Annotated in this window: 60 protein-coding genes and 2 pseudogenes (2 of these 62 cut by a window edge); 25 read left to right on the top strand and 37 right to left on the bottom strand. The window is 71.2% G+C overall.

All coding sequences use genetic code 11. The annotated features are described in order from the left end of the window. The 7 genes from LBW94_RS00765 to LBW94_RS00735 all read right to left on the bottom strand — a co-directional run. Nucleotides 1–451, bottom strand: the start of a protein-coding gene (locus tag LBW94_RS00765; RefSeq protein WP_225055940.1) for an ABC transporter substrate-binding protein. Its footprint begins 464 nt before the window's first position; 451 of the gene's 915 nt are visible here — the first part of the coding sequence; it begins with the start codon at nucleotides 449–451; its stop codon lies beyond the left edge, outside the window. Then, nucleotides 448–1,578 (bottom strand): LLM class flavin-dependent oxidoreductase, encoded by a 1,131-nt coding sequence (locus LBW94_RS00760; protein ID WP_225055942.1) that lies wholly within the window; start codon nucleotides 1,576–1,578, stop codon nucleotides 448–450. Before LBW94_RS00760 ends, LBW94_RS00765 begins: the two co-directional genes overlap by 4 nt. Continuing rightward, entirely contained in the window at nucleotides 1,568–2,107 is a 540-nt protein-coding gene (locus LBW94_RS00755; RefSeq protein ID WP_225055944.1) for an LLM class flavin-dependent oxidoreductase, read from the bottom strand. The genes LBW94_RS00760 and LBW94_RS00755 overlap by 11 nt, the downstream gene beginning before the upstream one ends. A 166-nt stretch (nucleotides 2,108–2,273) precedes the next feature. Then, the gene (locus LBW94_RS00750) at nucleotides 2,274–2,990 is read right to left on the bottom strand and encodes an ABC transporter ATP-binding protein (protein ID WP_225055946.1); all 717 of its coding nucleotides are present in this window, start codon (nucleotides 2,988–2,990) and stop codon (nucleotides 2,274–2,276) included. Beyond that, nucleotides 2,987–3,832 (bottom strand): ABC transporter permease, encoded by an 846-nt coding sequence (locus tag LBW94_RS00745; protein WP_225055947.1) that lies wholly within the window; start codon nucleotides 3,830–3,832, stop codon nucleotides 2,987–2,989. Before LBW94_RS00745 ends, LBW94_RS00750 begins: the two co-directional genes overlap by 4 nt. Continuing rightward, on the bottom strand, nucleotides 3,829–4,836 hold the full coding sequence (locus tag LBW94_RS00740) for an ABC transporter substrate-binding protein (RefSeq protein ID WP_225055949.1): 1,008 nt from the start codon (nucleotides 4,834–4,836) through the stop codon (nucleotides 3,829–3,831). Before LBW94_RS00740 ends, LBW94_RS00745 begins: the two co-directional genes overlap by 4 nt. After that, nucleotides 4,833–5,879 carry an ABC transporter substrate-binding protein gene (locus LBW94_RS00735; protein WP_225055951.1) on the bottom strand — a complete coding sequence of 349 codons (1,047 nt, stop codon included), beginning with the start codon at nucleotides 5,877–5,879 and terminating at the stop codon, nucleotides 4,833–4,835. Before LBW94_RS00735 ends, LBW94_RS00740 begins: the two co-directional genes overlap by 4 nt. Before the next feature lie 186 nt (nucleotides 5,880–6,065). Here LBW94_RS00735 and LBW94_RS00730 point away from each other — a divergent pair, with 186 nt between their 5' ends. Beyond that, nucleotides 6,066–6,863: an IclR family transcriptional regulator gene (locus LBW94_RS00730; RefSeq protein ID WP_225055953.1), complete on the top strand. Its 798-nt coding sequence runs from the start codon at nucleotides 6,066–6,068 to the stop codon at nucleotides 6,861–6,863. Nucleotides 6,864–6,870: 7 nt separating this feature from the next. On the opposite strand, the gene LBW94_RS00725 is transcribed toward LBW94_RS00730, so the two are convergent. The 6 genes from LBW94_RS00725 to LBW94_RS00700 form a co-directional block, all read right to left on the bottom strand. Then, a complete protein-coding gene (locus LBW94_RS00725; RefSeq protein WP_225055955.1) occupies nucleotides 6,871–7,677 on the bottom strand; it encodes a hypothetical protein in 807 nt (268 codons plus the stop codon). Between the two features lie 4 nt (nucleotides 7,678–7,681). Further along, nucleotides 7,682–8,431: an alpha/beta fold hydrolase gene (locus tag LBW94_RS00720; RefSeq protein ID WP_225055957.1), complete on the bottom strand. Its 750-nt coding sequence runs from the start codon at nucleotides 8,429–8,431 to the stop codon at nucleotides 7,682–7,684. Nucleotides 8,432–8,495: 64 nt separating this feature from the next. Further along, nucleotides 8,496–9,101 (bottom strand): GntR family transcriptional regulator, encoded by a 606-nt coding sequence (locus tag LBW94_RS00715; RefSeq protein WP_266269461.1) that lies wholly within the window; start codon nucleotides 9,099–9,101, stop codon nucleotides 8,496–8,498. A gap of 4 nt (nucleotides 9,102–9,105) precedes the next feature. Next, a complete protein-coding gene (locus tag LBW94_RS00710; protein WP_266269459.1) occupies nucleotides 9,106–10,206 on the bottom strand; it encodes a sulfurtransferase in 1,101 nt (366 codons plus the stop codon). A 157-nt stretch (nucleotides 10,207–10,363) separates the two neighbouring features. Next, a complete protein-coding gene (locus tag LBW94_RS00705) occupies nucleotides 10,364–11,716 on the bottom strand; it encodes an LLM class flavin-dependent oxidoreductase (protein ID WP_225055962.1) in 1,353 nt (450 codons plus the stop codon). Between the two features lie 7 nt (nucleotides 11,717–11,723). Continuing rightward, on the bottom strand, nucleotides 11,724–12,515 hold the full coding sequence (locus tag LBW94_RS00700; protein ID WP_225055964.1) for a hydroxyethylthiazole kinase: 792 nt from the start codon (nucleotides 12,513–12,515) through the stop codon (nucleotides 11,724–11,726). 273 nt (nucleotides 12,516–12,788) lie between these two features. On the opposite strand from LBW94_RS00700, the gene LBW94_RS00695 reads away from it, so the two are divergent. Both LBW94_RS00695 and LBW94_RS00690 read left to right on the top strand, forming a co-directional pair. Beyond that, nucleotides 12,789–14,306 (top strand): serine/threonine-protein kinase, encoded by a 1,518-nt coding sequence (locus tag LBW94_RS00695; protein WP_225056204.1) that lies wholly within the window; start codon nucleotides 12,789–12,791, stop codon nucleotides 14,304–14,306. A 102-nt stretch (nucleotides 14,307–14,408) separates the two neighbouring features. Then, nucleotides 14,409–15,614 (top strand): sigma factor-like helix-turn-helix DNA-binding protein, encoded by a 1,206-nt coding sequence (locus LBW94_RS00690; RefSeq protein WP_225055965.1) that lies wholly within the window; start codon nucleotides 14,409–14,411, stop codon nucleotides 15,612–15,614. Here the strand turns inward: LBW94_RS00690 and LBW94_RS00685 are convergent. Next, nucleotides 15,583–16,551 (bottom strand): hypothetical protein, encoded by a 969-nt coding sequence (locus LBW94_RS00685; RefSeq protein WP_225055967.1) that lies wholly within the window; start codon nucleotides 16,549–16,551, stop codon nucleotides 15,583–15,585. The genes LBW94_RS00690 and LBW94_RS00685 overlap by 32 nt on opposite strands. Nucleotides 16,552–16,791: 240 nt before the next feature. Between LBW94_RS00685 and LBW94_RS00680 the strand changes: the two genes are divergently transcribed. Beyond that, complete coding sequence (locus tag LBW94_RS00680; protein ID WP_255633943.1) at nucleotides 16,792–18,009, top strand: MFS transporter; 1,218 nt, start codon at nucleotides 16,792–16,794, stop codon at nucleotides 18,007–18,009. 128 nt (nucleotides 18,010–18,137) lie between these two features. Further along, entirely contained in the window at nucleotides 18,138–18,470 is a 333-nt protein-coding gene (locus LBW94_RS00675) for a hypothetical protein (protein WP_225055971.1), read from the top strand. A 91-nt stretch (nucleotides 18,471–18,561) separates the two neighbouring features. Here LBW94_RS00675 and LBW94_RS00670 read toward each other — a convergent pair whose 3' ends face one another. Then, on the bottom strand, nucleotides 18,562–19,284 hold the full coding sequence (locus LBW94_RS00670; RefSeq protein ID WP_225055973.1) for an enoyl-CoA hydratase/isomerase family protein: 723 nt from the start codon (nucleotides 19,282–19,284) through the stop codon (nucleotides 18,562–18,564). 149 nt (nucleotides 19,285–19,433) lie between these two features. Between LBW94_RS00670 and LBW94_RS00665 the strand changes: the two genes are divergently transcribed. The 4 genes from LBW94_RS00665 to LBW94_RS00650 all read left to right on the top strand — a co-directional run bounded on the left by LBW94_RS00665 (nucleotide 19,434) and on the right by LBW94_RS00650 (nucleotide 24,953). Continuing rightward, nucleotides 19,434–20,972, top strand: coding sequence for an AMP-binding protein (locus LBW94_RS00665; protein WP_225055975.1), 1,539 nt, complete (start codon nucleotides 19,434–19,436; stop codon nucleotides 20,970–20,972). 66 nt (nucleotides 20,973–21,038) lie between these two features. After that, the gene (locus LBW94_RS00660; protein WP_225055977.1) at nucleotides 21,039–22,223 is read left to right on the top strand and encodes an amidohydrolase family protein; all 1,185 of its coding nucleotides are present in this window, start codon (nucleotides 21,039–21,041) and stop codon (nucleotides 22,221–22,223) included. 14 nt (nucleotides 22,224–22,237) lie between these two features. Next, entirely contained in the window at nucleotides 22,238–23,674 is a 1,437-nt protein-coding gene (locus LBW94_RS00655; protein ID WP_225055979.1) for a FadD3 family acyl-CoA ligase, read from the top strand. Nucleotides 23,675–23,915: 241 nt separating this feature from the next. Continuing rightward, a complete protein-coding gene (locus LBW94_RS00650) occupies nucleotides 23,916–24,953 on the top strand; it encodes an enoyl-CoA hydratase/isomerase family protein (protein ID WP_225056206.1) in 1,038 nt (345 codons plus the stop codon). Nucleotides 24,954–24,956: 3 nt separating this feature from the next. Here LBW94_RS00650 and LBW94_RS00645 read toward each other — a convergent pair. Next, nucleotides 24,957–25,277, bottom strand: a pseudogene (locus LBW94_RS00645) (aldo/keto reductase); the annotation flags it as partial. Here LBW94_RS00645 and LBW94_RS00640 point away from each other — a divergent pair. Then, a pseudogene (locus LBW94_RS00640) lies at nucleotides 25,277–25,606 on the top strand (winged helix-turn-helix transcriptional regulator); the annotation flags it as partial. The pseudogenes LBW94_RS00645 and LBW94_RS00640 overlap by 1 nt on opposite strands. A 139-nt stretch (nucleotides 25,607–25,745) precedes the next feature. Then, nucleotides 25,746–26,216: a nuclear transport factor 2 family protein gene (locus tag LBW94_RS00635; protein ID WP_225055981.1), complete on the top strand. Its 471-nt coding sequence runs from the start codon at nucleotides 25,746–25,748 to the stop codon at nucleotides 26,214–26,216. A gap of 144 nt (nucleotides 26,217–26,360) precedes the next feature. Here the strand turns inward: LBW94_RS00635 and LBW94_RS44330 are convergent, their stop codons facing one another. Beyond that, complete coding sequence (locus tag LBW94_RS44330) at nucleotides 26,361–26,837, bottom strand: amidohydrolase family protein (RefSeq protein ID WP_416276836.1); 477 nt, start codon at nucleotides 26,835–26,837, stop codon at nucleotides 26,361–26,363. Between LBW94_RS44330 and LBW94_RS00625 the strand changes: the two genes are divergently transcribed. Beyond that, nucleotides 26,795–27,847: an alpha/beta hydrolase family esterase gene (locus LBW94_RS00625; RefSeq protein WP_266269452.1), complete on the top strand. Its 1,053-nt coding sequence runs from the start codon at nucleotides 26,795–26,797 to the stop codon at nucleotides 27,845–27,847. The genes LBW94_RS44330 and LBW94_RS00625 overlap by 43 nt on opposite strands. On the opposite strand, the gene LBW94_RS00620 is transcribed toward LBW94_RS00625, so the two are convergent. Further along, a complete protein-coding gene (locus tag LBW94_RS00620; protein ID WP_225055985.1) occupies nucleotides 27,810–28,808 on the bottom strand; it encodes an NAD(P)/FAD-dependent oxidoreductase in 999 nt (332 codons plus the stop codon). The genes LBW94_RS00625 and LBW94_RS00620 overlap by 38 nt on opposite strands. Before the next feature lie 67 nt (nucleotides 28,809–28,875). On the opposite strand from LBW94_RS00620, the gene LBW94_RS00615 reads away from it, so the two are divergent. After that, nucleotides 28,876–29,478 carry a helix-turn-helix domain-containing protein gene (locus LBW94_RS00615; RefSeq protein WP_225055987.1) on the top strand — a complete coding sequence of 201 codons (603 nt, stop codon included), beginning with the start codon at nucleotides 28,876–28,878 and terminating at the stop codon, nucleotides 29,476–29,478. A gap of 26 nt (nucleotides 29,479–29,504) precedes the next feature. Here the strand turns inward: LBW94_RS00615 and LBW94_RS00610 are convergent, their stop codons facing one another. From LBW94_RS00610 to LBW94_RS00585, 6 genes are all read right to left on the bottom strand, one after another. Continuing rightward, a complete protein-coding gene (locus tag LBW94_RS00610; RefSeq protein ID WP_225055988.1) occupies nucleotides 29,505–29,975 on the bottom strand; it encodes a hypothetical protein in 471 nt (156 codons plus the stop codon). 72 nt (nucleotides 29,976–30,047) lie between these two features. Beyond that, nucleotides 30,048–30,854, bottom strand: coding sequence for a DUF2637 domain-containing protein (locus LBW94_RS00605; RefSeq protein WP_225055990.1), 807 nt, complete (start codon nucleotides 30,852–30,854; stop codon nucleotides 30,048–30,050). Between the two features lie 276 nt (nucleotides 30,855–31,130). Beyond that, nucleotides 31,131–31,460, bottom strand: coding sequence for a thioredoxin TrxA (trxA, locus tag LBW94_RS00600; RefSeq protein ID WP_416276835.1), 330 nt, complete (start codon nucleotides 31,458–31,460; stop codon nucleotides 31,131–31,133). A gap of 46 nt (nucleotides 31,461–31,506) precedes the next feature. Continuing rightward, nucleotides 31,507–32,349 (bottom strand): FAS1-like dehydratase domain-containing protein, encoded by an 843-nt coding sequence (locus LBW94_RS00595; RefSeq protein ID WP_225055993.1) that lies wholly within the window; start codon nucleotides 32,347–32,349, stop codon nucleotides 31,507–31,509. 212 nt (nucleotides 32,350–32,561) lie between these two features. After that, on the bottom strand, nucleotides 32,562–33,752 hold the full coding sequence (locus tag LBW94_RS00590; RefSeq protein WP_225055995.1) for a CaiB/BaiF CoA transferase family protein: 1,191 nt from the start codon (nucleotides 33,750–33,752) through the stop codon (nucleotides 32,562–32,564). Between the two features lie 2 nt (nucleotides 33,753–33,754). Continuing rightward, entirely contained in the window at nucleotides 33,755–34,927 is a 1,173-nt protein-coding gene (locus LBW94_RS00585; protein ID WP_225055997.1) for an acyl-CoA dehydrogenase family protein, read from the bottom strand. 137 nt (nucleotides 34,928–35,064) lie between these two features. Between LBW94_RS00585 and LBW94_RS00580 the strand changes: the two genes are divergently transcribed. The 4 genes from LBW94_RS00580 (at nucleotide 35,065) to LBW94_RS00565 (ending at nucleotide 39,051) form a co-directional block, all read left to right on the top strand. Further along, nucleotides 35,065–36,012, top strand: a complete 948-nt coding sequence (locus tag LBW94_RS00580; RefSeq protein ID WP_225055998.1) for a LysR family transcriptional regulator — start codon at nucleotides 35,065–35,067, stop codon at nucleotides 36,010–36,012. Between the two features lie 184 nt (nucleotides 36,013–36,196). After that, entirely contained in the window at nucleotides 36,197–36,706 is a 510-nt protein-coding gene (locus LBW94_RS00575) for a hypothetical protein (RefSeq protein ID WP_225056000.1), read from the top strand. 95 nt (nucleotides 36,707–36,801) lie between these two features. After that, on the top strand, nucleotides 36,802–37,545 hold the full coding sequence (locus LBW94_RS00570) for a hypothetical protein (protein WP_225056001.1): 744 nt from the start codon (nucleotides 36,802–36,804) through the stop codon (nucleotides 37,543–37,545). Nucleotides 37,546–37,572: 27 nt separating this feature from the next. Beyond that, nucleotides 37,573–39,051, top strand: coding sequence for an aldehyde dehydrogenase (locus tag LBW94_RS00565; protein WP_225056003.1), 1,479 nt, complete (start codon nucleotides 37,573–37,575; stop codon nucleotides 39,049–39,051). A gap of 96 nt (nucleotides 39,052–39,147) precedes the next feature. Here LBW94_RS00565 and LBW94_RS00560 read toward each other — a convergent pair whose 3' ends face one another. The 9 genes from LBW94_RS00560 to mftA form a co-directional block, all read right to left on the bottom strand. After that, entirely contained in the window at nucleotides 39,148–40,107 is a 960-nt protein-coding gene (locus tag LBW94_RS00560; RefSeq protein WP_225056004.1) for an adenylate/guanylate cyclase domain-containing protein, read from the bottom strand. A 14-nt stretch (nucleotides 40,108–40,121) separates the two neighbouring features. Then, entirely contained in the window at nucleotides 40,122–41,303 is a 1,182-nt protein-coding gene (gene mftD, locus LBW94_RS00555) for a pre-mycofactocin synthase MftD (protein ID WP_225056006.1), read from the bottom strand. A gap of 69 nt (nucleotides 41,304–41,372) precedes the next feature. Further along, nucleotides 41,373–42,800, bottom strand: a complete 1,428-nt coding sequence (gene mftF, locus LBW94_RS00550) for a mycofactocin biosynthesis glycosyltransferase MftF (protein WP_225056007.1) — start codon at nucleotides 42,798–42,800, stop codon at nucleotides 41,373–41,375. After that, nucleotides 42,797–43,615: a mycofactocin-coupled SDR family oxidoreductase gene (locus LBW94_RS00545; protein ID WP_225056008.1), complete on the bottom strand. Its 819-nt coding sequence runs from the start codon at nucleotides 43,613–43,615 to the stop codon at nucleotides 42,797–42,799. Before LBW94_RS00545 ends, mftF begins: the two co-directional genes overlap by 4 nt. Nucleotides 43,616–43,985: 370 nt before the next feature. Further along, nucleotides 43,986–44,678: a mycofactocin biosynthesis peptidyl-dipeptidase MftE gene (mftE, locus tag LBW94_RS00540; protein ID WP_225056010.1), complete on the bottom strand. Its 693-nt coding sequence runs from the start codon at nucleotides 44,676–44,678 to the stop codon at nucleotides 43,986–43,988. 124 nt (nucleotides 44,679–44,802) lie between these two features. After that, complete coding sequence (locus LBW94_RS00535; protein ID WP_255633897.1) at nucleotides 44,803–44,934, bottom strand: hypothetical protein; 132 nt, start codon at nucleotides 44,932–44,934, stop codon at nucleotides 44,803–44,805. A gap of 3 nt (nucleotides 44,935–44,937) precedes the next feature. Continuing rightward, on the bottom strand, nucleotides 44,938–46,143 hold the full coding sequence (mftC, locus tag LBW94_RS00530) for a mycofactocin radical SAM maturase (RefSeq protein WP_225056012.1): 1,206 nt from the start codon (nucleotides 46,141–46,143) through the stop codon (nucleotides 44,938–44,940). Beyond that, nucleotides 46,140–46,466, bottom strand: a complete 327-nt coding sequence (gene mftB, locus LBW94_RS00525; protein WP_225056013.1) for a mycofactocin biosynthesis chaperone MftB — start codon at nucleotides 46,464–46,466, stop codon at nucleotides 46,140–46,142. Before mftB ends, mftC begins: the two co-directional genes overlap by 4 nt. Further along, on the bottom strand, nucleotides 46,456–46,554 hold the full coding sequence (gene mftA, locus LBW94_RS00520; protein ID WP_225056015.1) for a mycofactocin precursor MftA: 99 nt from the start codon (nucleotides 46,552–46,554) through the stop codon (nucleotides 46,456–46,458). Before mftA ends, mftB begins: the two co-directional genes overlap by 11 nt. A gap of 61 nt (nucleotides 46,555–46,615) precedes the next feature. On the opposite strand from mftA, the gene mftR reads away from it, so the two are divergent. From mftR to LBW94_RS00505, 3 genes are all read left to right on the top strand, one after another. Next, nucleotides 46,616–47,257, top strand: a complete 642-nt coding sequence (gene mftR, locus LBW94_RS00515) for a mycofactocin system transcriptional regulator (RefSeq protein WP_225056016.1) — start codon at nucleotides 46,616–46,618, stop codon at nucleotides 47,255–47,257. Between the two features lie 88 nt (nucleotides 47,258–47,345). After that, entirely contained in the window at nucleotides 47,346–48,260 is a 915-nt protein-coding gene (locus tag LBW94_RS00510) for an SGNH/GDSL hydrolase family protein (RefSeq protein WP_225056018.1), read from the top strand. Nucleotides 48,261–48,579: 319 nt separating this feature from the next. Then, nucleotides 48,580–48,933: a hypothetical protein gene (locus tag LBW94_RS00505; protein ID WP_225056020.1), complete on the top strand. Its 354-nt coding sequence runs from the start codon at nucleotides 48,580–48,582 to the stop codon at nucleotides 48,931–48,933. Nucleotides 48,934–49,086: 153 nt separating this feature from the next. Here LBW94_RS00505 and LBW94_RS00500 read toward each other — a convergent pair whose 3' ends face one another. After that, nucleotides 49,087–49,584 (bottom strand): hypothetical protein, encoded by a 498-nt coding sequence (locus LBW94_RS00500; protein WP_225056022.1) that lies wholly within the window; start codon nucleotides 49,582–49,584, stop codon nucleotides 49,087–49,089. Further along, entirely contained in the window at nucleotides 49,581–50,018 is a 438-nt protein-coding gene (locus LBW94_RS00495; protein ID WP_225056023.1) for an MFS transporter, read from the bottom strand. Before LBW94_RS00495 ends, LBW94_RS00500 begins: the two co-directional genes overlap by 4 nt. 180 nt (nucleotides 50,019–50,198) lie before the next feature. Here LBW94_RS00495 and LBW94_RS00490 point away from each other — a divergent pair, with 180 nt between their 5' ends. Both LBW94_RS00490 and LBW94_RS00485 read left to right on the top strand, forming a co-directional pair. Then, nucleotides 50,199–50,504: a DUF4286 family protein gene (locus LBW94_RS00490; protein WP_225056025.1), complete on the top strand. Its 306-nt coding sequence runs from the start codon at nucleotides 50,199–50,201 to the stop codon at nucleotides 50,502–50,504. Then, complete coding sequence (locus tag LBW94_RS00485) at nucleotides 50,504–51,367, top strand: alpha/beta hydrolase (RefSeq protein WP_225056027.1); 864 nt, start codon at nucleotides 50,504–50,506, stop codon at nucleotides 51,365–51,367. Before LBW94_RS00490 ends, LBW94_RS00485 begins: the two co-directional genes overlap by 1 nt. 64 nt (nucleotides 51,368–51,431) lie before the next feature. Here LBW94_RS00485 and LBW94_RS00480 read toward each other — a convergent pair whose 3' ends face one another. Both LBW94_RS00480 and LBW94_RS00475 read right to left on the bottom strand, forming a co-directional pair. Continuing rightward, the gene (locus LBW94_RS00480; RefSeq protein WP_225056028.1) at nucleotides 51,432–51,893 is read right to left on the bottom strand and encodes a hypothetical protein; all 462 of its coding nucleotides are present in this window, start codon (nucleotides 51,891–51,893) and stop codon (nucleotides 51,432–51,434) included. A 47-nt stretch (nucleotides 51,894–51,940) separates the two neighbouring features. Further along, the gene (locus LBW94_RS00475; RefSeq protein ID WP_225056030.1) at nucleotides 51,941–52,600 is read right to left on the bottom strand and encodes a TetR/AcrR family transcriptional regulator; all 660 of its coding nucleotides are present in this window, start codon (nucleotides 52,598–52,600) and stop codon (nucleotides 51,941–51,943) included. 430 nt (nucleotides 52,601–53,030) lie between these two features. On the opposite strand from LBW94_RS00475, the gene LBW94_RS00470 reads away from it, so the two are divergent. The 3 genes in view from LBW94_RS00470 to LBW94_RS00460 are tightly spaced (at most 32 nt apart) and all read left to right on the top strand, a layout consistent with a single transcriptional unit that may run on beyond the window. After that, nucleotides 53,031–54,095: an HpcH/HpaI aldolase/citrate lyase family protein gene (locus tag LBW94_RS00470; protein ID WP_266269430.1), complete on the top strand. Its 1,065-nt coding sequence runs from the start codon at nucleotides 53,031–53,033 to the stop codon at nucleotides 54,093–54,095. Continuing rightward, nucleotides 54,092–54,850 (top strand): SDR family NAD(P)-dependent oxidoreductase, encoded by a 759-nt coding sequence (locus tag LBW94_RS00465; protein ID WP_225056032.1) that lies wholly within the window; start codon nucleotides 54,092–54,094, stop codon nucleotides 54,848–54,850. The genes LBW94_RS00470 and LBW94_RS00465 overlap by 4 nt, the downstream gene beginning before the upstream one ends. Nucleotides 54,851–54,882: 32 nt before the next feature. Next, nucleotides 54,883–55,232, top strand: partial view of a TIGR03621 family F420-dependent LLM class oxidoreductase gene (locus LBW94_RS00460; protein ID WP_225056034.1) — the 5' portion only. Its footprint extends 613 nt past the window's final position; the window shows 350 of its 963 coding nt (coding positions 1–350); its start codon is at nucleotides 54,883–54,885; the stop codon falls past the right edge of the window.

Below are 55,232 nucleotides of genomic sequence, written 5' to 3'. Positions count from 1 at the left end.
CATCGGTGTACGCGTCGACCGGGACGATATCGGCCCAGCCCAGCCCGGCCTTCTCCAGGGCCAGCAGCAACAGGGTGGTCTGCCAGGAACCGTGACCGAGGGCGACCCGCTTGCCGCGCAGGTCGGCGGGTTCGTGGATGCCGGAATCGGCGTGCACGACCAGGCGGCCGTTCTCCACCCGGGGGCCGGACACCGCGAGATACACGATGTCGTGGCCCTTCGCCTGCGCGGTGACCGGCGGTGTGGAGCCGGTGCCGATGACGTCGTAGCCGCCGTCGAACAGGTGGTCGCCGTGCGCGGAGGGCAGACCGGTGGTCGGATCGACGCGCGGGTTGTCCAGGGTCCGCTGATCCACCCATTCGATATCGGGCAGGGACTGCTCGAGGAGGCCGAGATGCCGCAGCACCCACAGGGTGTTGTTCTGCGGGAAGTAACCGATGCGGATGGTCATCGCGAATTCGCCTTTCCGGTGCGATCTTTCAACAGGGGCAGGACGTGGCGGCCCACCCGGCGGGCCTCCTCCAGATGCGGGACGCCGGCCAGGATGAAGGCGCCGACACCCAGATCGATGAGCTCGTCCAGCCGTGCGGCGACCTCCTCGTACGATCCCACCAGGCCGAAGGCCGGGCCGGGGCGCAGCCGATGGAAGCCGCCCCAGACGTTGGGCTGCACCTCCAGCGCCCGGTGGCCGCCGGAGCCGGTGGCCGCGGCGAAATCCTGGCTGCGCCGCCAGCCGACCGAATCACCCTCCGTGCGGGCGGTTTCCGGTGCGGCCGCCCAGCCGAGGCGGATCTCCTCCCACGCCTGGTCCGCGGTCTCGCGGGCCAGCACGTCCACGCGCACCGCGAATTTCGGCGGCCGCGGGCTGTTCGCCCGCACCGCTTCGAATTTCGCGGCGAGCGCCTCGAACGGCTCCAGCCAGGACAGGTAGTAGTCGGCGTGCCGACCGGCGGCGTCGATCGCGGCCGGCGACGAGCCGGAGAAGTAGATCTCCGGAAACGGCTGCCCGGCCAGCAGTTCCGGCAGGCCGCCGTCGTCCACCCGATAGAACCGGCCGGCGTGCCGGAAGCCGCCGTCGCCGTGCCACACGCCCTTCAGCACGTCCAGGAATTCCGAGGTGCGGGCGTAGCGGTCGTCGTGCGCGGTGGCGTCACCCCACCACAGCTGCGCGGGCCCGCCGCCGCCGGAGATGATGTTGTAGACCAGCCGGCCACCGGTCGCCCGCTGCAGGGTGGCACTCATCCGGGCCGCCTGCACCGGATGCAGGAATCCCGGCTGGAAGGCGACCATGAAACGCCAGCTACGGGTTTCGGCGGCCAGCGTGGCCGCGGCCGCCCACGGATCGTCGGTGTGCGGGAAGGACGGCAGCAGCCCGCCGACGAAGCCGGACTCCTCCGCGGCCCGGATCACCTCCGCCATGTAGTCGGCGTGGGTGAAGCCGTCCCAGCCCCCGTCGCGGTGGCCGGGTGCGAGCGCGTCGGGCAGCTGCGGCGCGAATCCGCCCCGGCTGCTGCCCGGCCGCCGCAGTGAGGTCTGGTCGCCCTCCATCGCGATGCGCCAATAGATGTCAACCGACACGTGCGGACTCCTTCTCCCCCAGCCGATACACCTCGCCCGGATCGTGGTCGACCTCGACGAATCCGGCCGTGCCCCGGCCGTCGACACCGCCGAGGTACAGAGCGGGAAACGGATTGTCGGACAACGGCTTCGGCAAACCCTGTGGGGAGTGCCAGAATTCGCGCGCCACCGCCACGAACTCCGCCCGGCCCGGATCGTCGGCGGCCAGATGCCAGCCGAGCCGCCCACCGGAGAAGCGCTGCAAGGACGCCGACAGTTTCGCCGCGTACTGCGGGGTGGCGATCCCGCTGTGGATCCCGGCCACGATCTCCACGTACCGGGTGGCGCGCAACAGCGCCGCCGCCGTCACCAGCGACTCCGGACCGTCCGGATCGAACGGCACCAGCACGCCCGCCAGACCCGCCAGATCGGCGGCCCGAGCCAGCGCGAGCGCGGACGATTCGGGCGCCGGTCGCAGATCGGTGAGATGGACCGGAAGCCGCACCGGTTCCGGCGCGTCGGCCGCCCGGGGCAGCACGATATGTGTCATACGAGTCGAATCCTTTGCCAGACAGCGTGATTACGGCGGCAGTCGTCGCCGGTCCGCGGGACGCACAGCACGAACCGGACCGCGGCTCCGGTCATCCCGTATCCATCGGGTGCGACCGGCGCCTCTCGGTGGAACCGCTGCGTTGCCGCCTCCGGCACCCGGCCGGTCATGCCGCGGCCCCCGTGACCCCGAGGTCTGCCAGCAGGCGGCGGCGCAGTGCGGTGAAGTCCGGGTCGCCGGGATCGCGGGGGCGGGTGACGGTCACGGTCTCGTCGGTGACCAGGTGGCCGTCGCGCAGCACCGCGATCCGGTCCGCGAGCCGGATGGCCTCGTCGACGTCGTGGGTGACCAGCAGGACCGCCGGGTGGTGGCGGGCGCAGAGGTCGGCGACGAGGTCCTGCATCCGGAGCCGGGTCAGGGCGTCGAGCGCCGCGAAAGGTTCGTCCAGCAGCAGCAATTCGGGTTCGCGGACCAGCGCTCGGGCCAGGGCGACGCGTTGCGCCTCGCCGCCGGACAGGGTCGCGGGCCAGGCGCGGGCATGGTCGGACAGGCCGACCTCGGCGAGCGCGGCCAGCGCCGTCGCGTGGGTCGCGGCGCCGCGCGGCAGGCCGATGGTGACATTGCCGAGCACCCGCTGCGACGGGATCAGGCGCGGTTCCTGGAAGACCACGGTGCGGGCGCGCGGAACGAGCACCGTCCCGGCGTCCGGGCGATCCAGTCCGGCCAGGATGCGCAGCAGGGTGGTCTTGCCGGAGCCGCTCGCACCGAGCAGGGCCAGGAATTCGCCGCGCCGCACGGTGAGACCGATCTCGTCCAGGACGCGGCGGGCGCCGAAGGCACGGGTGAGCCCTTCGAGCCGGATCGCGTTGCCCGCCGGGCTCATCGGACGCCGCCCGCGGTACGCCAGGGCATCAGCACACGTTCCAGCGCGCGGATCACGATATCGGCGAGCAGGCCGAGCAGTCCGTAGATCAGGATGATCACCGACAGGATGTCGGTGCGGGAGAAGTTCTGCGCCTGTGCCATCAGATATCCCAGTCCCGCAGTGGAATTGATCTCCTCGGCGGCGATCAGCGCGATCACGCTGAGCGTCGTCGACAGCCGCAGCCCGGACAGCAACGCCGGCAACGCGCCGGGCAGCACGACACGAGCGACCACGGCCGTCCGGCTCAGACCGAAGGTCCGCGCGGCCTCCATCAGTTTCGGGTCGGTGTTGCGGACCGCGCCGAAGGTCGACACGTACATCGGGAAGGTGGTGGCCACCGCGATCAGGATGATCCGCGCCGACTCGCCGATCCCGAACCACACCATGAACAGCGGCACCAGCGACAGGAACGGCAGGGCGCGCAGCGTCTGCACGGCCGAATCCAGCAGATCCTCGCCGAGGCGCCAGGATCCGGTCAGCACGCCGAGTACCAGGCCGGTCAGCACGCCGAACAACAGCCCGGTTCCGGCGCGGCCCAGCGACACTCGCAGAGCGTCGGCCAATTGCCCACTGTCCCAGAGCTTTCCGGCGGCGCGCAACACCTCCGGCGGGGAGGCCAGCAGATCCGGGGTGAGCAGGCCGGTCGCCGAGGCGATCCACCAGACGGCCAGGATCACCAGCGGCCCCAGTGCCCGCAGCGCGATCGCCACCCCTCGCGGCCGGGGCCGGGGCAGCCGGACCCGCGGGGTGATCAGGTCGCCGTGCGCCGCCACGAGCGGCGGGGCCTGCACCGTGGTCATCGGTCCGCCAGCGCGGTGACATCGACCAGATGCGGATCGACGTCGAAGGCGCCGTCGAGGACCTTCTGGTCGGCGAAGAACTTCGCGACCTCCGCGAACGCCGCCTTGTCGGCGGCGGTGATCGCCGAGGTCGGCCCGGCCGCCTTCAGATATTCGATCTCCAGATCACGCTGCTTACCGTCGAAGGCGTCCGGACCGGTGCTGTGGAAGACGTTCAGATAGTCCGCCGGCTGCTGGGCCTGCCGCTGCTCGGCCTGGTGCAGATAGTCGTAGAACGCCTTCACCACCGCCGGATGCTGCTGCACGAACTCGTTGCGCACCGCCCACACCGCGTAGTTCTGCGAACCGATGTCGCGGCCGTCGACCAGGAAGTGCTCACCCGCGTTGGCGCGTTCGGAGACCGAGTAGGTCGCCCAGGTCGCCCAGGCGTCGACCTGACCCGAGTGCAGCACCGCCGCACTCTGATTGGGTTGCAGGTAGACCCGGGTCACCGCATCGGCCGGGACGTTGTTGCGGGCCAGGGCTCGCAGCAGCAGATATTCACTGGACCCGCCGTGCGCGACGACGACCTTCTTGCCGGCCAGGTCCGCGACGGTCTTGATGGCGGCGGAATCCTTCACGAGGATGCCCTCGCCGACGGCGTCCGGGGCGACCGCCGCGAACAGCCCGAATCCGGGCTTCTGCGCCAGCGCCGCGACCGCGGAGGTGATCGAACCCTCCGCGACATCGAGTTCGTTGTTGTCCAGTTCCTGGGCGGCGGGGGCGAACGGCCCGGCGCTGCCGGTCCATTGCACCTTCGCGCCGACCGTGGCCAGCGCGGCGTCCAGGCTGCCGTCCTTCTTGCCCAGCGCCAGCGCACCGGCGTTACCCGGATCGGGGATGCGCAGGGTGACGGTGGCGCCGCTCGCCGCCGGGCCGGTGTTCCCCGAGCCGGACGAGCAGGCGGAAACCACGGCGGTGAGCGTGAGCGCGGCGGCCAGCGCCAGGACACGGGTGACGGTCATCGGGTACTCCGAACTTCGGTGGGGACGGATCGGCGGCCGGCGCGCGCCGAGACGAGTGCCGCGGCGGCGGCCAGCGGTCGCGGGTCGGACCAGGCGGCGACGTCGACCGGCGCGGCCAGGAAGCCGTGGCCGCGCAGGAAGCGCTCCTGCCGGGCCAGCAGGTCCAGGCGCTGCCCGGACAGTTCCAGGCGCAGGTCGGCGTGGTCGGTCCAGGCATACGCCCCGGCGACGCCGGCCGCGCCCGCGCCGGTCTCGGCGGCCAGGATGCGCGGCACGTCGGCCGGGTTGGCGGCGGCCCAGTCGGCGGCCTCCAGCAGCACCGCGAGGAATCGCGTCACGATCTCCGGATGTTCGTCGAGCAGCCGCTGATGCACGGTGACCGGGCGCGGAGTGCCATTGTTGATCCGGATGTGCTTGTCCGGGAAGGCATCCAGATCGATCGCGGTCACCGCGTCGTAGCGGGCGGCGGCCTCGACGGCGAGGGCGCCCTTGACGTAGACCGCGTCGACGCGGCCGTCGCGCAACGCCTCGAGTTCGGCCACCCACTGGTCGGCGCCGGCCGCGGCATCGATGTCGACCCGGATCACGTCGGCGAGGGTGCGCCCGGCCGCGGCCAGCACACCGGCGAATCCGGCCAGCGCCATGGCCCGCCAGAAGTCGATGGCGATCCGGCGGCGCGGGACCGCGATGCGCCGCCCAGCCAGTTGCGCCGGGTCGGCCACGTCGTGGCCGCGGCGGACCAGGATCGCCTGCCGCTCCTCGATCCAGGTCAGGCCGATCAGCCGGGTCGGCTCGCCGCCGGCGCGCGCCCAGAGTGCGGGGACGTTGCCGCCCTCGCGGAACAGGCCGGTGAGCGAGTGGGTGTAGTGACTGTCGCGGCGGATCCCGGGCCCGCCGTCCTGCAACGAGCGGACGGCGAGCCCGTCGGCGGCGAATTCGGCTGTCAGCCAGCCCCGGTCGGCCGCGATCCCGGTGGCCGTCGGCACCGGGCACCGGGTGAACCACAGCGTGTCGAGCGTTTCCGGCGGGGCGGACGTGGACATCGCGGGACCTCCGAAGGCGCAACGGGTGACGGCGGCGAGCCCGGCTCGCTCGCGGATCCGCGGAAGACGGACCACTCGGCGCCCAATGCTGCCCGAGGATCTCCGGGTAGTCCATATTATGGAATCAGCGAGATTATAAGTCGCACTTGGAGATCAATACCTTCCACATTATGGAAGACTCGAGCGGTGGCCGAGGATTCGACGAAAACCCGCGACGGCGCACAGGCCGTGCACCGGACATTGGCGCTGCTGCACTGCTTCGGCGACAGCCCGCAGGAACTGTCCGCCTCGGATCTGGCCCGCCGCACGGATCTGCCGCTGTCGACCACCCACCGCCTGCTGCGGGCGATGACCGCGACCGGCTTCCTGGAACAGGACCCCGACACCGCGCGCTACGCGCTCGGACCGACCATGGCCGAACTCGGCCGCGCCGCCTATCACCGCCGCGGCCTGCACCGCGCCGAACCGGAACTGGCGGCATTGTCGCAGCGCACCGGCGTCACCGCCGACCTGGCCGTGCGCGTCGGCGCGCACGCGGTGATCCTGGTCGGCGGTTCGCTGGCCAACGACCACGGCCGCGCGCTGCGCCGACCGCTGCACTCGACGGCGCTGGGCAAGGTGCTGCTGGCCTGGTCCGACGAGGTGGACCGGGAGGTCGGCGCGCCGCTCACCCCGCAGACCGACCGCACCATCACCGATCCGCAGGCGTTGCGCGAGGAGCTGATCCGGGTCCGGGCCGCCGGATATGCCCTCAACGACGGCGAATCCGCCTCGGGCGTGCGGACGGTCGCGGTCCCGGTGCTGGACGCCGGCGATCACGCCCGCTTCGCGCTGGCGCTGCGCTCGTCGCCGGAGACCATCACCGCCGAGCGGCTGGGCTGGTTCGCCGAACAGGCCACAGCCTGCGCGACCGCGCTGGAAGTGGTACTGCTGCCGCCGAATCGGCGGCGAACCGGTCCGCGACCGGTGATCGCGCTGCCCTGACCGGCGCTCAGTAGGCGCGCAGGCCGCGATAACGCACGATCAGCAGGGCGGCCAGCGTGCCGAGCAGCCAGACGCTCAGTCCCACACCGGCGTTCAGGACGAAGCGGAGACTCCGGTCGATGTGTGGCAGCAGTCGCAGCAGGGGATCGTGCTGGGTGCCGTCGATCGGGGCGACCAGGTAGTACAGCGCGTACGGGAGGGCCAGGTGCCCGGCCCAGAGCCAGGTGGTGCGGCTGCGGCGGGTCCGCCAGCGGTGGATCAGCGGCCGGGTCTCCACGGCCAGCAGCACCGAGATCAGGTTGCCGATGCCGAGCCAGCACAGCAGCGGCAGCAGCACCGTGAACAGGGTGGCGAGCAGCCGCGTCGGCGGCAGCGAATGGGCCAGCACGGCAGTGAGGGCCAGCAGCGGCAGCCCCGCGATGACCAGCAGGGCCAGATTCTTCGTCAGCAGGATGCTGCGCACCGGCATGCCCGCGGCCATCCCGGCCCGCACTCGCGGCGCGTCCAGGCCGAGGATGTTGGTGGTGGTGACGTCGGCCAGGATGAACGTGGCGAAATAGGTGCCGACCAGCACCACCCAGCCGAACTGCCGATGCGGGTGCGCCAACGGCGACACCAGCAGATACAGCAGCGACAGCACCAGATTCGCGGCGACACCCTCCAGCCAGTACCGCGGCGAGTGGAACGACCACCGCACCTCGTCGGCCACCCGCCGGGCCAGCCCGTGCTCGGGGTCCAGCGGAATGCGCGCGGGGACCGGCCGATGCTCGGACCGCAGGTACGCGCGGACCCGCTCGCGGGCGGTGGCGGCCATTCGATCAGCCCAGCGAGTCGGCGAATTCACCCAATTGCTCTGCAATGACACCCGGTATCCGTCGCGGTAGCTGGTGGCCACCGGCCCCGACCAGTTCGAGCCGTGAGCCCGGGAGCCGATCGTGCAACGCGTGGGCGGTGGTGATCGGGACGACCTTATCGGCCGGGTCGGCGACGATCAAAACCGGTGGGCCCAGTTCGGCGACGCGGTCCAGCCAGTGGTCCAGGCCGTGCAGCAGTTCGCGCTGTTCGGTGAGGAAGCTGCGCCACACCCGGCCGTGCTCGTGCCGGATGCCCGCCAGGGCCTGCAAGGACTCGCGGGCCGGGGCCGCCGCGTGGCCCTGGACCTGCCGCGCCACCCAGGGCAGCACCGACCATGCCGCCATCGCCAGCGCGGGGCCCGCGACCGGTGCGGCCAGCAGTGCGTCCCAGCGGTTCACGCAGCCCGGTCCGATACTGGCGATGAGCACCAGGCCGCGCACCCGGTCGGGGGCCGCGGCGGCGGCTGCCAGCGCGACACCGCCCCCGTAGGAGTGCCCGACCAGGATCGCGTCGTCGATCTCGGCCTGCGCCAAGCGGTCCGCAAGCCACCGCGCGTTGCCGGCCAGGCCGGACACCGGCAATCGGTTGTCCCCGTAGCCCGGCCGATCCCACGCCACGACGGGCCGCGAGCCCGGCAGCCGGTCGGCCACCGCGTCCCAGTCCGCGCGGCTGCCCGGCTGCCCGTGCAGCAGAACCAGGTGAGGGGTGCCCATGGCGCTTACGGTAGTGGGCCGATGTGACGAGGACGTGGCGATGTCCTGTGCGGTGGCCGAGAGATCACCGGGCGGCGTGGCGGATCCGGAAATCCCGGTCGCGGGCGAGGTGTTCGAGCATGGCCCGGCGGGCCCGGTCGGCGTCGCGGTCGGTGATCGCGGCGAGGACGGCGTCGTGTTCGTCGCGACGCTCCGCCAACGGCCGGCCGTGGTCGCCGGAACGCCAGGGCGCGGCCAGTTTCGCCTGTGCCTCCAGGGTGTGCAACAGAGCGCCGAGGGTGTCGTTGTGCGCGGCCCGGCGCACCGCGTCGTGCCAGGCGTTGAGGTAGCGACGTACCTCGGCGGGATCGGTCTGCTCACGGGCGCGCTCCGAGATCTCTTGCAGGCGTAGCAGATCGGCATGGGTGCGGCGCTCGGCGGCCGCGGCGGCCGCACCCGACTCCAGGATCGCGCGGGCCTCGAAGATCTCCAGCGCCTCCTCCTCCGTGCGGATGCGCGGCACGAATCCCCGTGCGGTGCCGACCAACAGCCCTTCCCGCTCCAACAGCCCGAGCGCCTCGCGCACCGGCGTCCGCGACACCCGGAACTCGGCGCTGAGGGTGGCGGGCACCAGCGCCGTCCCCGGACCGTACTCCCCGGCCGTGAGCCGGTGCCGCACCGTCTCGTACACGGTGTCACGAGCGCTGGGGTTCCCGGTGCGCGCAGCCATCACGCCCCGGCGGCGCGGCCGCGCCGCCCGGCTCGGCCACGCCACCCGGCTCGGCCGCACCGCTCAGCTCCGCCGCACCGCTCACCTCGGCCGCACCACTCACCTCCGCCGCACCGCTCACCTCCGCCGCACCGCTCACCTCCGCCGCACCGCTCAGCTCGGCCGCGCCGATTTGCAGGGGCAGGGTTGGGTCGGCACGCCATTCGGACAGGGAGCCGTCGAACACCGTGACGTCGCCGCGGCCGATCTCGTGCAACGCGAGCGCCAGCCCGGCCGCGTTGATCCCGCCGCCGCAGTACAACACCGGTGTGCTCGCGTCCGGCAGGCCCAGTGCGGCAACCAGATCGCGGGTCCGCGCCGGATCGTGCCGGCCGTGCTCGTCCAAGGTGTCCGGGTAGGGCAGGTTGATCGAGCCCGGAATGTGCCCGGAGCCGGGACGATCCGGATCGCCGAGATAGTCGGGCAGGCGCAAGGCGCACACCACCGGACGTGCCGGATCCGGCTGCTCCGACAGTGCCCGGACCTCCGGCAATCCCGTGAAAAAGCCGGGCCGGTCGCGCGGCGTGACCCCGGCCGTGACCGAGACCGGCTGTGCCGCACCGGTTTCCACCGGAAGACCGGCGTCGGTCCAGGCCGTCAGCCCGCCGTCGAGCACGAACGTCCGCTCGAATCCGTAGGAGCGCAGCACCCACCACACCCGCGCCGCCCAGGCTCCGGACAGCCGGTCGTAGACCACCACCACGGACTCGTCGGTGATGCCGGATTCTGCTGTGACGGAACGGATCTGGTCCGCAGTCGGCCGCATGAACGGGAACGGCGAAGTGCCGTCGGAGAATTGCCGGAACAGGTCCGCGAACCGCGCCCCGGGGATGTGCCCCTGCTCGAAATCGGCCCGGCCGTCGGCGAACGGCGGCTCATCCCCGGTGCCGCGCCGGATGCTCGCGTCGAGGATCACCACCTCCGCCGCGTGATGACGCAACCAGTCGGCGGACACGAGCGCGGAACCGGTCGGCACCCCACCATCGATAGGTCCGGTCGCCGCACCGGCCCCCGTCGTATCCGTCACCACATCACCGCTTTCTGTGCCGGTCGGCACATCGCTGTCAGCATCGCCGATCCCGTGCCACCGTCGGCCCGACCGATCACCGCGCCACCACCGACCCGGTCGGTCATCGCATCACGACCGGCGAGACCCGATCCCGTCCCACCGTCGGCCTGCCTGCTCACCGCGCCACCGTCGCGGCAGCGGTGGAGGCGGCCCGTGCCCGCCACTCCCCGCGCTCGGGGCGCGGAATGCCCAGTCGCTCACGCAGCGTCGTGCCGGTGCGCTCGGTCGGCACCAGGCCGCGGCGGCGCAGTTCCGGCACCACCTCGGCGGCGAACTTCTCGAAGGCGACCGGGACGTGGGTGGCCTGGATCATGAAACCGTCGGCGGCCCCGGCGTCCAGCCAGCGTTCCATGGTGTCGGCGATCTCGACCGGCGAGCCGACCATGTCGCCCTCGGTGCGGGCGCCGTACCAGCGGCCGATCTCGCGGATGGTCAGGCGTTCCCGCTGCGCGAACTCGACGATCTCCCGGTAGTGGCCCTCCACGCCGACCTCCTCCAGCGGCGGCAGCGGGCCGTCCAGGTCGTAGCGGGTGAGGTCGACGTTCACGTGATAGGCCATCCGGGACAGGCCGGCCTCGGGGGTGACCAGGCGCACGAACGCCTCGTGCTCGGCGACCGCCTCGGCGTGGTCGCGGCCGACCACGGTGGTGGCCGCGGGCAGCACCTTGACGTGCCGGGGATCGCGGCCGCGTGCGGCCACCCGGGCCTTGATGTCGCGGTAGAAATCGACCGCGGAGTCCAGGGATTCGTGGCTACAGAACACCACGTCCGCCCAGCGCGCGGCGAAATCCCGGCCCGCCGGGGAGGCGCCGGCCTGGATGATCACCGGATAGCCCTGCGGCGGCCGTGGCACGCCGAGCGGTCCGGCCACGGTGAAGTATTCGCCGTGATGGTCGATCGCCTCGACCTCCTCGGGGCGGCCGAACACGCCGGAGTCCTTGTCCCGGATCAGCGCGTCGTCGGACCAGCTGTCCCACAACCGGGTGGTGACCTCGAGGAATTCCTCGGCCCGGCGGTAGCGGTCGCCGCGCGCGGGCAGCCCGGACTCGCCGAAGTTCTGCGCCTCCGCGTCCTGGAAACTGGTGACCACGTTCCAGCCCGCCCGGCCACCGGTGAGATGGTCGAGAGTGGCGAAGGTGCGGGCCAGGCCGTACGGCTGCTGGTAGCCGGTCGACGCCGTGGCCGCCACGCCGAGATGGGTGGTGGCCGCCGCCATCACGGTCACCACCGGGATCGGATCCAGCCGCGGCGTGCCCGTCCCCCACCGGACCGCCGGATCGAACGAATCACCCAGGCTGCGTGGCACGGCCAGCGAATCCGGGACGAAGGCCAGGTCGAATCCGGCGGCCTCCAGCACCCGCGCGAGGTGCGCGTAGTGCGCGGTGGTGAGGAAGCCGTCGGCCGCCTGCGGATGCCGCCAGCCCACCGTGCCCTGCGGGCCGGCGTTCAGGAACGCTGCCAGATGCATGATCTCCTCAGTTCGCCAGTGCGTACAGCTCGTCGACGAGCGCGACCGCGAAGGAGCCGCTGCCGCCGTCGGGGCCCAGCCGCCGCGCGGCGGCCTCGGCGGCCCGCGCGAACGCGGCGTGCGCGGTCACCGCCGCCAGGAACGGATCCGGGATCACCGCCACCGCGGCCGCGCTCAGCGCGCCGAGACTGCATCCGGCGCCGGTCACCTTGGTCAGCCGGACGTCACCGCCGGGAATCGCCACCGTGCGCGCACCGTCGCAGACGTAGTCGACCGGACCGCTGACCGCGACCACGGCCCCGGTGCGGCGGGCGAGTTCGGCGATGAAGGCCACCGCCTGCCCGGAATCCGCGGTGGTCTCGACCCCTTTACCGGCCGCGTCGCCACCGGCGAGGGCGATCAGTTCGCTGGCGTTGCCGCGGATGATCGCCGGGCGATGCTCCAGCAACGAACGCACCAGCGCGTCGTATTCGCCGGCCCCGGCGCCGTGCGCGACCGGATCCAGCACCCACGGGGTCCCGGCGGCCCGCGCGGTCGCGGCGACCGTGCGCAGGGTGTCGCCGTCGTTGCTCATCACGGCGGCGGTGTTGATCCAGACGCCGTCGGCGGCGGCCGGGAAGGTGCTCGGCCAGTCGGCGCCCGCTCCGATCGCCGGACCCGCACCGGCCGCCAGCAGCACGTTCGCGTTCAGATTGGCGGCGATGTAGTTCGTCAGCCCGTAGACGAACGGCGCCTTGGCCCCGATGCTGCGATAGGCGTCCGACACGCCGGTGTCCGCGTCGAACCTGATCTCGTCCATACCGTCTCCTCGACCCGCGAGCGGAGCGACTCCGCTGCGCACAGCGCCCTCCGCTGCGTGCATATCACTGCATACAGCTGGATGCAGGCAGGAACGAGGGTTGCGCGCAGCGTGAGCCGAATCCGGTCCGGCGCCGAACTCACCGGGCGGTCCGGTTGTGAGAGTTCCCGCCGTGGGAGCACGGACCGGCGCGGACACCGCCGACGGCTTACGATGCGGGGCGTCGGACTCGTGGGCCGCGGGGTGGGCGGCCGGGCAGGAGGTTCGGGGGTGATGGAACCGGGGCAGGACTTCGCCGGATATGTGATCGAGCGGCTGCTGGGCCGCGGGAGCATGGGTGAGGTCTATCTGGCCCGCCATCCCCGGCTGCCGCGATGGGTCGCGCTGAAGGTACTGGATCCGGCGCTCAGCGGGGATCGGGCGATCCGGGCCCGGTTCGAGCGGGAGGCGGATCTGGCGGCCCGGCTGGACCACCCCAATATCGTCGCCGTGCACGACCGGGGTATCGAGGACGACCGGCTGTGGATCGCGATGCAGTACGTCGACGGCGCCGACGCCGCCGGTCTCGACGCCCGCGCGCTGGCGCCGGCGGAGGCGGTGCGGATCGTCACCGACATCGCCGACGCCCTGGACTACGCGCACGCCAGCGGGATCCTGCACCGGGACGTCCGGCCCGCCAACATCCTGATCGCGGCGGAGACCGGAAACCGGGTGCTGCTCAGCGATTTCGGCATCGCCCGACTACACGACGACAGCACCCATCGCACCGGTACCGGAAATCTCACCGCCACGCTGGGTTACGCCGCCCCGGAGCAACTCGCGGGCGCCGAGGTCGATGATCGGGCGGATCAATACGCCTTGGCGTGCACGCTGTATCGGCTGCTCACCGGGAATGTGCCCTACCCGCTGACGAATCCGGCCGCGCTGCTCGAGATCCGGCGCAGCGCACCGGTTCCGGTGAGCGCGCTGCGGCCGGAGCTGCCGCCCGCGCTGGACGCGGTGCTGACGACCGCGCTCGCCCCGCACCCGCAGCAACGGTTCGCCGGGTGCGGGGAGTTCGCGGCCGCCGCGCAGCGGGCGCTGACGGCGCCACGGGACATGCCGTATCCGATTGCGCCGCAGGGCAGCCCCCCGCCCCGCCGTGGCCGCCGGACCGCGCTGCTCGCGGCCGGGGCCACGGCGGTGCTGGCCGTGGCCGCGGCAGCCGCTGTGGGCGTGACGAATTCGGCGCCGCACCGGGCCGCGGCGGTATCGGTGCCGGTCACCGTGCCGCCGGTGGCGTACGCGCCGACGACCGTCCCCGGCCCGGCCACCACCGCCGACACCCGTCCGGCCGCCGCGGCGGCCTTGCTGCACAGCACGTTTCCGCGCATGGTGCCCGCGACCGGTGGCCGCGACACCGGATTCCGGAACGCCTGGTGCGGCTTCGACACCGTCGACACGCACGAGAAGTTCGACACCCTGCCCTTTTTCGGCGACTGGACGGTGGCGGCGAACTGCCCGGGCGCGATGAACGCCGACCCGGTCTCCCAGTACCTCTACTACCTGTACGACACGCCCGCCGCCGCGCGGGCCGTGCTGGCGGGACTGCCGCCGAACATCCGGGCCGATCGCACCAAGGACGGCATCGGTTACACCACGTACACCATGTCCGGCATCGGATCCAGCGGATTCACCTACATGGTCACCGCATTCCGCGGCGCCCCGGATCGGGAGCGGATCCTGCTGCTGTCGATCCTGCCGACGCCCGAGGAGAACCTGGCCTGGTGGTTGTCGGCGCCGCTGGGCTGACCGCCGCCCCGGTCCGACACGCCCGCAGTTCCCGGCCGGAACCACGCCGCGGCCCTAGGCTTTCGAAAGAGCGTGCGAAAGGCGAGGGATGCGGTGACGACAGTGGACAGGGTACCCACCGGACTGCTCGACGATCTGCGCGACGGCCTGTCGTTCGAGCTCGAGGAGATCGACGAGATCCTGGCCGTCATGGCCGCCGAACAGGCCGGGGAACGGGCCCGCGACGGTGAGCTGATCACCGCCCGCCTGGGACTGGACGGGGAACGGCCGGAGACGCTGACCATGATCGGCGCCCGCTACGGACTGTCGCGGGATCGGGTGCGGCAGTTGTACACCCGCGCGGTCGGCCAGATGGTGCGGCGGGTGCAGGCGACCGGACATCCCGACGTCGGGCTGTTCGCGCGCCGGTATCCGGTCGGCTGGGGTGACGAACGGCTGGTCCGGGCGCTGCTGGGCGAGACCTATGTCACCGACAGCGATATCGCGGCGCAGGATCTGGCCTATCTGAAACTGCGGCTGGCCGGGCACGCGCTGATGGACGCCAAACGCATGGCGGGCTTCGTGTTCCAGCGCATCGCGGGCTGGCAGCAGCGCGGTCGCTGGCACCCGGCCGCGGCGCGTCCGGTCGAACCCGTTGCCGGACAGCTGATCCCGCTGCTGCGCCGAGTCGAATGGGCCGGCGGGACTGCCGCGGACCTGCCGGAACTGCCGATCCACACCATCGACGCCGACGACGATGCGCGCGGCCACGTGTTCGCCGAATCACTGGGCCGGGAGACCACGTTCGACACCGCGCTGGAGGCCCGGCTGTTGCGGATGCTGGACGAGAGCGAATCGGTGGCCACCTTCACCGAGCGGCCGGTCGTGGCGGGTTATCGGCTCGACGACGTGGAGCGCATCCACCATCCCACCGTCGGCGCCCGGCTCACCGACGGCCGGGTGCTGCTGATCGACGTGGTGCCGCTGGGCCGTGTGGCCTTCCACGGCAACCGGGCCAAACTGGAGGCCGCCCGCGCGGTGGCGCACGACCACGGCTGGGGGTGGCTGGTGTTCACCGGCAGCCGGCTGGGCGTGCCGGATCTGTTGCAGCACAGTGTCGAAGCGCGGCGGGAGCATCCGCTCCGCAACCGTTTGGCGCACGGCCCGCTGGACTGGGCGGAGTTCACCCGCTACCGCGAGAACGCCGACCTGGACGTGGTCGACGTGACCGCGCTTGCCCTGCGCCACAACTGGTGCTGGGAACGAGGCCCCTTCCGGATGGGACAGGGGCCCCAACTCACCGGTGGACCAGGATCATCGCCGCGGTGAGGAACGCGATGATGATGAAGACCGAGAACCAGGTGATCAACTGCCAGTGGCGGACTGCCACCCGCTCGCGTTCGATGGTGTAACGCAGGCCCGCGTCGACGCGGTGGTGGTCGTCGAGACTGCGGCGGGTGACGGCCAGTCGTTCGGCGACCTCCTCGGCCTCCACCAGATCCCGTTGTAGTCGGTCGACCTGCCGTTCCTTCTTGCGGGTCGCCTTGCGTGCCAGGGCCAGGGCGGTGCGCTGGTGCACCAGTTCCCGGCGCTGTTGTGCGATGACGGCCGCCTGCGCGTTCGTGTGCTGTTCCCAGTCGGTCACCGTGGCCCATCCTCCCGTGTCCTCGTCGCGAAAGCCCCAGGCCACCCGGCCCGCGACCCAGTCCTCGATGAATTCGCGCAGGGTGTGCTGCCGGGTCGAGGGCGTGGCCAGTCCGCTGACGGTGGTCTCCAGCAGGCCCGCCACCACCTGGTAGCCCGTACCGTCGGGGGCGAAGTCGTCTACGGCCACCGCCTGGATGTGGGGTACCCAGTAGCCGGGCGGGCACAACCAGAGGACCTCGTTGCAGCCGACGGCCCGCAACCGGATGCTGCGCTCCCAGGCTTGTTCCAAAGTGACAGGGGCACTGCGAATTTCGATCGCACAGACACGAGAATCACGGTGCCACAACAATCCTGTGGTCTGGGCGCCGAGCGACCTGTCCACCTCGGCGTCGTCGGCGCCGCAGGCCAGCAGCCAGCCGCGCAACCAGTACTTCATCCGCTGCACGTCCCAGCGGCAGTCGCCGCAGTCGGGCTCGCGACAGCGCCGGCCCGGCCGATGCCCGCGTGGATTCGGTTCCACCGCCGGGAGATTCAGTAGTTCCGGAGGCTCCGGAGCCCGTTCGGCGGCGACGACCGCCACCTGCGTACGCCCGATCCCGGGCTGTTCCTTCGTGCTCACGCGACCACGCCCCTCACACACCCGTGCACCCGCGGCCCGTTCCGGTCCGCTACATCTAGATTGCCGCACAACCGAGTCCGATTCAGGGCATCCGGGCACCTTTTGTTACCCAACCGCTAGCCCGGCGTGACCATCCGCGTTCCGCCCCTGCGTATTCGGCGTCCGGGATAGCCTGCCGCTATGACCGATGGGGTGGCGCTTCGCTGCGCCGAACCGGGTATCGGCGGCTACGCTGCGCAGATGCCGTCCGCATACACGCCTGTATCGTCCCCGCTCCGCACTGCGCGCGTGGCCAATTCGGTGGCTTTCGCGCTGCAAGGGTTCTTCCTCGCGGTGGTGCTGACCGAGCTGCCGCAGGAGAAGGACCACTTCCGTCTCACCGACTCGCTGGTCCTGGTGGCGGTCGTGATGATCTCGCTGCTGGCGGCGGGGGGCAGCGTGCTCGCCGAGCAGCTGGCGGTGCGGTGGTCGAGCCGGGTGGCGGTGCGAATCGGCGTGGGCCTCATCGCCGCCACCGGACTGGGCGCGGCGCTCGCGCCGAACACCGGCGTATTGTTCGTGGCCCTCGGCGGTTACGGGATCGCGGTCGGCATCGTCGACGCCGCCACCAACATGCAGGCGGTGTTCATCCAGCACGGCTACGGGAAGATCGTGCTGTCGTCGTTCTACGGCGCCTGGAGCGCCGGGTCGATCCTGGGCGCGCTGTTCGTCGCCGGCTGCGAGAAGCTGCATGTGACGCTCGCCGAGGCGCTGGCCACCGCCGCGGTCGTGGTGCTGGTCGCCGGGCAGGGGTTCGGGCCGCGGCTGCTCGGCACCCGGCAGGCCGAGTCGGAGCCCGGCGAGCAGGGCAGGGCCGGAATCCTGCCGCTGCGCGCCTATGTCGTGTTCGGGGTGGCGATGGCGCTGGTCTTCGCGATCGACCTGGCGGTGGGCAACTGGTCGGCGCTGTACCTGAAGGACGATCTGGCCTCGACCTCGGCCACCGCCGCGCTGGCGCTGGCCGCGTATCAGGGCGCGTCGCTGCTCACCCGGGTCACCGGCGACCTGTGGGTGCGGCGATTCGGGCCGCGCGCGGTGGTGCGGGTGTCGGCACTGATCGGGGCGGTCGGCCTGACGGTGGTCGTCGCCGCACCCGGGCCCGTCACGGCCCTGATCGGATTCCTGGTCGCCGGAATCGGATTGCCCGTCATCGCGCCGCTGTGCTTCAGCGAGGTCGGCGAGCTCACCGGGGGGCGCGGACTGGACGCGGTGATCGCGCGGCTGAACCTGTTCAACTACGCGGGCACCCTGGTCGGCGGCGGTGTGGTGGGCGGGCTGGCCGATGCCACCAGTCGCCGTGCGGGTTTCGCGATTCCGCTGCTGTTCGCGGTGGTCCTGATCTTCGCCGCGCGCTTCTTCCACGCCCGCACCGGCGCCGCACCGACGGGCGCCACGCCGGTCGCCGACACGCCGATATAGCCGGTATCGACCGAATTCCGGGGCCATGAAGAAAGGTTGACCCTGCTCGGGCCGTCCAGCAGACTCGGACGCGCTCCGGGCTCGATCCGATCCATTCCCTCATCCGACTGGACACGGAAGGAATTCGAATGAGCTCCACTGGCATGTCGCGTACCACACTGGCGGTGCTGGCTTCCGCCACCCTGCTGGCGCTCGCTCCCGTGGTGGCCTCCGCCGACCCGGCCGCCCCCGGCGCCGGTTCCGCGCCGGGCTCGAGCTCCGACAGCACGGGCACGAGTTCGGACAACACCCGAAACACCGGCAACACCCCGGGCGCCGGCTCGGACAACTCCCGGAACACCGGCAACGCGCCGGGCCTGAACGCGGGCAACGCGCCCGGCGCGGTGCCCGGCACGAACGGACTCCAGGGCCTGCTCAACCTCCCGGGCCTCGCGGGTGTCCTGCCCGGCCTGATGCACTGAGCCGTTCCGGTGCGCGGGTAGCGGAAGTCCGGCGGCCGCATCGGCGATTAGCCGGTGCGGCCATCGGCGGTCCGGCAGGCGCCGGACGACGTCACTTGTTGCGGTTCATGACCCGATCGGCCGCGATCCAATGGGCATCGGCCACCCACAGCCGGGCGAACGCCTCGACCGCCTCCGCGGGCGGCACGCCACCGGCGACCCGCTTGATCGCGCCGACCGAGTCGGTGGCCAGCGACCGGGCCAGCGACCGCCAGCCCTCCTCGAAGGATTCGCGCGGGAACACCCGGTCGACCAGGCCGAACCGTTCGGCCTCGGCCGCTTCCAGAATGGTGCCGGCGCCGGCGAGCATGATCGCCCGGCCCCGGCCGACCAGTGCCACCAGGCGTTCCAGACCGCCCCACGCGGGCATGATGGCCAGCGCGGCCTGATTGAAACCGATCTTGATGTCGGCGGCCGCCACCCTGATGTCGGCTGCGACGGCGAATTCCGCGCCGCCGCCGAGGGCGTGCCCGTTCAGCGCGGCGATGACCGGCGCCGGGAATTCGGCGATCCGATCGCAGATCAGCCGCATCCGCCAGGCCATCTCCTCCGCGCCGGCCGGCGTGCGGATCTCGGCGAGCTGTTTGAGGTCGCCGCCGGAGACGAAGGCGCGATCACCGGCGCCGCGCAGCACCAGCGCCCGCGCCCCGGCCGCACCGTCGAGGGCCTTCTCCAGCTCCGCCATGGTGGTCGGGGCGATGGCGTTGCGGGCCTGCGGCCGGTCGATGGTGATGACCGCCAGCCCGTTGTCCAGCTCCAACTCGACGTCCGCCATGCAGTCTCTCCCGGTCTTCCCGCGTCTCGGCCGCCCACCGCCGGAAATCCCGGAACCGGTTCGCCCGAGGCAACTCGATCGATCTCGTCCGCTCGTTCTAATTCTCAGAACTGGATACCGAGCTTCTTCTGTGATGAGAATATTACTCTATGCGAACGATCCCGGAAGAACTGGCCGCGAAGTACGTGTCGGAGGGGTGGTGGACCTCCGACACGCTCGGTGAGCTGCTCGCCGCCGGTCTGGCGGCGACGCCGGACAACGTCTTCGAGGTGCATTCCGACACCCGGCCCTATCAGGGGACCTATCGCGACGTGGAGCTGGTGGCCCGGCGGCTGGCGGCCGGCCTGCACGCGCGCGGCGTCGGACCCGGCGACGTGGTCGCCTTCCAGCTCCCCAACTGGATGGAGGCCGCCGCCGCGTACTGGGCCGCGGCGCTGCTGGGCACGGTGGTGGTGCCGATCGTGCACATCTACGGCCGCAAGGAGGTCTCCTACATCCTGGAGACCGTGCGGCCGAAGGTGTTCCTGCGCGCGGAGCGGTTCGGCAACCGGATCTACGAGGACGATTTCGACGCGAGCGTGCCGATCGTCGGCGTGGTCGGCCGCGATTTCGACGAGTTGCTCGCCGACGAGCCGATGTCCGGTGTGCTGCACACCGATCCGGCGAGTCCGGCGGTGATCGCCTTCACCTCCGGCACCACCAGCAATCCGAAGGGTGTGGTGCACAGCCACCAGACCCTCGGTTTCGAGACCTTCCAGCTGGCCGAGCGGTATCCGGGCGACTTCGACCGCCAGCTCACCGGGGCCCCGGTCGGCCACTTCATCGGCATGCTCAACGCCCTGCTCATCCCCGTGCGCCGGGGCTGGCCGATCCACCTGCTCGACGTCTGGAATCCCGGCCGGGTGCTGGAGCTGATGAGCACGCGCGACGTCATCGTCGGCGGCGGCGTGCCCTACTACATGACCAGCGTGCTGGACCATCCCGACTTCACCCCGGAGCACCTGCTCAACATGAAGTACGCCGGGATGGGCGGCGCGGCGGTCCCGGTCGCGGTCACCGAGCGGCTCACCGAGCTGGGTATCACGGTGTTCCGCGCCTACGGCACCACCGAGCATCCGTCGATCACCGCCTCCTGGTACACCGCGCCGGCGGAGAAGCGGCTGTACACCGACGGCAACGCCTCCACCGGCGTGGAGATCCGGCTCACCGACGAGGGCGAGATCCTCAGCCGCGGGCCGGACCTGTGCCTGGGCTACCTGGACGACGAGCTGACGGCGACGATGTTCGACGACGAGGGCTGGTATCACACCGGCGACATCGGCGTGCTGGACGAGGACGGCTATCTCACGATCACCGACCGCAAATCGGATGTGATCATCCGCGGCGGCGAGAACATCAGCGCGCTGGAGGTCGAGGAGGCGCTGCTGTCCATGGCCGGTGTCGCCGAGGCGGCGGTGGTCTCGGCCCCGGACGCGCGTCTGGGTGAGCACGCCGCCGCGGTGGTCCGGCTGCTGCCCGGCGCCGAACTGCCCACGCTCGACCAGGTTCGCGCACACTTCGCGGAGAAGGGGCTGGCCAAGCAGAAGTGGCCCGAGGAACTCCTCGCGGTCGAGGATTTCCCGCGCACCCCCAGCGGCAAGATCCAGAAGTTCCGCATCCGCGAGACCCTCCGCCAGCGGGAACGCTAGAGCACACACTCTTGCCCCCTTTCATTATTGAGAATAGGATTCTCGCAAGAAGCGAAGGAGGATCTCATGACCGCAGCGCCGACGTTGCCGTACCCGCTGTTCGACGCGGACAACCACCTGTACGAGACCGAGGAGTCGCTGACCAAGTACCTGCCGGATCAGTACAAGAACGCGATCCAGTACGTCCAGGTCAACGGCCGCACCAAGATCGCGGTCCGGGGTGTCATCAGTGACTACATCCCCAACCCGACCTTCTCGGTCGTCGCCGCCCCCGGCGCCATGGAGGAGTACTTCAAGAACGGCAACCCGGAGGGCAAGAGCCGCCGCGAGATCTTCGGCGCGGCGATCAAGGCCCCCGCGGCCTTCCGCGAGCCCGGCCCGCGCCTGGAGCTGATGGACGAGCTCGGCGTGCAGCGCACCCTGATGTTCCCGACGCTGGCCAGCCTCGTCGAGGAGCGCATGCGCGACGATCCGAAGCTGATCCACGTCGTCGTGCACGCGCTCAACGAGTGGCTGCTCGACACCTGGAAGTTCAACTACGAGGACCGGATCTTCACCACCCCGGTCATCTCGCTGCCGATCCTCGACAAGGCGATCGAGGAGCTGGACTGGGTGGTCGCCAACGGTGCCAAGGCCATCCTGGTCCGCCCGGCCCCCGTGCCCGGCTTCGAGGGCCCGCGCTCGTTCGCGATGCCCGAGTTCGATCCGTTCTGGGAGCGGGTCGTCCACCACGACATCCTGGTCGCGATGCACTCCTCGGACTCCGGGTACGCGCGCTTCGACGCCGAATGGGAGGGCAGCAACTCCGAGATGCTGCCGTTCCAGACCAACACCTTCCGCATGGTCAACGAGTGGCGGCCGGTGCAGGACACGGTGGCCTCGTGGGTCTGCCACGGCGCGCTGTTCCGGCACCCGAAGCTGAAGATCGCCGTGATCGAGAACGGTTCCTCGTGGCTGAAGCCGCTGCTGGACATCCTCGCCGATGTCTACAAGAAGGCGCCGGAGGGCTTCGGCATGCAGGATCCGGTCGCGGCCATCAAGAAGAGCATCCACGTCAGCCCCTTCTACGAGGAGGGCGTGACCGACCTGATCGACCTGATCGGTGTCGACCGGGTGCTGTTCGGCTCCGACTACCCGCATCCGGAGGGCCTGGCCCAGCCGACCCACTTCGCCGACATGCTCCAGCACCTGCCCGTCGAGGACCAGGCCAAGATCATGGGCGGCAACCTGGCCCGCCTGCTCGGCCTCTGATCACCTAGGACGACATGACAGCGTGGGAGACCATCCCCGAGCTGGTCCTCAGTGCCGCCGACCGCTTCGGTGACGCCGAAGCGGTCGTCGACGGCCCGTTGCGGCTGACCTACACCGAGCTGGTGGATCGCATCCGCCGGGCGGCGGGGGCCTATGCGGCGGCGGGCATCGACAAGGGCGACCGGGTGGCGCTGTGGGCGCCGAACTCCGTGGAGTGGATCGTCGCCGCCTTCGGCCTGCACGTCGCGGGCGGCGTGCTGGTGCCGGTGAACACCCGGTTCCGGGCCGAGGAGGCCGCCGACGTGATCCGCCGCAGCGGCGCGAGAGCGGTGCTGGTGCAACAGGGTTTCCTCGGCCAGGCCTACGAGACCCCGGCCGGGGTGCCGGTGTTCGATCTGAAGTCGGACTTCCTGGCCTCCGGCTCGCCGTTCGAGCGTCCCGGTGCGGGCACCGACACCGCCGACATCATCTACACCTCGGGCACCACCGGGCGCCCGAAGGGCGTGATGATGAACCACCTCCAGACCCTGCGCCTGTACGCGGAATGGTGCGACCTCGCCGATCTGCGGCACGGCGACCGGTACCTGCTGGTGAACCCGTTCTTCCACACCTTCGGGTACAAGGCCGGACTGGTCAGCTCGTTCATCCGCGGCGCGACCATGCTGCCGGTCCCGGTGTTCGACGTGAACACCGTGCTGGAGCTGATCGAGCGGGAGCGGATCACCATGCTGCCCGGCCCGCCCACGCTGTACCACTCGCTGCTGGAGGCGGCGGCCGAGGGCAAGTACGACCTGTCGACGCTGCGGGCGGCCGTCACCGGCGCCGCCGACATCCCGGTGGAGCTGATCCGCCGGGTGCACAACGAACTGCCGTTCCGGTCGATCATGACCGGGTACGGGCTCACCGAGGCCGGCACCGCCACCGCGTCCCGGCCCGGCGACACCTTCGAGCAGATCGCCACCACCGTCGGCACCCCGTGCGACGGCGTGGAGGTCCGCATCGCCGACGACGGCGAGGTGCTGGTCCGCGGGTACAGCGTCATGCAGGGTTACCTCGACGATCCGGCGGCCACCGCCGAGGCGATCGACCCGGACGGCTGGTTGCACACCGGCGATCTGGGCAGCCTCGACGAGGACGGGCACATCCGGATCATCGGGCGCAAGAAGGACATGTTCATCGTCGGCGGCTTCAACGCCTATCCGGCGGAGATCGAGGGCTTCCTGCTGGAACATCCGGCGGTCGCGCAGGCGGCCGTGATCGGCGTGCCCGACGACCGGATGGGGCAGGTGGGCAAGGCGTTCGTCGTCGCGAAAGGCCCCCTCACCCCCGAAGAACTGATCACCTGGAGCCGGGAGCGCATGGCCGGGTACAAGGTACCCCGGTCTGTCGAACTGCTCGGCGAACTGCCGCTCAACGCGACCGGCAAGGTGATGAAAGACCAACTGCGGTAACGCTTTCCACCTGGAAGGCCGCTCCGGGCCGGCAACCCGATACGCAACCCCACCGGCTCGGGGCGGCAGGCGTCACCCGGTTGGGCGCGGGACGGGATCCGAGGCTCTTGTCAGTCACCGAGGATCCCGTCCCCGCGCCGTATTCGCCCGATTTCCCTCGGAATGTTCAGTAGGCTGCACCCGAAATCCCGCCATCGGCGGTGCCGCCACCGGGATCCCTACAATCAACGTCGTGAGTACCATGATCAGCCGATTCGAGGACGACGGCCTGGACCTCGATCCAGCCGGGGTGCCGCAACGCCCGCTGGTCGTGATCGACCTGGACCGGTACGCGAACGAATCGCCGGCGGCGGTCGCGGCCGCCGCCGACCGCGTCGAACGAGCGCTGCCACTGGTGGTGGGCGTCCTGCGCGGCCCCGCCGTCGCACCGCTGCGACCGCTGCTGACCGCGATCACCCTCACCCTCACCGACCGCCAGGCCTCGGCGCTGTGGCCGCAGATGGTGGCGGTCGCCGACCTCGACGCGGCGCTGGCCGAACTGCACGCCGTCACCGCCTACGCCCCGCGCGCGGCGGTGGCCTGCGGCCAGCTGCTGCGGCAGACTGTCCGGCTGCCCACCACCCCCGCCCTCGCCGCCGAGGCCGCGGTGTACTCGATGCTGCTCGGCGGCCCCGAATTCGCCCGCTGGCTGGCCGAACGCGGCCCCGCCCGCGAGGTCGCCCGGCCGGCGGCCGATCTGGTCCGGGTGGACCGTGAGGACGACCGGCTCGACATCGTGCTGGACCATCCGCAGCGCCGCAACGCGCTCAGCATGCGGCTGCGCGAGCAGCTGCTGGCCGCCCTGACCGTGGCCGAAGCCGACCCCACGATCGGCGCGGTCACCCTGCGCGGCAACGGCCCGGCCTTCTGTAGCGGCGGCGACCTCGACGAATTCGGCACGGCCACCGACCTGGTCGCCGCCTATCTGGTCCGGGTGGACCGGGCGCCGTGGCGGATCATCGATCAGCTGGCCGACCGGGTGACCGCCCGGATCCACGGCCCCTGCATCGGTGCCGGCGCCGAGATGGCGGCCTTCGCGGGCACGGTGATCGCCGCGCCCGGCACCGTGCTGCGCCTGCCCGAGATCCGGATGGGCCTGGTCCCCGGCGCGGGCGGCACGGTCAGCATCCCCCGCCGCATCGGCCGCTGGCGCGCCGCCTGGCTGATGCTCACCGGCACTCCCCTGCCCGCCGCCGCCGCCCTGCGCTGGGGCCTGGTGGACCGGCTCGAGGACAACTGACGCCTAGCGGCCGATGCGGTCCAGTTCCTCGATCTCCTTGCCGGACAACGCCATTCCGGCACCCGCCAGATTCTCCCGGAGATGGGCCACCGACGAGGTGCCGGGGATCAGCAGGATGTTCGGCGACCGCCGCAGCAGCCAGGCCAGCGCGACGGACATCGGGCTCGCGTCCAGCCGGGCGGCCACCGCCGACAGCGTCGCCGACTGGAGCGGGCCGAAGCCGCCCAGCGGGAAGAAGGGCACGTAGGCGATGTGCTCGGCGGCGAGCCGGTCGATCAGGTCGTCGTCGTGCCGGTGGGCGAGGTTGTACAGGTTCTGCACGCACCCTGATCCTGTCCGCACTGGGCAGCGACGGCGCGTCCGGAACCATCGGCGACTGCACCGGCGAGCCCCACGCGATCCGCTACTCGGAGCTGTCCCGGCGCCTGGCCGGCATCAGTCAGAAGATGCTCACCCAGACCCTGCGCTCCCTGGAACGCGACGGCCTGATCACCCGCGAGGTGATCGCGACCGTGCCCGTCACGGTCTCCTACGAGCTGACCGATCTGGGCCTGTCGTTGCACCGGATGCTGCGCGGGGTCAAGGCGTGGGCCGAGCAGAACATGGACGAGGTGCCGGCCCACCGCGCGGACTACGACTCCCGGATCGGGTGAACGCATCTCGCTCGATCCGAGCCGGAATCGGCTGCGCCCCTGCGATTGCCCCGGTCCGAGCGGAGGGTCCACGGACGGCCGCGCGCACCGAGTGCCGATCGGCTCGATCGCCGGGCTGCCACGGAATAGGCTCGGGGACATGAGCGCACATGCGACGACCGCCGTGACGAACCTGATCGCGACGTACGCGGAGTTGGTCGACACCGGCGATTTCGCCGGAGTCGGCGCACTGTTCGCCGACGCGGTGTTCATCGGGAGCGGCGGATCGGCGGCCGGGGCGGCGGCGGTCGAGCAGATGCTACGGAGCACGGTGATCCTGTACGACGACGGCACCCCGCGCACCCATCACGTGACCACCAATATCGCCGTCGACGTCGGCGAGGCGGCGGAGACCGCGACGGCGCGCTCCTACGTCACCGTCTTCCAGGCCGTGGCCGAGCTGCCGCTGCAACCGATCGCGGCGGGGCGGTACCGGGACCGGTTCGAATGTATCGGCGGGCAATGGCGTTTCGCGCGGCGCCGGGTGCACATCCACCTGATCGGCGATCTGAGCCGCCACCTGCGCGGGCAGCCATTGAAAGCCGCCCCGGCACAGCACGATCGGGGCTGACCACCGGCCGGTCGGGTTCGCCGGGGGCCGAGCGAGCGGGATTCGCCGCCGCCACCGTTTCCGGACCGCTCGGCGGCCGGCGAACGCACTTCCGTCGCGGTGACCCACGACCACCCTCGGCAGGCGGCGACCGATCCCGCGCGGTCACGCCGTGGTGGCAGCAGCGGCGTGATCCAGCAGGCGGCTGGCGTTCTCGTCGAAGATCAGGTGACGGACGGCGGGGTCGCCGACGGCGGATTCCACCGTGTGCCGGGCGGCGACGACATCACCGTAGGGGGTGTTGGAGCCGAAGAGGCACTGTGTGGGGACGGTGCGGGCGGCGGCGGTGACGGCGAATGTCTGTACGGCACTGGACAGGTCGAGGTAAAGAGTGGGGCAGGTGGCAGCCAGGTCGACCAGGTCCACGGCGTGCAGGCCGCCGAAGGCGCCGACGATCACCGGGACCGACGGGAAGCGTTGCGCCAGCGCGTGATACGTGCGCAGGTCGGCCAGGGTGTTGGGCGCGCGCGGTGGTGATCCATTGTGATCGGCCCCAAACAGCGGGGATCCGGAGAACCGCGGCGGGGGCGGGTGGCAGCATGACCACCATGAATTCGATTCCCTTGCGGCGCAGCGGCGCACCGCACCGCTTGCGGCAGGTCGTGGGGGCGCTCGCTGCCGTCGCGGCGGCCGTGGCGGCGTTCGGCACCGGTTCGGTCCCGGCGGCGCACGCGGAGGCGGCGGCCGTCGCCTCGGCGGGGTGCGCCACGCCGGACCGGACCGCGCCCGGGTCGTCCACGCTGCCGTTCGCCTCCGGCGGGCAGAGCGGGCACTACATCCTCGATGTGCCGGCCGGCGCCACCGGGCCGCTGCCGCTGGTCCTCGATCTGCACGGTTATCTGGAGCCGGCGGAGATCCAGCGCACCAGCAGCGGGCTGGGTGAGTTCGGCAGCACCCACGGCTTCCTCACGATCACCCCGCAGCTGGACGAACCCGGTTTCCCCCGTTGGGATTTCACCCCGGGGCAGCCCGATGTCGATTGGCTCTCGACTCTGCTCACCCAGGTGGAATCGACGCAATGCGTGGATCAGCGCCGGGTGTACGCCGCCGGGCTGTCGATGGGCGCCTTCACCAGTTCCGCACTGGCGTGCCGGCTCTCGGATCGGATCGCGGCGGTGGCGCCGGTGGCCGGATTGCAGGACTTCCAGTGGTGCCACCCGACCCGGCCGGTGCCGATCGTCGCCTTCCACGGCACCTCCGACCCGATCATCGCCTACACCGGCGGCATCGGCCCGAACGCCCGCTACCTGCCCTCGCCGGACGGCAGCGGATCGGCGGTGCGGCAGCAGCCCGGCGGCCCGGGCGTGGACGGCCCCGGGCCACAGAGCATTCCGGATATCGCGACCGCCTGGGCCCGGCGCAACGGCTGCGGTGACGCCCCCACCGAGCAACACGTCACCCGCGATGTCGACCTGACCACCTACCCCTGCCCGCCGGCCGGAACCGTCGAACTCTATTCGGTCCTCGGCGGCGGCCACACCTGGCCGGGCAGTTCCTTCGCCAGCCCGGAACCGCTCACCGGCAGCACCACCCAGTCGATCAGCGCCGACGCGATCATCTGGGACTTCTTCCAGGCGCACCCGCTGCCGTAGTCGCTCGGGCCGGGGCGGCGGCTCGGGCCCGGTACTCGGCGACCGCGCGGTCGGCGTCCTCGGTGACCAGGTCGGCGTTGATGTGGGCGCCGGCCGTCGCACCGGCCGCCGCGGCGTTGCCGACCTGGGCGGACAGGTCGGTCACATTGCCCGCCAGCCACACTCCGGGGACATCGCTGCGGCCGAAGGGGTCCGCGGGGAGATGTTCGCCCATGCCGCTGGGGTGCGGGACGGGGTGCAGGCCCAGGTCGGCGAGGAATGCGGTGCGGGCGACCATCCGGGTCGGCACCGCCAGCGCGTCCCGGCTGACGAGGGTGCCATCGGCCAGGCGCACTCCGGTCAGGCGGTCGCCGGTGATCTCGGCGGCGGCGACCGCGCCGGGGACCACGCGGATCCCCAGGGCCGCCAGTCGTTCCGGATCGTCCGGCGCGTCGCCGTCACCGGTGAACACCACGACGTCGGCGCTGAGCTGCCGCCACAGCAGCGCCGCGTGCATCGCGATCGGCCCGGAGGCCAGCACGCCGATCGCCTCGTCGCGATGCTCCCAGCCGTGGCAGTACGGGCAGTGCACCACGTCGCGGCCCCAGCGTTCGCGCAGGCCGGGCACGCCGGGGAGTTCGTCGACCAGCCCGGTGGCGACCAGCAGCCGCCGCGCCCGGACCGTACGGCCGTCCGCGAGATGGACGGTGAACTCACCGATCGCACCGGTCACGGTCGTGACCTCGCCGGTGGTCAGCTCACCGCCGTAGTGGCGGACCTCGTCGCGGCCACGTCCGGTCAACTCCGCGGGCGAGACCCCGTCGCGGGCGAACAGGCCGCGGACCGCGCCGGCGGGGGCGTTGCGCGGGGCGCCCGCATCGATCACCAGCACCGAGCGCCGGGACCGGGCCAGCATCAGGGCCCCGTTGAGGCCCGCGGCCCCGCCGCCGATCACCACCGCGTCACAACTGTCGTTCGTCATGTGCCCACCATGCCGACCCACCCGCCAGAATGGCAAACAGATTTGCCGTTGTGGCAAACTGTCGGGCATGGAGGACTTCGATCGGACGCTGGATGCCGTGGGGCCGCGGCTGCGGGCGCTGCGCATCCAGCGCGAGGCCACCCTCGCCGAGCTCTCGGCCGCCACCGGAATCTCGGTCAGCACGCTGTCGCGGCTGGAGTCCGGTGGCCGGCGGCCCACCCTGGAACAACTGCTGCCGCTGGCCCGCGCGCACGGCGTCACCCTCGACGAACTGGTGGACGCGCCGCCGACCGGCGATCCGCGCGTGCACATGCGCCCGCTCACCCGGCACGGGCTCACGATGATTCCGCTGACCCGCCGCGCGGGCGGCATCCAGGCGTACAAGATGATCATTCCGCCGGGCCTGCGCCGCTCCCCCGAACCGCGCACCCACGAGGGCTACGAATGGCTGTACGTCCTCAACGGCCGGCTGCGGCTGATCCTCGCCGACCACGACCACATCCTGGTGCCCGGCGAGGCCGCGGAATTCGACACCCGGCTGCCGCACTGGTTCGGCGCCGCCTCCGACGAACCGGTCGAATTCCTCAGCCTCTTCGGGTCCCAGGGCGAGCGCGCCCATTTCCGCGCTCGCCCGAAGAACGCCGGACCACCACCCGCGGACTCCGACTGATCGCCACCCGCAGCCGCGGGCGACCGTCAGCCGACGCCGTTGGTCGCCATCCGGTGATCCAGCAGTCCGCCCGCGCCGAGCCGGGGATCGGTGAGCATGCTCGCGGGCGCGCGGTGCTCGGACACGCCGGAGGGATGCCAGTGGTTCTGCGCCAGGCCCTCCAGCACGCAGACCAGCAGCATCTTCCGGCTGCGCTCACCGCAGCCGTTGTCGGCGCAGCCCCCGTCGCCGACCAGTCCGGTGGCGCGGGTGTCGGGAGAGGACAACTGCCAGAACATCTCCGGGCCGATCAGCACGGACTGCCCGCTGGTCTCGGCGAGCCAGCGGCCGGCGTAGCTGATCACCATGTCGGTGAACACGTCCGCGTCGGACACCGCCTCCACGAATCGGTTCAGCGCGGCGGTCCGATCCGGGCTGTTCTGAATGATCGATGCCAATCGTCCCGCCACCTCGCGGAACTGATTCACATCCAGGTTCTGACACATCGCTGCGGGCATGCTCACTCCATTTGACGAATTCGACAGTGACGGAAGAACTTCGGATTACGGTACGCGTCCGGGGCGACAAGCTCAGACGCGCTCACCGGCCCGCGGTTGGTAGCGGGGACCGGCGGGGAACTGGATGTCGGCCGCGCCGGGTTCGAAATGCCGCGTGGCAATTCGCTGCGCCGGTTCGAAATTGCGCAGATGCCCGGCCACACTCTCCAGGAACGGATCGACCGGAACCAGTTGCACGGTCTCGGCCTCGACGATGGTCGGTGCCGCCGTGACGACGGTCGGCGCGACACCGACGACCGTCGGCGGCGCAGCGGCAGCGGCCGGCGCCGGACCGGCGCCGACCGGACCGGCACCCGCGACGGCCGGGGCCGCCTCGGGACCGGAAACCCACTCGCGGCCTTCCTGTTTGCCGTTGTTCCACAGCAGCAGGGTCAGGTGTACCGCGAACATCATCGTCAGCGGCATCCCCGCGTGGATCGCGACCGCCACGCCGTCGCCGCCGATCTCGCGGGCGTACTCGATGTTTCCGGCCACCGAGACCAGCGTCGACAGGACGAACAGCGCCACGGCGTACCACCAGCCCGCACTGCGGCGATGGAAGAACGCGGTGGCGATGACGGAACCGACCATCAGCCCGTCGACGGCGGTCGGCACGTTGGCGGCCAGATCGGGCGGCACGAAGTTGCGGATCGCGAGACTGTGCAGGGCCGCGAAGGACATTGCGAACGATTTGACCGCAACAACGCAGGAAACTATGACCGAGGCGTGCAGCGGCCCCGGCCGGAAACCCCGGAACCGAGACAACAAGCTGCGACGATGCACCTCTCCCGCACTCTGCTCGTCGACATTGTCACCACTCTCGGAACCGATGGGGGTCATGGGCGAACAGCCTAACGGCCAATTCCCCGCAAACGATTCAGCGCGGATACTGTGTCGGCATCCCATAAGTCCGATTCGCCCGTGGCGCCGGACTTTTCACACTCCCGCACGTCGAGAAACGAACGCGCCGAATGCCTTCCGGACACCGGCCGTGGCCGATCGGAACAACCGGTCTCGGAGTTCCGGATGCGTTGCGCCGCAAGCTGTTACCGCTCGGCGCGGCCGACGCCCCCACGACGGCGACCGAGTCCGGCCGCCGCGGCGGAGGCGACGGGATCAGATATTGCTCTCGAGAAATTCGATCAGCTGCCCCTTGGGCGCGGCGCCCACCTGCGTGGCGGCGACCTCACCCTTCTTGAACAGCAACATGGTCGGAATGCCCTGTATGCCGTACTTGCCGGGCGTGGCCGGATTCGCGTCGACGTCGACCTTGACGATGGTGACCCGGCCGTCGAGCTCCTCGGCGATCTCGTCGAGGATCGGTGCGACCGCCTTGCACGGCGGGCACCACTCCGCCCAGAAGTCGACCAGAACCGGTCCCTCGGCCTGGAGCACCTCCGATTCGAAGGAACCGTCGGTCACGTGCGAGATCTTATCGGACATCACTCCATGGTAGGTGAGCGTGATCGGCCGCGGACCCGGTCGGGCCGCCTCAGCCCGCCTTGCGCAGGGTGCCGGAGGCCGTCTCCCGTCCGGTCCGGTCGCGGGCGACGACCGTGGTCTCCCCGTCGTTCTCGGTGAGGCCGATGATCAGGCCCTGATGGTCGAACAGCGGTGTGCGCAGCCGATAGTCGAAGTCCAGGTTGCCGGACGCCCCGCGAGCGCGGGCCAGCTCGGCCATCGCGACCGCCTGCAACGGGCCGTGCACCAGCAGGCCGGGATAGCCCTCGACATCGCGTGCGTAGTCCCGGTCGTAGTGGATGCGGTGCGCGTTGTAGGTGAGCGCCGAATAGCGGAACAGCAGGGTCGGCGAGGTCTCGATCGCCCATTCGTCCGGACCGACCGGCACCTCCGCGACGGCCTCGGCCGTGTCCTGCCGCGGTCCGCTCGCCGCCTCCCGGTACACGATGTCCTGGCGTTCCTCGACCACCAGCCGGCCGCCCTGACTGATCCGATGACCGACGGTGAGGAAGGTCAGCGGCCCGGAGCGGCCCTGCTTGTCCTTCACCTCCAGCACTTCGGTGCGCCGGGTGGCCTCCTCGCCGAGCCGCAGCGGCGCGTGCGAGACGACCCGGCCGCCGGCCCACATCCGCCGCCGGCCCGGCCCGGGCGGGGCCGGTGCGGTGTTGCGGATCGGGTGGCCGTCGGGGCCCAGATCGGCCTGTGCGGGCCGGTCCAGCAGATAGATCCAGTGCCACAGCAGCGGCAGTTCCGCCTGCGGCGGCGTCACCCCGAGCAGCCCCGCCAGCGCCTGCGCCGGACCGGGCAGCAACACCTCGCTGCGCTCGACCACCTCGGGCACCGCTGTACCTCCCACGTCGCCTGCCTGAACCACCCTGTCCTCCTTCACCATTCGTTCACCGCACGCCGAATCCGGCCGCGGCCCGGCGAGCACCGCGCCGTCATGCCGCACCCGGCCACCACTCCAGCGTGACCGACGGCCCGCCGGGCCCGCCCACCGGAACCGGCCCACGACCCCCGCCCGACCGGCGAGTCACCGGACCCCCGCACCGGAACCGGCACGCGACTCCCACGCTGGCCGACGGGTCACCGGGCCTCCGCACCGGTGCCCGGGCCACCGAACTCCGCCCGCACCGCCGCGGTGTGCGCACCGAGCGGCGGCACCGCGCCCATGGCCGGTTCCCAGGCGTCCGACATCACCGGCGGCAGCATCGCCTCCATCGTGCCGGTGGGCAGCGGCACGGCACGGAACCGGTCCCGGGCCACCAGTTGCGGATGCCGGGTCAGCTCCTCGGGCGTGCGCAGCAGCGCGTTGGCGATACCCGCCGCCTCCAGCAGGTCGACCACCTCGGCGCTGGTGTGCGCGGCGAAGGCCCGCTCCAGCAGTGCGGCCAGCTCCCGGTCGTGGGCGACCCGGTCCGGATTGCCGCCGAACCGCGGATCGTCCAGCAGTGCGGGCTGTTTCAGCACCTCGCGGCACAGCCGCTGCCATTCCCGATCGTTCTGCACGCCCAGGAACACAGTGCCGTCGGCGGTCCGGTACGGGCCGTAGGGCGAGATCGAGGGATGTTTCGCGGCCGTCCGCCGCGGCGGCTCGGCGCCGTAGCGAGAGAAATAGGCGGGCTGACTCATCCACTCGCCGAGCGCGTCGATCATCGCCACGTGCAGCGACGCGCCGCGGCCGGTGTGGTCGCGGTCGTAGAGCGCGGTCAGGATGCCGCTGTAGGCGTACATACCGGTGGCGATGTCGGCGACGGAGAATCCGGCCTTGGCCGGCGTCTCCGGGGTGCCGGTGGACAGCACCAGTCCGGTCTCGCACTGCAACAGCAGGTCGTAGGCCTTTTTCGCGCGATACGGGCCCTCGGGTCCGTAGCCGGAGATGGCGCAGTGGACCAGTTCCGGCCGCGCGGCACGCAGCGTCCCGGCGTCCAGACCCGCCCGCTCGGCCGCGCCCGGCACCAGATTCTGCACGAACACGTCGGCCCGGCCGATGATCGCGTCCAGTACCCGCCGGTCGCCGGGCTGTTTGAGATCCAGCTCGACGCTCTCCTTACCGCGGTTGAGCCAGACGAAATAGCTGGATTCGCCGTGCACGGTCCGGTCGTAGCCGCGGGCGAAATCGCCGGCCCCCGGGCGCTCCACCTTGATGACACGCGCGCCGAGGTCGGCCAGCTGGCGGGTGGCGAACGGCGCGGCCACGGCCTGTTCGACCGCGACCACCAGGATGCCGTCCAGCGGACGGCGGATCCCGGCTTCGGGAAAATCGTTGCCGGACAAGCTCAGTCGATCCTGTTCCGGGAGATCAGCTGACGGGCGATGACATTGCGCTGGATCTCGTTGGTGCCCTCGCCGACGATCATCAGCGGCGCGTCCCGGAAGTAGCGCTCCACATCGAACTCGGTGGAGTAGCCGTACCCGCCGTGCACCCGCACCGCATTCAGCGCGACCTCCATCGCCACCTCGGAGGCGTACAGCTTGGCCATCCCGGCCTCCATGTCGGCGCGCTCGCCGGAGTCGTAGCGGCGGGCCGCGTACTGGACCAGCTGCCGGGCGGCGGTCAGCTTGGTGGCCATGTCGGCGAGATAGTTGCCGATCGACTGGTGCTGCCAGATCGGCGTGCCGAAGGTCTCGCGCTGCTGGGCGTACCGCAGCGAATCGTCGAGGGCCGCCTGGCCGACACCGAGGGCACGGCAGGCCACCTGGATCCGCCCGACCTCCAGCCCGCGCATCATCTGCCCGAAGCCCTCGCCCTCGACGCCGCCGAGCAGCGCCGAGGCCGGGACGCGCAGATCGTCGAAGGACAGCTCGCAGCTCTCCACGCCCTTGTAGCCCAGCTTCGGCAGATCGCGCGACACGGTGAAGCCGGCCGGATCGGCGAAGGCCGGGCCCTTCTCGACCAGCAGGATGCTGATGCCGCGATGCGCCGGCCGCGCGGCCGGGTCGGTCTTGCACAGCAGTGCGACCAGGGAGGACTTGCGCGCGTTGGAGATCCAGGTCTTCGAGCCGTTGACGACGTACTCGTCGCCGGTGCGGCGGGCGGTGGTGCGCAGGCCCTGGAGGTCGGAACCGCCGCCGGGTTCGGTGAGCGCCATGGTGGCGCGGATCTCGCCGGTGGCCATCCGCGGCAGGTAGCGGTCGCGCTGTTCCGGGGTGCCGTAGTCGACCAGCAGTTTGGACACCACGGTGTGGCCGCCCATCGCGCCGGCCAGGCTCATCCAGCCGCGGGCCAGTTCCTCGGTGACGGCCGCGTAGCAGGGCGTGGACACCTTGACCTCACCCCACGGCTCCGGAATGGCCAGCCCGTAGATGCCGAGCTGCTTCATCTGCTCGATGAGCTTCTCGGGATAGACGTTGGCGTGCTCGAGTTCCTGGACGACCGGTTTGACCTCCCGGTCGACGAAATCGCGCACCACGGCGACGATCGCGGTCTCTTCCTCGGTCAACTCGTGCATCTCACTCTTTCCGTGGTTCCGGCCGATCGGTCTGGATTCGGACATCCGCCCGCAGTACCATCATGAACTCTGATGGATAGGCATGTGAAATACCATCTTTTGATGGCTCCCATGCCGGGACGCGATAAGGAGGCCCGGTGGACCTGAAACAGCTCAAGGCGCTGGTGACCGTGGCCGAGGTGGGCAGTGTGACCCGGGCCGCGGAATTGCTGCATCTGGTCCAGCCGGCCGTCACCCGGCAGATCCGGGCCATGGAGACCGAACTCGGCGTGGCGTTGTTCGAACGCACCCGCAACGGGATGCAGCTCACCGAGGCGGGCGCGATCATGGCCGAACGGTCCCGGCGCGCGCTGCGCGAGCTGGCCCGTGCGACCGCCGAGATCCACCCGCAGCGCGGGGAGGTGTCCGGACAGGTCACCGTCGGATTGCTGGAGAGCACCCTCGACACCCTGGCCGAGCCGCTGGTGACCGCGGTGAAGGCGAGCCATCCGCACATCGAACTGCGGATGCAGACCGGCTATTCCGGACATCTGCAACGCTGGCTCGACGACGGCGATCTCGATGTCACGCTGCTGTACAACCTCACCGACACCCCGTCGGTGAACGTGGTGCCGCTGCTGAGCGAGCAGCTCTGGGCGGTGGCGCCGCCGGAGGCCGGGCTGCGGGCGGACCGGCCGATCCCGCTGGCCGAGGTCGCCGAACAGTCGCTGGTGATGCCGGCGCCCGGGCACGCCCTGCGCGCCCTCATCGATACCGCCGCGGCCCGCACCGGCGTCCTCTTCGACGTCAGCGTGCAGACCAACTCCCTGGCCCTGCAGAAGCAGTTCGTGCTGGGCGGGCACGGCTGGACCATCCTGCCCGGCGCGGGCATCGTCGCGGACGTGACGGCCGGGGTGCTGAGCGCCGCGCCGCTGTGCGAACCGGAGATCCGCCGCCTGGTGGTGCTGGGCATGCCGCGCACGGGCCGGTTGCCGGCCGCCGCGGAAGTGGTGGCGCAGGAACTGGTCCGGCAGGTGCGCACGGCGGTCCAAGCGGGCCGCTGGCCGTCGGCCCGGTGGCAGGAGCACGGCGGCGGCGCCAGGTAGAACACGATACTGTTTTCTCAGATCGGTGATCGGCCTCGCTGTAATGCCGTTCTCGCATTATGACATCGGGGAATGCATCCATGCGGGAATATTATTTCTCAGATGTGTTCTGCATCACTCATGATTTGCGGGCATCGGAACCGCACATGAGAGAAAGCCAGAGCCCATGAACCAGGTCTCCAGGGTGACCGCGCTTTTCGCGCTCGCTGTCGCCGCGTCCGCCGTCACCGCCGGCACCGCCGCGGCGGCCCCGTCCGGCACGGACAACGCGGCGGTGGTCGCCGCGCCGGCCGCCGCCCCGGTCGATGAGCAGCAGGCTCCCGGCGCGGCCCAGAGCGGGCCCGTGGATCCGAACACCGAGTACACCAAGGCATTCGACGCGATCGCGATGGCGTGGGGCAACGACTCCACCCTGGGCCGCGTGGTCGGCTCCGCGATCGGCGCGGCCGTCGGCTGCGGCCTGGGTGCGGTAACCGCCGGTTCGCTGACGATCGCGGTTCCCGTCATCACCCCGATCATGGCCTTCGGCGGCTGTGTGGTCGGCGGTGGCACCGCCGGATTCCTCGGCGGCACCGTCGGCAGCATCGTCACCGGCGCCGGCCCACTGGCCGACGCGGTCGGGCAGCAGTACGGGAGCCTGCACGCCAAGGGCCTGATCGCGCAGCCGCTGCCGGACGCCGCGGCCGCCCGGTAGCCCACCGCCGCGCCGCGGCCCGAGCCGTCGATGCCGGGCCGCGCGGGCCGGCGAACTCCGCAGACCATTCGGCAAGACAGGAAATGAGCAGGACCATGAAGGTGAAGACTCAGGGTGCGACCCTAACCGCGCTGACCGCGATGGCGGCCATGGCGATCGCCGCGGGTACGGCGAACGCCGACCCCGTGAATCCGGATCCGCAGCAGCGGACGATGACCGTCGATCTGGCCCCCGGCGTGCAGTACACCGGCAATGTGGCCGAGAACGCGGCGGTCGTGCGCACACCGATCGGCAGCATTGCGATGCGGGCCGGCCAGATCGGCATCCAGGACGCGGCGGGCAACGCGCTGTACGGGGCTCCCGTGCAGGCGATCGGCCCCACCTCGCCCGCCGACACCGGTGCGGCGGCGTCCGCGCCCGCCGCCGCATCGGTGGCCGACAGCACCGAGGCGGCCGCGGCTCCCGTGGCCCGGCAGGCCCAGCCGGTCGGTGACTTCAACGCCGATCTGCACGCGGCCGTCGAGGCCGCCGACGGGCAGATGGGCCTGGCCATGGGCCTGGGCGTGCTCGGCGGCTCGCTGATCGGCATCGCCGTGGGCTGCCCGATCGGCATCGCCACCGGCGGCACCCTGATGGCGCTGGCCTCGGTGGGCACGCTGACCCTGCCCGCGCTGGTGGCCGGCTGCGTGGTCGGCGCGACCGCGGTCGGCGGCCTCGGCGCCACCGTCGGCGGCGTCGTGGCCGCCCTCCCGGTCGGCATCGCCACCGGTGTCGCGACCTTCAACCAGTTGCAGGCCCAGCACGGGACCCCCGCTCAGACGGCACCGGCCGCAGGCTGATCGGCACTCTGCGCCAGTATGGTTCCCATGATGCAGTATCCGATGTTCATCGACGGGAAGGATCATTCTCCTATTGGTGGAGAGTGGTTTCCCACCGATAATCCTTATCTGGGCACCCCCTGGGCGCAGATCGCGAAGGGCGGCGCCGACGATGTCGACGCCGCCGTCACGGCCGCGGCCCGTGCCTTCGTCTCCGGCCCCTGGCCGGAGTTCACCCCCAGTCAGCGCGGCGCGCTGCTGCGCAAGCTCGGCGACGTGCTCGCCGAGCACGCGCAGCGCCTGGCCGAACTGGAGACCCGCGACAACGGCAAGCTCTACGCCGAGATGTTCGCGCAGGTCTCCTATCTGCCGCAGTGGTTCTACTACTACGGCGGGCTGGCGGACAAGGTCGAGGGCACGGTGCTGCCGCTGGACAAGAAGGGCTACTTCTCGTACACGAAGAAGGAGCCGATCGGCGTGGTCGGCATCATCACGCCGTGGAATTCGCCGCTGATGCTGCTGACCTGGAAGCTGGCTCCCGCGCTGGCGGCCGGCTGCACCGTGGTGATCAAGCCCTCGGAGTTCACCTCCGCGTCCACGGTCGAACTGGTCCGGCTCTTCGACGCGGCGGGCGTGCCGCCCGGGGTGATCAACGTCGTCACCGGGTTCGGCGCCGACGTCGGGTCGCCGCTGGTCGAACATCCGCTGGTCCGCAAGATCAGCTTCACCGGCTCCGACGGCACCGGCAGGTATATCGGCGCCGCGGCGGCCAAGGATTTCAAGCATGTCGGCCTCGAACTCGGCGGCAAGTCGCCGAACATCGTCTTCGACGACGCGGATCTCGACGCCGCCGTCAACGGCGTGGTGTCGGGCATCTTCGCGGCCACCGGGCAGACCTGCCTGGCCGGTTCGCGGCTGCTGGTACAGCGCAGCATTCACGACGAATTCGTCGGGCGCGTGGTGGAATTGGCGAGATCCGCGCGGATGGGCGACCCACGCGCGGAGACCACCCAGGTCGGGCCGATCACCACACCGCCGCAGTATCGCAAGGTGCTGGACTACATCGAGGTGGCGAAAGCCGAAGGCGCGCAGGCGGTCCTGGGCGGCGGGCCGGCCACCCGGCCGGAGTGCGGCACCGGCTGGTTCGTCGAGCCGACCATCTTCACCGGCGTCGACAACGCGATGCGCATCGCCCAGGAGGAGGTGTTCGGCCCGGTGCTGGCCGTCATCCCCTTCGACGACGAGGACCATGCCGTCGCCCTCGCCAACGACGTGCGGTTCGGGCTCGCGGCGGGGGTCTGGACCTCCGACATCGGCCGCGGTTTCCGCATGGCCGACCGCATCCGCTCCGGCACGGTATGGGTGAACACCTACCGTGCGGTGAGCTACCTCGCCCCCTTCGGCGGCTTCAAGGACTCCGGGATCGGCCGCGAGAACGGCATCGAGGCCGTCGGCGAATACCTGGAGAACAAGACGGTATGGATCAACACCGGTGCGCCGGTGGGCAATCCGTTCGTCATCCGCTGACAGACCACATGGCGGGTGTGGGCGCCGGGACCCTCTGACCGGCGCCCACACGGACTTCCGCGACCGCGCACCGCGCCGACCGGCGCCGGCGCACCGTCAGCGGCGCCGGACCTCCGCCGGGTCGATATTGCCGATACCCCGGATATCCTTGGTGCCCAGCGGAATCAGTTCGAATCCGGGATCACCGGCGAGTTCGCCGGTGACCTCCGGGGCGGCCAGCACGGTGTGCGGTTCGGCGAGGGCGGTGAGCCGGCTGGCCAGATTCACCGTGGTGCCGAAGACGTCGCCGAGGTAGTTCAGCACCGAGCCGTAGGCCAGCCCGATGCGCACCCCCGGGATCAGCGAATCGTCCGCGAAGCGCACCGACAGCCGGGTGGCGATGTCGGCCAGGCGCACCGCGCCGTCGGTGGTGAACAGCACCTCGTCGCCGAGCATCTTCACCACGTTGCCGCCGCAGTCGGCGACGATCTCGGTGGCGCGGTACTCGAACCGCGCGATCAGCCGCTTCAGATCGATGTCCGAGTACGACCGGCTCAGTTCGGTGAAGCCCACGATGTCGGCGAAACCCACACCGGCGACCGGCATCTCGGTCTCGGCGGTGTCGTGCAACCGGCCGATCGCGGTGACCACCTGGCGCCGCCACATCTGGCCGAGCACCCACTGCGCCTCCGGCATCCGCAGCACCAGCTGCTCGATCGCGTCCCGGCCCACGGCCCGGGAACGGTCGCGATGGCTGGCGACGATCTCCATCTGCAACTGCGCCAGATAGCCGATCGCGCGGCTGAGAATCCTGGTGAGCCGCAACGACTCCGGCTCGTCGAGTGCGCCGTCGGTGACGTAACCGGTGATCAGGCGCAGCAATTCGACGTCGGAGGCGGTGAACTCCAGTTCACCCGGCGCGGCCTGCGGATAGCCCAGCGCCCGCCAGTAGCGGCGGGCGCGCTGTTCCGTGACTCCCGCGACGGCCGCGGCCTCACCGGCGGTGTAGCACAACGGTTCCCCGAGACCCGGGGGCACCGGCCCCGGGTCGCCGGGGCCGGGCAGCGGTGCGGACACGGCCCCCTACCCCGCTACCGATCCGGGGCGCCGAGGGCGCGCACGAAGCCCTCCGGCAACAGCACGTCGGTGCGGCTCAGATCGTGGATCGAGCTGTGCCCCAGAGCCAGCAGCGTCGAATCGATCCCGTTGCGCAGCACGTCGAGCACGTTCTCGACACCGGCCTGGCCGTTGGCGGCGAGGCCCCACAGGTAGGCGCGGCCGATCATGACCGCGCGGGCGCCCAGGGCCACGGCCTTCACCACGTCGCTGCCGCGGCGGATACCGCCGTCGATCACGACCTCCAGCTGGTCGCCCACCGCGTCCACGATGGCGGGCAGGGCGCGGATCGAGGCCGGGGTGCCGTCGAGGTTGTTACCACCGTGGTTGGACACCGAGATGGCGGCCACGCCGGCGTCGACGGCGCGGCGTGCCTCGTCGACCCGATAGACGCCCTTCAGCAGCAGCGGGCCCTCCCACTGCTCGACCAGCCAGCGCACATCGTCCCAAGACGGCGGCGCGGTGTTCATCCACTCGCCGTAGGCGCCGAAGAACGTGGGGATCGAGCCGTCGGCGCCGACCATGTTCGGGACGGTCAGGTCCGGCACGTGCCCGGTGCGGGCGAACGACCACAGCCAGCCCGGCCGCCGCAGCGCCTCGGGAGCGAAGCGCATCGCCTCCTTGAAGGTGAGCTTCTCCGGGATGTGCGGGCTGCCCCAATCGCGGCCGTAGGAGAACGACCAGTCCAGGGTGAGGATGACGGCCAGCGCCCCGGCCTGCCGGGCCCGGTCCAGGCGGCGCAGCATGTCGTCGCGGGACCCGATCCAGTAGAGCTGGTAGAAGGTCTTCGGGTTGGCGGCCAGCACGTCCTCGACCGGCTTGCTCGCGAAGGAGCTCAGCCCCATCGCGGTGCCGCGGGCGGCGGCGGCGCGTGCCACGGCCACCTCACCGTCGGGATGCACGGCCTGCACACCGGTGGGCGAGATGATCACCGGCAGCGAGATGTCCTGTCCCAGCAGGGTGGTCGACAGATCCCGCTTGGCGGACATACCCGCGGTGAGCGGCGCGAAGGCGATCTCGTCGAACGCGCTCATGTTCTCCTGATAGGTGACGCCCTTCTCCGAACCGGCGAGCAGCGCGCTGTACACCGACGGCGGTAGCCGCTTCTTCGCGCGCCGCTGCGCCTCCGCCACTGTCTCGAACCAGCTTCCGGCCATGAAAAATCTCCTTGTCGCAGTCGTGTTCATCGCGGCCGGTTCCGGCCGCGCTCGGGATGTCGCGGTGTGTCAGTTGCCGCGCATACGCGGACGGACAACCTTGGGACGCAACGGCATCCAGGTTCGGTGCCGCAGGCAGCCGGTGTAGACACCGGCGCCGTAGGCGATGTCGTCGGCCAGCCGGGCCGCCGCGGTGCGCAGCGGACGCCGCCCGCCGCCGTCGCGCAGGCCGGTGGCCAGCAGCAGCGCGGCCAGCGCCAGCCGCCTGCCCCAGCGGCGGCGGCCACCGGGCAGCGCCGCCGCCAGCAGTACCGGAGCGGCGAATTGCGTCGCGTACCTACCGCTTTCGACGGCCGTCCGATGGATGCCGGCGGCCGTCGCGCCCAGCGCCAGGTCGGCCGGGACCCCGGCGCGATCCAGCGGGACCGCCACGGTGGCGGCACTGCCGACGACACCGGCCAGCACCACCAGCGGCCGCCGGGCCAGCAGGCCCAGCACCGCCAGCACGGCCCACGGGTGCACGATCAGCGGGGGCACGCTGCCGGGATGCAGTTCGGCCAGGGGCGCGGCCGAGGTGCCGTAGCGGAAACGCCGGGCCAGCAGCCGCCGCAGCGAGGCCGGTTCCTCGTGCGCCACCCGCACCGCCGGATCGTAGCGCACCCGCCAGCCCGCCTCGTGCAACCGCCACACCAGGTCGACATCCTCGCCGACGCGCAGTCCGGGGTCGAAAGCCTCACCGTCCCAGCCGACATCGATCACCGCGCCGCGGCGCACCAGCAGTGCGGCGGTGGGCACGAAGGCGACCGCGCCGCGCGGCTGCACCCGCGCCGGGCGCTCACCGAGGTCCAGGCCGCAGCGGCGGGGGTGCCGGCCGTCGGGCAGGGTGACGATGCGCGGGGCCACCGCGGCGACCACCGGATCGGCGAAATGTCCTGCGAGACCGTCGATCCAACCCGGTTCGGGCACGCAATCGCTGTCCAGGAAGGCGATCAGCTCGGTGCGGACCACGCGCAGCGCGGTGTTGCGCGCCGCCGCGGGCCCCTGATTGCGGTCGTGCCGCACCAGCGTCACGCCCGGCCGGTCGGTGGCCGCGGTGATCGCCGCGGCATCCGCGGAACCATCGTCGATCACCACCACCGGGTAGTCGCCGCCGAGAGCGTCGAGGCAGCGGGTCAGCATGTCGGCGCGGTCGAGCACCGGGATCACCACGGTGAGGTTGGGCCGGGTCTCCGGCCGCGGCGGCCGCGGATGGGCCAGGCCCGCGTCGGTGAGCCGGCGGGCCAGCACCCCGGCGGCCCGGCCGGTCACCGGGCCGGACTCCAGTTGCTGCCACAGCCGGGCGCCGGCGGGCGTCAATCGCATTACGCGCGACGGTGTTCCGCCCCACCAGACGTTGCCCGGCAGCAGTCGCACGCTCACGTCCGGCACCATCCGGAACCCGGACGGCAGCGGATCGACGGCGCTGAGTGTGGTGGCCAGTGCGGCATCCTCGGTCACAGCGACAGCCCTCCATCCGCGGAAACGATCGAACCGGTCATCGCCCCGGATTCCGGGCCGGCCAGGAAGGCCAGCACCGAAGCGATCTCGGCGGGTTGCAGCAACCGGCCCACCGGCTGCTGCCCGGCGAACCGCCCCGGTTCCGGCAGTCCGTACAGCCGGGCGGTCTCGGCGAGGATCGCGGTGTCGGTCGACCCCGGGCTGACCGCGTTGGCGGTCACCCCGCTGCTGCCGAGTTCCGCGGCCAGCGCCCGGATCAGCCCCGCCACACCGGCTTTCGCGGCACAGTAGGCCGCCAGCATGGGCAGCCCCTTGGTCGCCGCCGCCGAGGCGATCGCCAGGAACCGCCCGGTGCGCGGCGCCGGTCGCGACAGCAGTGCCGGGATCGCCGCCCGCGCCAGGTTGATCACCCCGCCCAGGCAGATGTCCAGCACCACCCGCTCCTCGTCGACGGACTGCTCCCACAGCGGAACCCCGCCGGTCATCACCCCGGCGACCGCGAGCGCGGCGTCCAGCCCACCCCAGTTGTCCACCGCCGCCGCCACCGCCCCGTGCAGCGCGCCGGTGTCGCGTACATCGGCGACATACGAAACAGCCTGTCCCCCAGCCTCTTTGGCCGCGAGCACCACGGCCTCCAGCTCGTCGCGGGTCCCCATGGCGTACGGCAGCGCCGGATCGTCGGCGGCCATGTCCACGGCCAGCACCGACCAGCCCCGCTCGGCCAGCGCCAGCACGGTCGCCGCCCCGATCCCGCGCGCGGCCCCGGTCACCAGCGCCACCCGGCCCGCGCCGGGTCCCGGTTGCTGTTCGCTCATGGTCCCACCTCGTACTTCGTCCCGAACCGCGCGCCCACCGCACACGTATACCGAATGCTCTCGCCCGCAGCGCTTTTCAGCGGCCACACGTCCGACGCACACCGAATCGCACCCTCGGCCGGGCAACCGCGCGGCGACGCACCCGGGCGCCGGGCGCACTCCCCCGTCATCAGCGCGGTCACTGCGAGTGAATCGCCCCGGACCGCCGACAGCTCACCGACCGAACCCCGCATGCGGCGCGGCACGACGGCACGACGCGCGGCGCGGGTACCGGCCGCGGCAGTCCGGCAGATCCGCGCCGAGGCGTCCGCTCCGGGAAATCCGCTTGCGGACATCACCTTTCGGATCGGCAGCGCTGCCAGGGCGTGATTCAGGCCGCGGATGTCTCGCGCCATGTGGTCACCTCCCGGAGCAATGCGGTGGTCAGGGTGTCGAGCAGGGCCCGGCCCTCGGTCGCGGTGGCGCCGGTGGGGTCGCCGAGGATGCCCGATTCGCTCACGGCGCGGACGCCGCCGGCGCGCAGGTCGGCCATCAGGTCCGGCAGCGGGCTGGTATTGCCCGGCACCGCGCGGTCGGCGTGGACCGCCGCCGGGCGCAGCGCCAGTTGCAGCGCGGTCTCGACGCGGCCCGCGTGCGGGTCGCCGGACCAGCGCGGCGAGAAGACATGGACGTCACGGGTTTCCGCGCGCAGCCGGGCCGCCGCACGCGCGACCGGCGCGGCGTTGCCACCGTGCGCGGAGACGAACAGCAGGTGCGCGAAGGTGTCGCTCGCCGAGCGGCCCAGCTCCAGCAGCAGCAGTTCGGTCACCTCGAGGCCGATCGACAGTGTGCCCGGGAATCCCGCGTGCTCGCCGCTGGACCCGTAGGCCACCGGCGGGGCCACCAGCACATCCGCGCGCCGCCGCGCCAGCCGCGCACACAGCGCCACCGCGATATCGGTGTCGGTGCTCAGCGGCAGATGCGGGCCGTGCTGCTCGGTGGCGCCGATCGGCACCGCCAGCAGGGCACCGGCGGCCGCGCGGTCACGCACATCGGTCCAGGTCAGGTCGGCGAGCAGCGTCATGATCGGCGTCCGGTGAGCGGTGCCGCGGTGGTGCCGGGCACCGGGCGATCGACTGCCGGGACACCGGACCGGGCAGCTTCGTTCACCGGCCGGGCAGCGCCGTTCGTGGCGCATGCGGAGCTGTTCACGGCCGTCTCCCCGGCGCCACCAGGTTCGACAGCACCGCTGCCGAACTGTCCAGTGCCGCACCGGAACCCGCGAGGGTGGCGGCGGCGGTCACGGACAGGACAGTGGTGGAGCCGGAGGGACGAGCCATGATTCACCGCCGAGCGCCGGAATCGGCCAGCGGCGCGGCGAAATCGGCCAGCGGGTTCTCGTCGCAGGCGCGCTGCGGCATCCCGGGCAGGCCCAGGGTGACCTTCTTGCCGCGGTGCGAGTGATCACCGGTCGGCTTGGGCGCCTCGGCGCGATCGGCGCCGGCCAGCGCCGATTCGCCGTGTCCGCGAACGCATTCCGGGTCCGGTCCGTCCAGCGGCAGGCCGGTGAAGAACTTGGCCGCCATGCAGCCGCCGCGGCAGCTGTCGTAGGCCGAGCAGGAGGCGCAGGCGCCACCGGTCTGCGGGCGGCGCAGGTCGGTGAACAGCTCCGACTCCCGCCAGACCTTCTCGAAACCGCCGGGGGTGCGCACGTTTCCGGCCAGGAAGTTGTCGTGGATGGCGAACGGGCAGGCGTACACGTCGCCGACCGGATCCACCAGGCACACCACTCGGCCGGCGCCGCACAGGTTCAGGCCGGGCAGCGATTCGCCGTAGCCCGCGAGGTGGAAGAACGAGTCGCCGGTCAGCACCCGCTCGCCGTTGCCGAGCAGCCAGTCGTACAGCTCGCGCTGCTGGCCGGGCAGCAGGTGCAGGTCGTCCCACACGTCGGCGCCGCGGCCGGACGGGCGCAGCCGGGTCAGCCGCAGCTGGGCGCCGTAGCGGTCGGCGATCGCGGCGAACTCGTCGAGCTGGGCGACATTGTGCCGGGTCATCACGACCGACAGCTTCATGTCGCGCTTGCCCGCGGCGGCCAGCCGTTCCAGCGCCCGCATGGAGGTGGCGTACGAGCCCGCCCCACGCACCGCGTCGTTGATCTCCGCGGTGGCGCCGTCCAGCGAGATCTGCACGTCGACGTAGCTGTTGCTCGCGACCTTGCGGGCGGCCTCGTCGGTGATGCGAATACCGTTGGTGGAGAACTTGACTCCGACATGGTGCGCGGTCGCGTAGTCGACCAGCTCCCAGAAGTCCGATCGCACGGTCGGTTCCCCGCCGCCGATGTTGACGTAGAACACCTGCATCCGCTCGAACTCGTCGATCAGCGCCTTGCATTCGGCGGTGGTCAGTTCGCGCGGGTCGCGCCGGCCCGAGCTGGACAGGCAGTGCACGCAGGACAGGTTGCAGGCGTAGGTCAGTTCCCAGGTCAGGCAGATGGGCGATTCGAGCCCGTATTGGAACTGCTCGACCAGGGGCAGCGGGGTAGCGGTCACTGCGGATCGGTCCTTTCCCGGATCATGTCGGAGGCCGCGAGGGCGGCGAGGGCGGTGCGGTAGACGGGCAGGTCGGCTTCGGTGAGGCCGGCCGCCAGGCAGGCGGCGCGGGCACTGTCGGCCGTGGCCAGACCTTGCAGGACCGCGAACAGAGTGCGGTTCTTCAGAAAGGACAACCGCCGGTTCCCGAAGTGATAGAGCATCGCGCCGAACCGCTCGGGCCGGATGGACACCAGCTCCGACACCTGCCAGGCGGCCTCGAGATCGAACGGGGCGGGCGCCGCCGGGGCAGCGCCCGCGGCGGCGGTCAACTCAGTAGACACCGCACATTCCGTCGATCGACACCTCTTCGACCAGCAGATCGTCGGCGACGAGCAGCTCGGTGGACTGATCGACCGTGTTCTCACCCATGAGTGACTCCTTTTCCTTCGGTAACGACAACTTCCTTCTCTTCGTAAGATAATGTCACGACGTGACAGAAACAAGACCCGGTCCGCGCGGCCGCCCTCGGCGGACGAGCAACCGCAACCTGGAGCTCATCGCGCTGCGGCTGTTCGCCGAGCAGGGCTTCGAGGAGACCACGGTCGACCAGATCGCGACCGCGGCCGGGGTCAGCACCCGCACCTTCTTCCGCTATTTCGAGTCGAAGGCGGCCGTGCTGCTGAACGAGTTCGACCAGGAGGTGCAGACCATCCGCACCCTGCTGGCGGAGTCGCCGCCCGACCTGCCGGTGATGGCGTCGGTGCACCGCGCGGTGCTCACCGCCAACAGCTACAGCGCCGAGGACGTGCCGGAACTGCGCGCCCGCGTCGGCCTGCTCGGCTCGGTGCCGGAACTGGCCGCCAGCGCGGCCGTGCACTACGACGCCTGGGAACGCGCGATCAGCGAATTCGTCGCCGCCCGCACCGGCGGCTCACCGGACTCGCTGACCGCGCTCGCCGTCGGCCGCGCCACCCTCGCGGTGTGCCGGGCCGCCTACGATCGCTGGGTGGTCGAGGCCGAGGGCGACCTCACCGTCTACCTCGACGCCGCGCTGCGCGCCCTGCAGGCCGGCTTCGACGACACGACCCTCGGCGCCAGACCCCTGGATGAGAAAAAGCTCGGGCGACACTGAGAAATCTCTGTGGGACCTGGAGCCCGGACCTGCATATTCGGCATACTGCACGGGCCGGACCGGACGAAGGGGCAGGGATCGAATGCGGATGCACGACAAGACAGAACGGCTGCCGCAGCGCTGGGCGCACGCCGCGGCGGCCTCGGCGCTGCTGCTGGGCAGCGGCGTCGCGGCGACGTTCGGTGGCTCCGCGGTGAGCGCCGCCGCCACCGCGGACAGCGACATCCACTATGTGGCACTGGGTGATTCGTTCGCCGCCGGCTCGGGGGTGTTCCCCGAGCACGACGTGAGCGCCTGCTTCCAGTCGGAGCTGAACTATCCGAAAGTGGTCGCGGCGCAACTGCACGCCACCAGCTTCCGCGACGCGACCTGCGGCGGCGCCACGCTCACCGATCTGCATGACGCGCAGCCCGCGATCTCCGGCAGCGCCGGATCGTCCGCGCCGCAGTTCGATTCGCTCACCCCCGACACCACCCTGGTCACGATGACCATGGGCGGCAACGACATCGGGCTCGCCGCCCAGGCGCTGGCCTGCTTCAACGCGCTGCCGCAGCCGCACGGCCACTCGTGCACCGAGCAGTACACCGCCGACGGCCGCGACGGCATGGGCGAGCGGCTGGCCGCCCTGGCCCCCGGCTACGATCGCGCACTCGACGACATCCATGCCCGCGCGCCGCTGGCCACGGTCGTGATCGTCGGCTACCCGACCGCCGCGCCGCCCGGCGGCTGCCCGCAACAGCCGGCCTGGCCTGCCGACGTCGACTACCTGAACAGCGTCCTCGGCCGCCTCAACGACGTGCTGCGCACCGCGGCCACCCGCCACGGCGACCGCTACGTCGACACCGCTACCCCCAGCGTGGGCCACGACATGTGCCAGACCCCCGACCGCCAGTGGATCAACGGCCTGATCCCGTCCTTCGCCTCCCCGGCCCTGGCCCCCCTGCACCCCAACGCCGCCGGTGAACAGGCGATCGCCGACGAGGTCGTCGCCACGCTCGGCTGACGCGGATCCGAGGCGCCGACGCCGGCCGCCCGGCCGCCACCCGGCCCGGGATCTCCGCCGCGCATCGTCGAAAATCGGTGCCGCCGCGCTCTGTGCGCCGATGACCCGGTACCGGCCACCGGACGGGAGCCGCCTGTCGATCCGGGCCGGGCCGCGCCGGATCCGATCGGCGCGCCTGAGCCCGCGCGCGGGAACCGCCCGCAATAGTGGTTGCTGAAATGTTGCTAATGCTCGAGGTGCCGACGGGAACTTCTTCCAACCGGAGGTCGAGGGTGATTCGGCGGAACAGATCACGGGCACGGATCAGCGAGGCGCGGCGGTGACCGGCGAGCCGGCGGTCGAGACGGTCCTGCTCGGCGGGTATGCGATCGTGCTGGTCTCGATGGCGTTCGGGCTGGACCGGACGACCCGGCGCGGTGGCGTCGACGATCCGTCACCGCAATCGGTGGCCACCCGCTCCCCGCGCGATATCGCGCTGGTGACGATGGCGGCCCTGTTCCTGCTGCTGGCCGCGCTGCTGCATCCGCGCGACCTGCCGGCGCTCGGCCCGGTGCTGATCGGCTGGGCCGTGGTGGCCCGGACGATCGCCGACCGCTCGGGGCGCGCGCGGCCCGCACTCCGCCGATCCCGGCACCGCGCCGGACGTCTGCTGTCGAATCGCCAGTCCGGATGAGCCGCCGATACCGGCGCAGCGCCGGATATTTGCTGTCGAATCGCCGATCCGGGATGAGATAGCACATCACTGTCGACTGCCCCGGCCCGCATGCGGGTCCGAGTTCGCGCCGGCCGGTGGGTCCGATACTCGATCAGCGCCGGTCCGCGCCGCTCAGCCGGTGACGGGAGCCGGATCCGGGGTGGGGGTGCGGGACGGGAGCAGGCGGGCGGCCAGGCCCAGGGTCGCGCCGGCGACGACCGTGCCGGCCATGGGGAGGCCGGTGGCCGGGCCGCCGAGGCCGACCAGGGGCGAGACCAGGGCGCCGAGGGTGAATTGCAGGGCGCCCATCAGGGCGCTCGCGGTGCCCTTGGCGTGCGGGGCGCGGGCGACGGCCAGGGCGGTGGCGTTGCCCGCGATCAGGGGGAAGACGCAGACCTGGAGGAACAGGGCGGGCAGGACCGCGGTGGCGGGGGCGTGGATCAGCAGCAGGATCAGGACGAGGGCGCCGAAGCCGAGCATGGCGGACTGGCCGACGGTCAGCAGGGTCTGCGCGCGGATCCGGGTGGTGAGGCGGGCCGCGAGCGCGCCGACGACGACCATGCCGAGGGCGTTGGCCGCGAAGACGATCGTGTACTGGGTGGTCGACAGGCCCAGGACGTTCTGGATCACGAACGGGCGCCGGAGGTGCGGTCGGCGGCGACCGCGCGGCTGATCACGATGCCCGCCGCGCCGGTGCAGCCCTGGACGAAGCGGCCCGCCGTCAGCACCCAGATGTTCGGCGCCAGGGCACAGGCCAGGGTCGCCAGCAGGGCGACGAGGCTGCCGAGCAGCAGCGGGCGGCGGCGGCCGAGCCGGTCCGACAGCGGGCCGATCACCAGCTGCCCGAGCGCCAGGCCGATCAGGAAGGTGGTGAGGGTCAGCTGCACGCTCGCCGCGCTGGTGTGCAGGTCGGCCGCCAGCCGGGTGAACGCCGGCAGGTACATGTCGATGGAGAAGGGGGCCAGTGCCGACAACAGCGCCAGGACCGCCAGCAACATGCCGGGCACTGCCGGTCGACCTCGGCTCACCACGGTGGCCACCTCCTCGTTGATCGTCGCGCTCATTCAACAGCTACCGGCGCGACCTCCGCGTTCCGGGCCTCGGCCGGGTCGCCGCGGACCTGGTCGAACCAGGTGCGAGATTGCCGTTTGCTTCTACGCGTATTGAGATTCTCATCGACGGCAAGTAGCGTATCCGAACAGGGCATATGCCCTATTCGGCGACGTTGCTGGAGGGAGAACCCCATGCAGTTCCTTGTCTTCGCCTCTCCTACCGTGGGCAAAGAGGACGAGTTCAACGAGTGGTACACAGGGGAGCACATCCCCGACATGCTGAAGATCCCGGCAGTCACGTCGGCCACCCGGATCCGGCTGCGCCCGGTCGGCGGCACGGAGAAGCGCCCGGAGTACCTGACCACCTACGAGGTCGACGGCGATATCGACAGCCTGATCAAGGAGATCGGGGTGCGCACCCGCAACGGCGATTTCGGCGCCACCTCGGACACCCTGGACATGAGCTCGGTCCGGATGATCGCCGGGGAGCCCGCCTGATGCCGTCGGTCGAGATTCTCGGGGGCAATGTCGAGTACGAGATCCTCGGGGACAGTGGCGATCTCATCGTCCTCACACCGGGTGGCCGCTTCAGCAAGGACTTTCGCGGGGTACGGCCGCTGGCCGAGGGGCTGGTGGCCGGTGGCCACCGGGTGCTGCTGTGGGACCGCCCCAATTGCGGTGTCTCCGATGTGCAGTTCTTCGGGATCACCGAATCCCACATGCGCGCAGAGGTTCTCGCCGGTCTGCTGCGGGCGCTGGACACCGGGCCGGTGATCCTCGCCGGCGGGTCCGGCGGCGCGCGCGACTCGATCGTCACCACCATCGAATATCCGGACCTGGTCCGGAAACTGGTGCTGTGGAACATCGTCGGCGGTCTCCAGGGCCAGTTCATTCTGGGCTCCTACTATGTGGTGCCGACGCTGCTGGCGGTGCGGACCTCGGGAATGACGGCGGTCGCGGAACTGCCCGAGTGGCAGACGCTGATCGAGGCCAATCCCAAGAACCGGGAGCGCATCCTCGGGCAGGACCGCACCACGTTCAACCAGCTGATGCTGCGCTGGCTCGAGGCGTACGTGCCCAAGCCCGGCCAGACCATTCCCGGCGTCGCGGACGTCTCGTTCGCCGACATCCGGGTCCCGACGCTGATCATCCGCGGCGGCAAGGACGACTACGACCATCCCAAGCGCACCTCGCTCGAGGTGAGCTGCCTGATCGACGGATCCGAGCTGATCGACCCGCCGTGGCCCGAGGACGCCTGGGAGCGGGCGACCGAGGCGCGGGCCCGCGGCGAGGACGTGGGCGGATTCGACACCTGGGTGCAGGCGGCGCCGCCGATCCTGGAATTCCTGGCACGCAGCTGAATTCACGGCGGCAGCCGAATTCACGCCGTGCGGGTGACGGCCGGGGCCCGCGGGCCCCGGCCGTTCACTTCTCGACGATATTCACCTCGCAGTTCAGCGAGGCCTCCAGCGCGGTATGGATACGACTCTCCGGAATTCGCGCCAGATCGTTCGCGGCGATGTACACGGTGACGACGTCGAATCCGTTCCCGGTATCTTCCCGGGCAATATCGCCGGTAATTCCGAAACCGGCCAGCACGCCGTGCGCATCGTCGTCGGTGCCGCGGCTGATATAGGTCACCGGACCAGGTTCCGGGCTGGTCGAGAAGGTTTGCACACACAATTTCTCGACCGCCGCGCGCAATGCGGCGCCGTCGTCGCCGGACATCAGGACCTGCATTTCCCGGCGCGGATCCGAGGGCCGTTCGAAGACCTCCATGCCGTGCTCCGGGGCCTGCGCGGCGAAGTCGGCGGCGCGTTCCGCCAGCAGTTCCGGCGTGAGTTCCCGCGCCGGGTCCACCTTGATTCGAATCACCGCAGTACGCATGCCGTGATTCTAGCGGCGGAACAATAGCGGCGGCGCGCTCGGCCCCGTCACTCGGTATGCGCGGGATCCGTTTCGGCGGTGATCGCCCGGGGGCCGGACGGCAGGCCGACGGCCCGCGACCACGGCGCCCCCTCGAAGGCCCGCACGAAATCCTCGGCGAATTCCACCAATTCCCGGTGCCCCAGCGTGATTCCCAGGCTGGACTCGTTCACCAGGGTGGCCCCGAGGCTGGAGATCATGACCGACATGAGTGTCGGCGGCAGCGCGTCGAGATCGATACCGTGGCCGCGCATGATCACGGTGAGCGCGGCGACCTGACTCTCCCGGTAGCGTTCGGCGTAGGTGGCGAATTCGGCGCGAATCTCCTTGCGGTGGTTGGCCAGCGCCATGAATTCCATCAGCATCGCGGCGCCGCGCGGCTCGGTGGCCACCTCCCACAGCGCGCGCATCGGATCGCCGGCGGCCAGCGCCTTGCGCTGCCGCTCCAGATTCGCCTCGGCGCCGCGCCGGAACACCGCCAGGAACAGCTCGTCCATGGTCGGGAAGTAGTAGTAGACCAGGGCCGGATTGACACCGGCCTTCGCGGCCACCCGGCGCGAGGTGGCGGCGGCATAGCCTTCCTCCAGCATGATGTCGGCGGTGGCCTCGATCAGCTGGTCACGGGTCTCGGTGTCGCCCTCGCGGCGGCGCTTGCGCGGTGTGCTCATCGGGCCGCCTCGCCGTGCCCGGCGGGGGCGGCACCGTTCCCGGTACCGGTCATCCGTCGAATCTATCATTAGGCGATCGATCAGCACTTGACCACGCGCCGCGACGGCCGGGCCCGCGCGATCGGCTCCCGCCTCCCCCGAACATCGCCCTGGCCAGGCTGTTTCATGTGGTGATAGCCCATCCGGAAGCGGTGTGATCCTTGACATTCCCGGCCATCCGGTGTTAAACACTTGCGTAGCAGAGCGCGGCCGGGCACCGATCCCTCCGGATCCGATCCGGCCCCGCCGCACCCCGCGCACCGTCGACCAGAAGTGGTTGCCGGGCATCATGTTTCAGCGCAGATGGAGGACCGGTCCGATGACCGCAGTCGAGCGCCCCCTACCCGCGGACGACCCTCCGGGTTTAGGCGATCGCATAGCAAACGGTGATGTGCGACGGCGACCGCACCGGGCCCGCCGATCCGAACTGGCCACCCCGGCGAGCAACGAGTCGATGTGCGCCGCCGCCGCCCGCTCCGGCGCCGATCTGGTGTTCCTGGATCTGGAGGACGCCTGCGCACCGTCGATGAAACAGGCGGCGCGCTCGATCGCGGTGCGCGCCTTCACCGAACTGGACTGGGGCCGGACCACCCGCGCGGTGCGCATCAACGGCCTGGACACGCCGTGGTGTCACGACGACCTCATCCAGGTGGTCACCGGCGCCCGCGACGCCCTGGACGTGATCATCGTGCCCAAGGCCCGCAGCGCCCGTGACGTCTGGTGGGTGGATGTGCTGCTCACCCAGCTCGAGTCGAAACTCGGCCTGACCCGGCCGATCGGCCTGGAGATCCTGATCGAGGAGGCCGAGGGCCTGCTCGCGGCGGCCGAGATCGCGAAGGCCTCCCCCCGGGTGGAGGCGATCATCTTCGGCGTCGGCGACCTGTCGGCGGCGTTGCACGCCCGCGTGGGCGGCAACTTCCGGCCCGCGCCGGGTGCGTATCCGGGCGACTTCTGGCATTTCGCGCGGGTCCAGGTGCTGGCCGCGGCGCGAGCGGCGGGGGTCGACGCGATCGACTCCCCCTACCCCGACTACGCCGACGGCGACGGTTACCGCGCCGACGCCACCCAGGCCGCCCTGCTCGGCTTCGACGGGAAATGGGCCATCCACCCGTCCCAGGTGCCGATCGCCAACGAGGTGTTCACCCCGACGCCCGCGGAGGTGGCACACGCGCGCGCCCTCGTCGACGGCTATCGCGCCGCGCAGCGCGACGGCGTCGGCGCCCTCGGGCAAGGCGGGCAACTGGTCGACGCCGGACATCTCCGCCTCGCCGAGAACATCCTGCGCACAGCGGAATTGGCGGGCACCGACGGCGCACCCCCGCCCCGGGGCATCGGGCGCATCCACTCGTCGCCCACCGACGGCAGCGGTCGCCGATCGACCGCCGGAGGCGACGACCTCCCGGCGCATGCCGGAAACACCGATCGCACCACACGTCCCGAAGGCGGCGAGCAGTGAGCGCCGAGGGGCGGGAGGGCCGCCTGGCCGGGCGGGTCGCGGTGGTCACCGGGGCCGGGTCCGGGATCGGCCGCGCCACCGCACTGCTGTTCGCTCGCGAGGGCGCGCGGGTGGTGTGCGCGGATATCAGTGGGCGCGAGGAGAAGACGGCCGCGGCCATCGGTGACGCGGCCATCGGGGTGCACGTCGACGTGGCGAAGGCCGCCGACGTCCGGACCATGATCGACACCGCGGTCGCGTCCTTCGGACGCCTGGACGTGCTGTTCAACAACGCCGGGCTCAGCGGGCAGCGCGGTCCGCTGGCGGAGATCGACGAGGACTCGTTCGACACCGTGCTGGCCGTGAACCTCAAGGGCGCCTTCCTCGGCATGAAGTACGGCATCCCGGCCATGCTGGCCTCCGGCGGCGGTTCGGTGATCAACACCGCCTCGGCCTCGGCGCTGGTCGGCTGGAAACATCTCGCGCCCTATGCCGCCGCCAAAGGCGGTGTCGTGCAACTGACCAAGTCCGCCGCGCTGGACTACGCCACGAAAGGCGTCCGGGTGAACGCGATCTGCCCGGGGATGACCTGGACCGGCCTGGCCGGGGCCGCCGACGACAGCACCCCGCCCGCGGACCTGGTGCCACCGCAGCCGCTGAACCGCTGGGGTCTGCCCGGCGAACTGGCCGCCGCCGCACTGTTTCTCGCCAGCGACGAGTCGTCGTTCGTGACCGGGGCCGCGATCCCGGTCGACGGCGGCTACGTCGCCCGCTGACCGCCGCATCCGCACCAGCGAACGAGGCCCACATGACCAGACCCTTCCGCTTCGCCGTTCAGGCGACCCGGCCCGGCTCCGGCGCCGAATGGCACGAGACCGCCCGGCGCATCGAGGAACTCGGCTATTCCACACTGTTCCTCGCCGATCACTATCTGGGCAAGGGACCCGCCGCCAAGGAGGCGCGTTACCCACCCCAGCATCTGGCCCCGATCACCGCGATGGCCGTCGCCGCCGCGGTGACCACCACGCTGCGGATCGGCTGCCGGGTGTTCTGCGCCGACTACCACGTGCCCGGCGTGCTGATGAAGGAGGCGACCACCCTGGATCGGCTGTCCGACGGCCGTCTGGAATTCGGCATCGGCGGCGGCTGGAGCGAACC

The sequence above is a fragment of the Nocardia sp. alder85J genome, from assembly GCF_020176955.2.
Taxonomy (GTDB): Bacteria; Actinomycetota; Actinomycetes; order Mycobacteriales; family Mycobacteriaceae; genus Nocardia.
Note: the sequence above shows the minus strand (reverse complement) of the source record. Positions and strands in the feature narration are given on the sequence as shown.

Bases quoted from the DNA above. Each gene is read 5' to 3' on its own strand.
- LBW94_RS00755 (WP_225055944.1), bottom strand. From the start codon at position 2,107: ATGACACATATCGTGCTGCCCCGGGCGGCCGACGCGCCGGAACCGGTG.
- LBW94_RS00750 (WP_225055946.1), bottom strand. From the start codon at position 2,990: ATGAGCCCGGCGGGCAACGCGATCCGGCTCGAAGGGCTCACCCGTGCC.
- LBW94_RS00745 (WP_225055947.1), bottom strand. From the start codon at position 3,832: ATGACCACGGTGCAGGCCCCGCCGCTCGTGGCGGCGCACGGCGACCTG.
- LBW94_RS00740 (WP_225055949.1), bottom strand. From the start codon at position 4,836: ATGACCGTCACCCGTGTCCTGGCGCTGGCCGCCGCGCTCACGCTCACC.
- LBW94_RS00735 (WP_225055951.1), bottom strand. From the start codon at position 5,879: ATGTCCACGTCCGCCCCGCCGGAAACGCTCGACACGCTGTGGTTCACC.
- LBW94_RS00725 (WP_225055955.1), bottom strand. From the start codon at position 7,677: ATGGCCGCCACCGCCCGCGAGCGGGTCCGCGCGTACCTGCGGTCCGAG.
- LBW94_RS00720 (WP_225055957.1), bottom strand. From the start codon at position 8,431: ATGGGCACCCCTCACCTGGTTCTGCTGCACGGGCAGCCGGGCAGCCGC.
- LBW94_RS00705 (WP_225055962.1), bottom strand. From the start codon at position 11,716: ATGCATCTGGCAGCGTTCCTGAACGCCGGCCCGCAGGGCACGGTGGGC.
- LBW94_RS00700 (WP_225055964.1), bottom strand. From the start codon at position 12,515: ATGGACGAGATCAGGTTCGACGCGGACACCGGCGTGTCGGACGCCTAT.
- LBW94_RS00695 (WP_225056204.1), top strand. From the start codon at position 12,789: ATGGAACCGGGGCAGGACTTCGCCGGATATGTGATCGAGCGGCTGCTG.
- LBW94_RS00680 (WP_255633943.1), top strand. From the start codon at position 16,792: ATGCCGTCCGCATACACGCCTGTATCGTCCCCGCTCCGCACTGCGCGC.
- LBW94_RS00675 (WP_225055971.1), top strand. From the start codon at position 18,138: ATGAGCTCCACTGGCATGTCGCGTACCACACTGGCGGTGCTGGCTTCC.
- LBW94_RS00670 (WP_225055973.1), bottom strand. From the start codon at position 19,284: ATGGCGGACGTCGAGTTGGAGCTGGACAACGGGCTGGCGGTCATCACC.
- LBW94_RS00665 (WP_225055975.1), top strand. From the start codon at position 19,434: ATGCGAACGATCCCGGAAGAACTGGCCGCGAAGTACGTGTCGGAGGGG.
- LBW94_RS00660 (WP_225055977.1), top strand. From the start codon at position 21,039: ATGACCGCAGCGCCGACGTTGCCGTACCCGCTGTTCGACGCGGACAAC.
- LBW94_RS00655 (WP_225055979.1), top strand. From the start codon at position 22,238: ATGACAGCGTGGGAGACCATCCCCGAGCTGGTCCTCAGTGCCGCCGAC.
- LBW94_RS00650 (WP_225056206.1), top strand. From the start codon at position 23,916: ATGATCAGCCGATTCGAGGACGACGGCCTGGACCTCGATCCAGCCGGG.
- LBW94_RS00635 (WP_225055981.1), top strand. From the start codon at position 25,746: ATGAGCGCACATGCGACGACCGCCGTGACGAACCTGATCGCGACGTAC.
- LBW94_RS00625 (WP_266269452.1), top strand. From the start codon at position 26,795: ATGACCACCATGAATTCGATTCCCTTGCGGCGCAGCGGCGCACCGCAC.
- LBW94_RS00620 (WP_225055985.1), bottom strand. From the start codon at position 28,808: ATGACGAACGACAGTTGTGACGCGGTGGTGATCGGCGGCGGGGCCGCG.
- LBW94_RS00615 (WP_225055987.1), top strand. From the start codon at position 28,876: ATGGAGGACTTCGATCGGACGCTGGATGCCGTGGGGCCGCGGCTGCGG.
- LBW94_RS00610 (WP_225055988.1), bottom strand. From the start codon at position 29,975: ATGCCCGCAGCGATGTGTCAGAACCTGGATGTGAATCAGTTCCGCGAG.
- LBW94_RS00605 (WP_225055990.1), bottom strand. From the start codon at position 30,854: ATGACCCCCATCGGTTCCGAGAGTGGTGACAATGTCGACGAGCAGAGT.
- LBW94_RS00585 (WP_225055997.1), bottom strand. From the start codon at position 34,927: ATGCACGAGTTGACCGAGGAAGAGACCGCGATCGTCGCCGTGGTGCGC.
- LBW94_RS00570 (WP_225056001.1), top strand. From the start codon at position 36,802: ATGAAGGTGAAGACTCAGGGTGCGACCCTAACCGCGCTGACCGCGATG.
- LBW94_RS00565 (WP_225056003.1), top strand. From the start codon at position 37,573: ATGATGCAGTATCCGATGTTCATCGACGGGAAGGATCATTCTCCTATT.
- mftD (WP_225056006.1), bottom strand. From the start codon at position 41,303: ATGGCCGGAAGCTGGTTCGAGACAGTGGCGGAGGCGCAGCGGCGCGCG.
- LBW94_RS00545 (WP_225056008.1), bottom strand. From the start codon at position 43,615: ATGAGCGAACAGCAACCGGGACCCGGCGCGGGCCGGGTGGCGCTGGTG.
- mftE (WP_225056010.1), bottom strand. From the start codon at position 44,678: ATGACGCTGCTCGCCGACCTGACCTGGACCGATGTGCGTGACCGCGCG.
- LBW94_RS00535 (WP_255633897.1), bottom strand. From the start codon at position 44,934: ATGGCTCGTCCCTCCGGCTCCACCACTGTCCTGTCCGTGACCGCCGCC.
- mftA (WP_225056015.1), bottom strand. From the start codon at position 46,554: ATGGGTGAGAACACGGTCGATCAGTCCACCGAGCTGCTCGTCGCCGAC.
- LBW94_RS00510 (WP_225056018.1), top strand. From the start codon at position 47,346: ATGCACGACAAGACAGAACGGCTGCCGCAGCGCTGGGCGCACGCCGCG.
- LBW94_RS00495 (WP_225056023.1), bottom strand. From the start codon at position 50,018: ATGAGCGCGACGATCAACGAGGAGGTGGCCACCGTGGTGAGCCGAGGT.
- LBW94_RS00490 (WP_225056025.1), top strand. From the start codon at position 50,199: ATGCAGTTCCTTGTCTTCGCCTCTCCTACCGTGGGCAAAGAGGACGAG.
- LBW94_RS00485 (WP_225056027.1), top strand. From the start codon at position 50,504: ATGCCGTCGGTCGAGATTCTCGGGGGCAATGTCGAGTACGAGATCCTC.
- LBW94_RS00480 (WP_225056028.1), bottom strand. From the start codon at position 51,893: ATGCGTACTGCGGTGATTCGAATCAAGGTGGACCCGGCGCGGGAACTC.
- LBW94_RS00475 (WP_225056030.1), bottom strand. From the start codon at position 52,600: ATGAGCACACCGCGCAAGCGCCGCCGCGAGGGCGACACCGAGACCCGT.